General features: G+C 71.4%; 52 protein-coding genes and 2 pseudogenes (2 of these 54 running past the window's edge). 27 read left to right on the top strand and 27 right to left on the bottom strand.

The window, feature by feature from the left end; genetic code table 11:
• Both JIG36_RS12890 and JIG36_RS12885 read right to left on the bottom strand, forming a co-directional pair.
• Window positions 1-685, bottom strand: the 5' portion of a protein-coding gene (locus JIG36_RS12890; protein WP_203376345.1) for a hypothetical protein. It extends 206 nt beyond the left edge of the window; only the first 685 of its 891 coding nucleotides appear in the window; the start codon lies at window positions 683-685; the stop codon falls past the left edge of the window.
• Between the two features lie 464 nt (window positions 686-1,149).
• Window positions 1,150-3,774: a tetratricopeptide repeat protein gene (locus JIG36_RS12885; RefSeq protein ID WP_203376344.1), complete on the bottom strand. Its 2,625-nt coding sequence runs from the start codon at window positions 3,772-3,774 to the stop codon at window positions 1,150-1,152.
• Window positions 3,775-3,972: 198 nt separating this feature from the next.
• Between JIG36_RS12885 and JIG36_RS12880 the strand changes: the two genes are divergently transcribed.
• From JIG36_RS12880 to JIG36_RS12835, 10 genes are all read left to right on the top strand, one after another.
• The gene (locus tag JIG36_RS12880; RefSeq protein WP_203376343.1) at window positions 3,973-4,251 is read left to right on the top strand and encodes an MSMEG_0570 family nitrogen starvation response protein; all 279 of its coding nucleotides are present in this window, start codon (window positions 3,973-3,975) and stop codon (window positions 4,249-4,251) included.
• Window positions 4,248-5,540, top strand: a complete 1,293-nt coding sequence (locus JIG36_RS12875; RefSeq protein ID WP_203376342.1) for an MSMEG_0569 family flavin-dependent oxidoreductase — start codon at window positions 4,248-4,250, stop codon at window positions 5,538-5,540. The genes JIG36_RS12880 and JIG36_RS12875 overlap by 4 nt, the downstream gene beginning before the upstream one ends.
• A gap of 64 nt (window positions 5,541-5,604) precedes the next feature.
• The gene (locus JIG36_RS12870) at window positions 5,605-6,408 is read left to right on the top strand and encodes an amidohydrolase family protein (RefSeq protein WP_203376341.1); all 804 of its coding nucleotides are present in this window, start codon (window positions 5,605-5,607) and stop codon (window positions 6,406-6,408) included.
• A 10-nt stretch (window positions 6,409-6,418) separates the two neighbouring features.
• Entirely contained in the window at window positions 6,419-6,931 is a 513-nt protein-coding gene (locus tag JIG36_RS12865; protein ID WP_203376340.1) for an MSMEG_0572/Sll0783 family nitrogen starvation response protein, read from the top strand.
• Window positions 6,931-7,983, top strand: coding sequence for an MSMEG_0568 family radical SAM protein (locus JIG36_RS12860; protein ID WP_203376339.1), 1,053 nt, complete (start codon window positions 6,931-6,933; stop codon window positions 7,981-7,983). The genes JIG36_RS12865 and JIG36_RS12860 overlap by 1 nt, the downstream gene beginning before the upstream one ends.
• A complete protein-coding gene (locus JIG36_RS12855) occupies window positions 7,980-9,341 on the top strand; it encodes an MSMEG_0567/sll0787 family protein (RefSeq protein WP_236046678.1) in 1,362 nt (453 codons plus the stop codon). The genes JIG36_RS12860 and JIG36_RS12855 overlap by 4 nt, the downstream gene beginning before the upstream one ends.
• A complete protein-coding gene (locus JIG36_RS12850; RefSeq protein ID WP_236046676.1) occupies window positions 9,338-10,153 on the top strand; it encodes a carbon-nitrogen hydrolase family protein in 816 nt (271 codons plus the stop codon). Before JIG36_RS12855 ends, JIG36_RS12850 begins: the two co-directional genes overlap by 4 nt.
• The gene (locus JIG36_RS12845; protein ID WP_203376337.1) at window positions 10,153-10,977 is read left to right on the top strand and encodes a carbon-nitrogen hydrolase family protein; all 825 of its coding nucleotides are present in this window, start codon (window positions 10,153-10,155) and stop codon (window positions 10,975-10,977) included. The genes JIG36_RS12850 and JIG36_RS12845 overlap by 1 nt, the downstream gene beginning before the upstream one ends.
• Window positions 10,974-12,014: an MSMEG_0565 family glycosyltransferase gene (locus tag JIG36_RS12840; protein WP_203376336.1), complete on the top strand. Its 1,041-nt coding sequence runs from the start codon at window positions 10,974-10,976 to the stop codon at window positions 12,012-12,014. Before JIG36_RS12845 ends, JIG36_RS12840 begins: the two co-directional genes overlap by 4 nt.
• 123 nt (window positions 12,015-12,137) lie before the next feature.
• Window positions 12,138-13,226: a hypothetical protein gene (locus JIG36_RS12835; RefSeq protein ID WP_203376335.1), complete on the top strand. Its 1,089-nt coding sequence runs from the start codon at window positions 12,138-12,140 to the stop codon at window positions 13,224-13,226.
• A gap of 93 nt (window positions 13,227-13,319) precedes the next feature.
• Here the strand turns inward: JIG36_RS12835 and JIG36_RS12830 are convergent, their stop codons facing one another.
• Window positions 13,320-13,787 (bottom strand): TolB family protein, encoded by a 468-nt coding sequence (locus JIG36_RS12830; protein WP_203376334.1) that lies wholly within the window; start codon window positions 13,785-13,787, stop codon window positions 13,320-13,322.
• 498 nt (window positions 13,788-14,285) lie between these two features.
• Between JIG36_RS12830 and JIG36_RS12820 the strand changes: the two genes are divergently transcribed.
• Genes JIG36_RS12820 through JIG36_RS12805 form a run of 4 tightly spaced genes read left to right on the top strand, consistent with a single transcriptional unit; the run spans window position 14,286 to window position 20,219 of the window.
• Window positions 14,286-16,502, top strand: coding sequence for a glycoside hydrolase family 9 protein (locus JIG36_RS12820; protein WP_203376333.1), 2,217 nt, complete (start codon window positions 14,286-14,288; stop codon window positions 16,500-16,502).
• A 41-nt stretch (window positions 16,503-16,543) separates the two neighbouring features.
• A complete protein-coding gene (locus JIG36_RS12815) occupies window positions 16,544-17,128 on the top strand; it encodes a DUF2087 domain-containing protein (protein WP_203376332.1) in 585 nt (194 codons plus the stop codon).
• 11 nt (window positions 17,129-17,139) lie between these two features.
• Window positions 17,140-18,939 carry a glycoside hydrolase family 15 protein gene (locus tag JIG36_RS12810; protein WP_203376331.1) on the top strand — a complete coding sequence of 600 codons (1,800 nt, stop codon included), beginning with the start codon at window positions 17,140-17,142 and terminating at the stop codon, window positions 18,937-18,939.
• A gap of 20 nt (window positions 18,940-18,959) precedes the next feature.
• Window positions 18,960-20,219 carry an MFS transporter gene (locus tag JIG36_RS12805; protein ID WP_203376330.1) on the top strand — a complete coding sequence of 420 codons (1,260 nt, stop codon included), beginning with the start codon at window positions 18,960-18,962 and terminating at the stop codon, window positions 20,217-20,219.
• Here the strand turns inward: JIG36_RS12805 and JIG36_RS12800 are convergent.
• Window positions 20,166-20,741, bottom strand: coding sequence for an NAD(P)H-dependent oxidoreductase (locus JIG36_RS12800; protein ID WP_203376329.1), 576 nt, complete (start codon window positions 20,739-20,741; stop codon window positions 20,166-20,168). The genes JIG36_RS12805 and JIG36_RS12800 overlap by 54 nt on opposite strands.
• Before the next feature lie 102 nt (window positions 20,742-20,843).
• Here JIG36_RS12800 and JIG36_RS12795 point away from each other — a divergent pair, with 102 nt between their 5' ends.
• Window positions 20,844-21,575, top strand: a complete 732-nt coding sequence (locus tag JIG36_RS12795; protein WP_203376328.1) for a PASTA domain-containing protein — start codon at window positions 20,844-20,846, stop codon at window positions 21,573-21,575.
• A gap of 66 nt (window positions 21,576-21,641) precedes the next feature.
• On the opposite strand, the gene JIG36_RS12790 is transcribed toward JIG36_RS12795, so the two are convergent.
• Entirely contained in the window at window positions 21,642-22,007 is a 366-nt protein-coding gene (locus JIG36_RS12790; RefSeq protein WP_203376327.1) for a hypothetical protein, read from the bottom strand.
• 293 nt (window positions 22,008-22,300) lie between these two features.
• Between JIG36_RS12790 and JIG36_RS12785 the strand changes: the two genes are divergently transcribed.
• From JIG36_RS12785 to JIG36_RS12765, 5 genes are read left to right on the top strand one after another with little or no spacing between them, the layout of a single operon-like run.
• A complete protein-coding gene (locus JIG36_RS12785; RefSeq protein ID WP_203376326.1) occupies window positions 22,301-23,419 on the top strand; it encodes an ABC transporter substrate-binding protein in 1,119 nt (372 codons plus the stop codon).
• Window positions 23,412-24,311 (top strand): ABC transporter permease, encoded by a 900-nt coding sequence (locus tag JIG36_RS12780; protein ID WP_203376325.1) that lies wholly within the window; start codon window positions 23,412-23,414, stop codon window positions 24,309-24,311. Before JIG36_RS12785 ends, JIG36_RS12780 begins: the two co-directional genes overlap by 8 nt.
• Window positions 24,299-25,102 (top strand): ABC transporter permease, encoded by an 804-nt coding sequence (locus JIG36_RS12775; protein ID WP_203376324.1) that lies wholly within the window; start codon window positions 24,299-24,301, stop codon window positions 25,100-25,102. The genes JIG36_RS12780 and JIG36_RS12775 overlap by 13 nt, the downstream gene beginning before the upstream one ends.
• On the top strand, window positions 25,099-26,118 hold the full coding sequence (locus tag JIG36_RS12770) for an ABC transporter ATP-binding protein (RefSeq protein ID WP_203376323.1): 1,020 nt from the start codon (window positions 25,099-25,101) through the stop codon (window positions 26,116-26,118). Before JIG36_RS12775 ends, JIG36_RS12770 begins: the two co-directional genes overlap by 4 nt.
• Window positions 26,119-26,169: 51 nt before the next feature.
• Window positions 26,170-26,964 carry a M15 family metallopeptidase gene (locus tag JIG36_RS12765; protein WP_203376322.1) on the top strand — a complete coding sequence of 265 codons (795 nt, stop codon included), beginning with the start codon at window positions 26,170-26,172 and terminating at the stop codon, window positions 26,962-26,964.
• Window positions 26,965-26,978: 14 nt separating this feature from the next.
• On the opposite strand, the gene JIG36_RS12760 is transcribed toward JIG36_RS12765, so the two are convergent.
• From JIG36_RS12760 to JIG36_RS12735, 6 genes and pseudogenes are all read right to left on the bottom strand, one after another.
• Window positions 26,979-28,553 carry an efflux permease Rv1217c-related protein gene (locus JIG36_RS12760; protein ID WP_203376321.1) on the bottom strand — a complete coding sequence of 525 codons (1,575 nt, stop codon included), beginning with the start codon at window positions 28,551-28,553 and terminating at the stop codon, window positions 26,979-26,981.
• On the bottom strand, window positions 28,550-29,458 hold the full coding sequence (locus JIG36_RS12755; protein WP_203376320.1) for an ABC transporter ATP-binding protein: 909 nt from the start codon (window positions 29,456-29,458) through the stop codon (window positions 28,550-28,552). Before JIG36_RS12755 ends, JIG36_RS12760 begins: the two co-directional genes overlap by 4 nt.
• The gene (locus JIG36_RS12750; protein WP_203376319.1) at window positions 29,455-30,264 is read right to left on the bottom strand and encodes a MerR family transcriptional regulator; all 810 of its coding nucleotides are present in this window, start codon (window positions 30,262-30,264) and stop codon (window positions 29,455-29,457) included. Before JIG36_RS12750 ends, JIG36_RS12755 begins: the two co-directional genes overlap by 4 nt.
• A gap of 242 nt (window positions 30,265-30,506) precedes the next feature.
• Window positions 30,507-30,683 carry an ATP-binding protein gene (locus JIG36_RS12745; RefSeq protein ID WP_203376318.1) on the bottom strand — a complete coding sequence of 59 codons (177 nt, stop codon included), beginning with the start codon at window positions 30,681-30,683 and terminating at the stop codon, window positions 30,507-30,509.
• 477 nt (window positions 30,684-31,160) lie between these two features.
• A pseudogene (locus JIG36_RS51845) lies at window positions 31,161-31,985 on the bottom strand (sulfite exporter TauE/SafE family protein); the annotation flags it as partial.
• Window positions 31,982-32,785, bottom strand: a pseudogene (locus JIG36_RS12735) (rhodanese-like domain-containing protein); the annotation flags it as partial. The pseudogenes JIG36_RS51845 and JIG36_RS12735, both read right to left, overlap by 4 nt.
• A 213-nt stretch (window positions 32,786-32,998) precedes the next feature.
• On the opposite strand from JIG36_RS12735, the gene JIG36_RS12730 reads away from it, so the two are divergent.
• A complete protein-coding gene (locus JIG36_RS12730) occupies window positions 32,999-33,265 on the top strand; it encodes a metal-sensitive transcriptional regulator (RefSeq protein ID WP_203376316.1) in 267 nt (88 codons plus the stop codon).
• A gap of 70 nt (window positions 33,266-33,335) precedes the next feature.
• Here the strand turns inward: JIG36_RS12730 and JIG36_RS12725 are convergent, their stop codons facing one another.
• The 10 genes from JIG36_RS12725 to JIG36_RS12685 all read right to left on the bottom strand — a co-directional run bounded on the left by JIG36_RS12725 (window position 33,336) and on the right by JIG36_RS12685 (window position 42,837).
• Complete coding sequence (locus JIG36_RS12725; protein WP_203376315.1) at window positions 33,336-34,028, bottom strand: DUF2202 domain-containing protein; 693 nt, start codon at window positions 34,026-34,028, stop codon at window positions 33,336-33,338.
• A gap of 103 nt (window positions 34,029-34,131) precedes the next feature.
• Window positions 34,132-34,293, bottom strand: coding sequence for a DUF8730 family Cys-rich protein (locus JIG36_RS54875; protein ID WP_498370771.1), 162 nt, complete (start codon window positions 34,291-34,293; stop codon window positions 34,132-34,134).
• A gap of 46 nt (window positions 34,294-34,339) precedes the next feature.
• Window positions 34,340-34,933, bottom strand: a complete 594-nt coding sequence (locus JIG36_RS12720; RefSeq protein WP_203376314.1) for a hydrogenase maturation protease — start codon at window positions 34,931-34,933, stop codon at window positions 34,340-34,342.
• Window positions 34,930-36,228 (bottom strand): Ni/Fe hydrogenase subunit alpha, encoded by a 1,299-nt coding sequence (locus JIG36_RS12715; protein ID WP_203376313.1) that lies wholly within the window; start codon window positions 36,226-36,228, stop codon window positions 34,930-34,932. Before JIG36_RS12715 ends, JIG36_RS12720 begins: the two co-directional genes overlap by 4 nt.
• Window positions 36,225-37,034, bottom strand: coding sequence for an NADH-quinone oxidoreductase subunit B family protein (locus JIG36_RS12710; RefSeq protein WP_236046674.1), 810 nt, complete (start codon window positions 37,032-37,034; stop codon window positions 36,225-36,227). Before JIG36_RS12710 ends, JIG36_RS12715 begins: the two co-directional genes overlap by 4 nt.
• Entirely contained in the window at window positions 37,034-37,888 is an 855-nt protein-coding gene (locus JIG36_RS12705; protein ID WP_203376311.1) for an FAD/NAD(P)-binding protein, read from the bottom strand. The genes JIG36_RS12710 and JIG36_RS12705 overlap by 1 nt, the downstream gene beginning before the upstream one ends.
• Window positions 37,885-38,364: a cyclic nucleotide-binding domain-containing protein gene (locus JIG36_RS12700; protein WP_203376310.1), complete on the bottom strand. Its 480-nt coding sequence runs from the start codon at window positions 38,362-38,364 to the stop codon at window positions 37,885-37,887. Before JIG36_RS12700 ends, JIG36_RS12705 begins: the two co-directional genes overlap by 4 nt.
• Window positions 38,361-39,506, bottom strand: a complete 1,146-nt coding sequence (locus tag JIG36_RS12695) for a 4Fe-4S dicluster domain-containing protein (RefSeq protein WP_203376309.1) — start codon at window positions 39,504-39,506, stop codon at window positions 38,361-38,363. The genes JIG36_RS12700 and JIG36_RS12695 overlap by 4 nt, the downstream gene beginning before the upstream one ends.
• Entirely contained in the window at window positions 39,503-40,993 is a 1,491-nt protein-coding gene (locus tag JIG36_RS12690) for an HAD-IB family hydrolase (RefSeq protein ID WP_203376308.1), read from the bottom strand. The genes JIG36_RS12695 and JIG36_RS12690 overlap by 4 nt, the downstream gene beginning before the upstream one ends.
• A complete protein-coding gene (locus JIG36_RS12685; RefSeq protein ID WP_203376307.1) occupies window positions 40,990-42,837 on the bottom strand; it encodes a lysophospholipid acyltransferase in 1,848 nt (615 codons plus the stop codon). Before JIG36_RS12685 ends, JIG36_RS12690 begins: the two co-directional genes overlap by 4 nt.
• Window positions 42,838-43,062: 225 nt before the next feature.
• Here JIG36_RS12685 and JIG36_RS12680 point away from each other — a divergent pair, with 225 nt between their 5' ends.
• Window positions 43,063-44,724, top strand: a complete 1,662-nt coding sequence (locus JIG36_RS12680; protein WP_203376306.1) for a glycosyl hydrolase family 18 protein — start codon at window positions 43,063-43,065, stop codon at window positions 44,722-44,724.
• 30 nt (window positions 44,725-44,754) lie between these two features.
• A complete protein-coding gene (locus tag JIG36_RS12675; protein ID WP_203376305.1) occupies window positions 44,755-45,120 on the top strand; it encodes a carboxymuconolactone decarboxylase family protein in 366 nt (121 codons plus the stop codon).
• 22 nt (window positions 45,121-45,142) lie between these two features.
• On the opposite strand, the gene JIG36_RS12670 is transcribed toward JIG36_RS12675, so the two are convergent.
• Window positions 45,143-46,120, bottom strand: a complete 978-nt coding sequence (locus JIG36_RS12670; protein WP_203376304.1) for an Acg family FMN-binding oxidoreductase — start codon at window positions 46,118-46,120, stop codon at window positions 45,143-45,145.
• On the bottom strand, window positions 46,117-46,650 hold the full coding sequence (locus JIG36_RS12665) for a Crp/Fnr family transcriptional regulator (protein ID WP_203376303.1): 534 nt from the start codon (window positions 46,648-46,650) through the stop codon (window positions 46,117-46,119). The genes JIG36_RS12670 and JIG36_RS12665 overlap by 4 nt, the downstream gene beginning before the upstream one ends.
• 309 nt (window positions 46,651-46,959) lie before the next feature.
• Between JIG36_RS12665 and JIG36_RS12660 the strand changes: the two genes are divergently transcribed.
• The 4 genes from JIG36_RS12660 to JIG36_RS12645 all read left to right on the top strand — a co-directional run bounded on the left by JIG36_RS12660 (window position 46,960) and on the right by JIG36_RS12645 (window position 50,172).
• Complete coding sequence (locus JIG36_RS12660; protein ID WP_203376302.1) at window positions 46,960-47,160, top strand: hypothetical protein; 201 nt, start codon at window positions 46,960-46,962, stop codon at window positions 47,158-47,160.
• A 64-nt stretch (window positions 47,161-47,224) separates the two neighbouring features.
• Window positions 47,225-47,479 carry a universal stress protein gene (locus JIG36_RS51840; protein ID WP_307872685.1) on the top strand — a complete coding sequence of 85 codons (255 nt, stop codon included), beginning with the start codon at window positions 47,225-47,227 and terminating at the stop codon, window positions 47,477-47,479.
• Window positions 47,480-47,494: 15 nt separating this feature from the next.
• The gene (gene eno, locus JIG36_RS12650; RefSeq protein ID WP_203376300.1) at window positions 47,495-48,754 is read left to right on the top strand and encodes a phosphopyruvate hydratase; all 1,260 of its coding nucleotides are present in this window, start codon (window positions 47,495-47,497) and stop codon (window positions 48,752-48,754) included.
• Between the two features lie 11 nt (window positions 48,755-48,765).
• Entirely contained in the window at window positions 48,766-50,172 is a 1,407-nt protein-coding gene (locus JIG36_RS12645) for an MFS transporter (RefSeq protein ID WP_203376299.1), read from the top strand.
• A 56-nt stretch (window positions 50,173-50,228) separates the two neighbouring features.
• Here the strand turns inward: JIG36_RS12645 and JIG36_RS12640 are convergent, their stop codons facing one another.
• The 4 genes from JIG36_RS12640 to JIG36_RS12625 form a co-directional block, all read right to left on the bottom strand.
• Window positions 50,229-51,569 carry a serine/threonine-protein kinase gene (locus JIG36_RS12640; protein ID WP_203376298.1) on the bottom strand — a complete coding sequence of 447 codons (1,341 nt, stop codon included), beginning with the start codon at window positions 51,567-51,569 and terminating at the stop codon, window positions 50,229-50,231.
• 21 nt (window positions 51,570-51,590) lie between these two features.
• Entirely contained in the window at window positions 51,591-52,577 is a 987-nt protein-coding gene (locus JIG36_RS12635) for an Acg family FMN-binding oxidoreductase (protein WP_307872684.1), read from the bottom strand.
• A gap of 57 nt (window positions 52,578-52,634) precedes the next feature.
• The gene (locus JIG36_RS12630) at window positions 52,635-55,037 is read right to left on the bottom strand and encodes a glycoside hydrolase family 65 protein (protein WP_203376296.1); all 2,403 of its coding nucleotides are present in this window, start codon (window positions 55,035-55,037) and stop codon (window positions 52,635-52,637) included.
• A gap of 79 nt (window positions 55,038-55,116) precedes the next feature.
• Window positions 55,117-55,563, bottom strand: partial view of a 2,3-bisphosphoglycerate-dependent phosphoglycerate mutase gene (locus tag JIG36_RS12625; protein WP_236046672.1) — the 3' portion only. 351 nt of this gene lie beyond the right edge of the window; 447 of the gene's 798 nt are visible here — the last part of the coding sequence; its start codon lies beyond the right edge, outside the window — the gene reads right to left on this strand; the stop codon is at window positions 55,117-55,119.

Here is a 55,563-nt window from a genome sequence, read left to right as displayed (position 1 = left end):
CGTTGAAACTGCGGGTCTCGCTCGCGGGAATGTTGAGCGGGTCCGCCGCGAAATAGGAGCCCTGTTGCTGGATCTCCACGGCTTCCGGCGAGATCTCGCAGCCGTCGGCGCCGCATTCCAGCACACCGGCCGGTCGGTCACGCGACATGTCGAAGTGCAGCGTGGTGTCGCGCCCACCCCCGGACTCGTCGCCGGCCCACGCGGCGAACTCCACCTTCTCCCGCCTGGTCACCTGAGCCCAGACGCCGGTGACGGTCACGGGCTCGCTCTGCCGGTTGATGACGGTCAGCGTGATCATGCGGGACCCGGGTACCGCGCCGCGGTCGCGCAGATGCCGGTCGAGGCGGTCGTAGTAGTCCTCGACCACCGCGGGCTTCGGCTGCATCACGGGCTGCCCGTCGGTCAGGCGCGCGAGCCCGGGATCCTGCCGGAAGTAGTAGGCGCCCGCACCCCACACCTGCCCGACCATGCGGACCTCGGGCTGGGTGGCTTTCGCGACCCGGTTCGACAGGTATGTCGTGGTAACGGTCGCGGCGATGCCCAGGAAGAACGCCAGCGCGGCCGTGGCCGCCTTGCCGAGCGCGGACCGCCACAGCGGCGGCCTGTCGACAAGTGGCGTGGCCGGCTCGGTCACGGCCGGTCGCCGCTCGCCGTAGCGCTGTTTCCGTCGAGCCCTGCCCGCCATGGTCAACCTCCGCGGTCTCCCTGCGAGGCTCGCACGTATTCGTTCCCGGGCCGTCCTACTTTCGGACGAGCCGTTCCGCTGACGGGGGCGGGTAAACACGTTCGTGCCGGTCCAATGTGTTCCGGTAGGCGCCGCCGATCACAACCCCGCACAGCCGCTGCGCGTCGTCGACGCCCTCAGGTGAGTGGGCGGGATACGGAAGCCGCGGGCATGCGGCAAGCGGCCGCCGCCACGGGGTGCGACACGGGACCGTGAGGTTGAACGGCGCCCCGGCCAGGCACCGCGACCGGCATGCGCGCGCGTCGGCGATGGCGGCGAGCGGCCCCCGGCCGTCGGCGTCCAGAATCGTCCAGACTTTGACCGCGGCGGGCGGGCGGGGGTGAGACTCGACGGGTAGCGCGTCGCCGGTCGCGGGGGCTGGGAGCCCCGGAACCCGGCGGGTGGCGGGCGAATGGCCACGGGGGTCAGGGAGCCCCAGAACCCTGACTGGCCGCGGACGGACCGGCCTCGCGCCATTCTTTCGCCCCGGTGCGGGGCTGGTCCCCCACCGCGGTGAGGCGTGCGTCGACCTCGGCCGCCTCGATGGGCAGGCCCAGGTCGGTGTAGAGGGCCAAGGCCCGCTCGTAGTGGAACCGCGCCTGCTCGGTGTCGCCCAAGGCCTGATGGGAACGACCGATGCCGACTTCCGCGCGGGCCTGCTGGTGCGGGTTGCCGATGGCGGTGGCCAGGCGCAACGCGGCCGTGTGGTGGGTCAGGGCCTCGGCGTCGCGGCCGGAGACCCGTACGGCCTCGCCCAGGCCGTTCAGTGAAAAGGCCTGGTACAGGTCGTCGTCGGTGTTGCGGAAGATCTCCAGGGCCTCCAGGTGGCAGGCGACCGCCTGGTCGACCTCGCCGAGCCGGGTATGCATGAGGCCGAGGCTGTCGAGGGCGCCGCCCGCTCCGGAGATGTTGCCGATCTGGCGGTGCATCCGCAGGCCGTCGCGCAGGTGGTCGCCGGCCGCCCGGTAGTCGCCGGAGTGCAGGGCCAGGTCGCCGAGGCCGCTGCTGGCGTAACCGCCGCCCCACAGGTCGCCGGTCTCCAGGGCCAGGTCGAGGGACTGCTGGTAGTAGGCGGCCGACTCGTCGTACCGTCCGGCCCGTTCCATCGTGGCGCCCAGGCCGGCCAGGTCGCCGACCTCGCCGATCTTGTTGCCGGCTGCGCGGTCGAGGGCCAGGGACCGGAGTTTGTGGTCGATCGCGGCCGGATAGTTGCCCTTCTTCTCGGCCAGGCGGCCCAGGTTGAACAAGACCGTCGACTCGCCGGTGGTGTCGTCCAGCCGCTGGAAGATGACGAGCGCCTGGCGCAGGTGGTCCTCGGCCTGGTCGGGGCGTGCGACCTGCCCCTCCAGATCGCCGAGCCCGGTCAGCGCGAACGCCTGCGCCTCGAGGTCGCCGGCCGAGCGGGCTGCCCGTAGCGCGTGGTTGTAGACGGTGAGCGCGTCCTCCTGGTGGCCGCTGCCGAAGTAGCGGGCCAGCGTGCGGACGAGCAGGCTGGTATGGCCGGGCCAGCCCTGATCCGCGGTGTGTGCGGCCACCGCGACCAGCGTCGGGCGCTCGGCGTCGAGCCAGGCCAGGGCCGACCCGGTGTCGCCGAGCTCGGGAACCGGCGAGCCGGCCTCGGGGATGCGCGCCCGCAACTCCGTGAACTCGACCGGGTGCAGGCGGTCCATGGCGGCCGCGGCGGTGGCCAGGCACCAGTCGAAGAACCGGGTGAGCGCCGCGGTCCGGTCCGAGCGGCGGTCCTGGTCGTGGGCGCGGGATGTGGCGAAGGCCCGGACCAGGTCGTGCAGCGTGTACCGGCCGGGGATCGGTTCCTGCACCAGGTGGTCGGCGCGCAGCGCGTCGAGCCGTTCCCGGGTGGCGGCCAAGGCGGCGCCGTCCAGGGCGGCCATCGCGTACGCGTCGAAGTCCTGCCCCGGGTGCAGGGCGGCCAGGCGCAGCACCCGCTGCTGAGCGGCCGGCAGATGACGGTAGGACAGCTCCAGGGCCAGTTCCACGCCGGAGTCGAGGCGGAGTTCGCGGAGCCGTTCGTCGAGGCGGTCGGCGTGGTCGGTCAGGTTCCAACCGGGCGTGTTGCGGATGTGCCCGGCGATCAGGCCCAGCGCGAGCGGCAGGTGACCGCAACTGCGGGCGATCTGAGCGAGGGCCAGCGGCTCGGGACCGACCGGCACGTCCGGCAGCGCTCGGGCCAGGAACGCGATGGCCTCGTCGGGGGTGAAGACGTCGACCGCCAGGTGGGTCACCTCCGGCAGGCCGTCGAGCCGTCGCCGGCTGGTGATCAGGGTGACGACGCCGGGGGCGTGCGGGAGCAGCGGACGCACCTGTCCGGCGTCGGCGGCGTTGTCGAGCACGATCAGGGCCCGTACGCGGGAAAGCCGTTGCCGGTAGGCCTCGGTGAGCGCGGGCAGGCCGTGCGGGACGCGGTGCCCGGGCACGCCGAGCAGCCGCAGGAAGCCGTCGAGCACCGCCGCCGGATCGGCCGGGGGCTGCGCCGGATCGGGATGGAAGCCGCGCAGGTTCACGAACAGGACATGCTCGAACGGTTCGCGGGCGAGGAGCCGGTGCGCGGCGTGCACGGCCAGCTGGGTCTTACCGACCCCGGCCATGCCCTCGATCGCCGAGATGACGAACGCGCCGCCGCTGACACCGAGCGTGTCCAGCTCACCGGCCCGTCCGGTGAAGTCGGCCAGGTCGGGCGGGAGACTGCCCTGCACCCGCACCTGCGACACCGCCTCGATCTCGCCGGCCGTCACGCGCAGCGCCTGGCGCCACGCGTCGACATAGCCGTCATCGGGGTGCAGGGCCCGCACGATCGCCAGCACCAGATCGGTGTTCAGGCGCCGCCGCCCGGTCACGAAGGCGTTGGCCAGGGTGGACCGCGGGGTCAGTTCGGCCGGCGGGCGGCCCTCGGCGGTCCAGGCCGCGTTCACCCTTTCCTTGAGCGTCTCGTACGAGGGATCGCCGGCCCACCGCTTGAGCAGCCGCAGACTTTCCACCAGCTCGTCGACCGACCTGGCGCCGGCCGGATCGGGCAGCTCCATCAGGGACATCAGCCGCTCCCGGGAAATGGGTCAGAAGATCGAAGACTAGGGGAATCGCCGGTAACACGTCCGACATCCGCGGCCGAAGTGAGGGCCATCTAACGACGCGTTGTTCCGGATGAAACTCCGCCGAAACCGCGGATTGGCTGACTGGGGTCCATCACCAGCCGCCCGACCTGGGCGGACGGGCCGGTGGAGGGGTTCGCCATGCCGGAACGGTACGTGTTGGTGCGCTGGCCGGACGGCGTGGCGCAACGGATCTACTCACCCTCGACAGTGGTCGAGGACTTCTTCTCGGCGGGGCAGCGGATTCCGGTCGGCGAGTTCGTCGCGACCAGCCGGAAGGCCCTGACCGAAGCCAGCGAGCGGGTGCGTCAGACGTACGGCTTCCCGTGCGGAAACGCCGCCCGCAGCCTCGCCCTGGTCGAGGCCCGGGCCGCCGCGCAACCTTCCGGCGACGTGTTCGTGGAGGGGATCGAGTCATGAGCACCCAACACGTGGGCGTGGCGGTGATCGGGGGCGGGCAGGCCGGCCTGAGCATGAGCTGGTTTCTGCGGCAGCGCGGCGCCGACCACGTGGTGTTCGAGCGGGACCGGGTCGGCCACGAGTGGCGCGACCGCCGCTGGGACTCGTTCTGCCTGGTCACGCCGAACTGGCAGTGCCGCCTCCCGGGCTGGTCCTACAGCGGCGACGACCCGGACGGGTTCATGACCGGGGCCGAGGTGGTCACCTTCCTGGAGAAGTACGCGGCCGGCTTCGACCCGCCGGTGCGCGAAGGGGTCGAGGTGACTCGTCTCCGCCGTACGGGAAATGTCTTTGAACTGGTCTCGAGCGACGGCCGGATCACCGCCGACCAGGTGGTGATCGCGACGGGTGGCTACCACCGGCCCGCGATGCCGCGCCTGGCCGAGAAGTTCCCGCCGCACATCGCGCAGGTGCACTCGTCGCAGTACCGCAACCCGGGGCAGCTGCCGGACGGCGAGGTGCTGGTCGTCGGGACCGGGCAGTCGGGATGCCAGATCGCGGAGGACCTGCACCTCGCCGGGCGCCGCGTGCATCTCGCGGTGGGGAGTGCGCCGCGGGCGGCCCGCCGCTATCGGGGGCGCGACACGCTGGCCTGGCTCGAGGAGATGGGCCACTACGACAAGAGCGTGCACGAGTTCGGCGACGCGGACGAGGTGCGTCTGCGGGCCAACCACTACATGACCGGACGCGGGGGCGGGCGCGACATCGATCTGCGGCGGTTCGCGACCGAGGGGATGAGGCTGTACGGGCGCCTGCTCTCGGTCGATTCGGCGGTGGTGTTCGGGGACGACCTCGGACGCAACCTCGACAACGCGGACGCCGTGGCCGAGGGCATCAAGGACGCCATCGACGCGTATATCGCGCGGAGCGGCATCGAAGCGCCGACGGAGGAACGGTACGAGCCGGTGTGGACGCCCGGCGTATCCGAACCCCTGCGTCTCGAGAACATCAGCGCGGTCGTCTGGGCGACCGGCTTCCACCGCGATCACCGTTGGATAGAGGTGCCGGTCTTCGACGGCCGTGGCTATCCGACCCACGACCGCGGCGTCACCAGCTGCCCGGGGCTGTACTTCCTCGGGTTGCCGTGGCAGCACACGTGGGGGTCGGGACGGTTCGCCGGGGTGGCCCGCGACGCCGAGCACCTGGCGGATCAGATCACGCGGGCCCGGCGCTTGCAGGCGGCCGAGGGCGTGAGCTGGCTGGCCGGCACGCCGACCGAGACCTACCCGGATCTGGAGTGGGCGGCATGACTGACTGCACCGGAGTGAGCGAAGCGATCGTAGGGCCAGGAAGGCAAGCCACAGGAGATTCAGCATGACGTCTGACGCTCACCGGCACCTCGGCGTTCTTCCGGCGTATCCGTTCTATGGCGGGCCGCCGGTCAACCCGGACGTGACGGCCCGGGCCACGATCGACGGGCTGCTCAAGGATCTCGACCGCGAGGGCACGGAACGCGCGCTGATCCTGCCCAACTACGGCGTACCGGATCCCGACGTGGCGTTCGGCTTCAACGACCTGGTCGTCGAGGCCGCGCAGAAGGACGACCGGATCCGGTGCGGCTTGTGGGTGAGCGCCCAGGCCGGCGACGCCGAGCGGACGAAACGGGCGCTGAAACTCGCGGGCGAACCCGGCGTACGGGCCCTGAAGATCAGTTTCCTGCTGGGCGGCAGCATCGACGACCCGGGACTGGAACCGATCTTCGCCGCCGCCCGTGAGCACGACCTGGTCGTCCACGTGCACACCTCGCCCGGCGCCGCCTCCGACATCGACCAGGTCGGGCAACTGGTCGACCGCCACGGCGACGACGTGAAGATCCACCTCGTCCACTTCGGGGGCGGGATGAGCGGCCACATCAAGCTCGTCGGCGGCCGCTTCTTCGACTGGATCGCGGCCGGCAAACAGGTCTACACCGATCTGTCGTGGGCGATCGGATTCGCCCCGCGTTGGCTGGCCCAGGAGATCGACCGGCGCGGCCTCGGCCACGACCGGGTGCTGTTCGCCAGCGACGAGCCGTGGGGCGACCACGCCGGCGAACTGGCCCGCCTCCAGGCGGCCGCCCCCGGACGCGAACTGTCCGACGCCGTCTTCCAGACCAACTTCTCGAAGCTCTACCACTAAGGAGATCAGCATGACCGACCTGACCGACCTCGAGCAGAAGAGCCTCAACGAGATCCCGCACCCGGCGCTGGCCGAGGGTTCCAGCATCTACGGCGGCACCAAGGTCTTCCCCGACTACAAAGCCGAGGAGGGGCAGAGCTACTTCACGCTCGTGCACGGCATCGCCCACGAGTCGTCGGTCAGCTTCGTCGCCGTCCTGCAGGCCACCCGGGCGCTGCGCAAGGGATTCGAGTCGGCTATCTACTTCTATGGCCCGGGTTCGCTGAACTGCCTGGCCACCCGCGGCTTCCCGACCACCGGCAACTCGGCCTTCCCGGGCGAGCACAACATCAACAACTCGCTCAAGACGTTCATGGCCGAGGGCGGCAAGGTCTACTGCTGCCGGTTCGGGCTGTCGCTGCACGGCGCCCGCGAGGAGGACCTGATCGAGGGCGTCATCCCGACGCACCCGCTGGACGTGCAGGACGCGCTCATCCACTACGCACGCAAGGGCGCGATCATCAACTCGACGTACATGTTCTGATGAGCATCGACGTTCGCGCGGACCTCGCCGTGCGCGGTGTGCGGGTGCCTACGCCCGTGCACCGCCCGGCGGGGGCCGGCCCCAGCGACGACGGGCACCTGGTGATCGACGGCGGCAACGCGGCCCTGCCGATCAACCCCCGGAGTCCGTACGAGGTGCGGGACAACAAGCTGTGGCTGGGCGAGTCGGACACCGGGCTCTCGCTGTCGGTCGTGCGCCGGCCCCGGTTCTACGACCTGTCCACGGCGGACGGGGTTCCGTACGAGAAGATCGCGCGTCTGCACGGTCGGGACGTGCTCGCGACGACGGTTGTGCAAACGTGCATCCGGTATGGGGAGGACCAGCGGTGCCGGTTCTGCACGATCGAGGAGTCGCTGCGCGCCGGGGCCACGGTCGCGGCCAAGACGCCGGCCCAGCTGGCCGAGGTGGCCGAGGCGGCGGTGCGGCTCGACGGCGTACGGCAGATGGTCATGACCACCGGCACGACGACCGGTCCGGATCGCGGGGCGCGCAACCTTGTGCGTTCGGTGCGCGCGGTGCTCGAACGGGTTCCCGGCCTGCCGATCCAGGTGCAGATCGAACCGCCGGGCGACCTGGCCGTCATCCGGGAGCTGCGCGACGCCGGGGCGGTGTCGATCGGCATCCACGCCGAGGCGCTCGACGACGACGTCCGGCTGCGCTGGATGCCCGGCAAGGGGTCGGTGCCGATGGCCGAGTACGAGGCGGCCTGGGACTATGCGGTCGAGGTGTTCGGGCGTAACCAGGTGTCGACCTATCTGCTGATCGGGCTCGGCGAGGATCCCGACGAGCTGGTCGAGGGCTGCCGCAAGTTGATCGCGCGGGGCGTCTATCCGTTCGTGGTGCCGTTCCGCCCGATGCCGGGCACCCTGGCTCGGCGCGACGGCATTCAAGGTCCACCCCCTTCCCTCGTACGGGATGTGTCCGCTCGCGTGGCGGCGCTGCTGCGCGAGGCGGGGATGCTCGGCGCCGACCAGGCCGCCGGTTGTGCCGCGTGCGGGGCGTGCGGCGTGTTGCAGGCGGCCGGCGGATGAGGGATCTGGTGCCGGCGCTGCTCGGGGCGCCGCGGTTTCTGATCGAACCTGCGCGAACGCGCAACGACTACCACCGGTTGCGGCAGCAAGTGTTCGTGCACGAACAGGGACTGTTCGCTTTGAGCGATCGCGACGATCGGGACGACGATCCGCGCACGATCGTGCTCGAAGCGCGCGATGCGAGCGGCGCGCTGCTCGGTGGCGTACGGCTGGGTCCGGCCACCGACGGTCCGGACATCGGCTGGTGGCAGGGCGGCCGCCTGGTGGTCGATCCGGCTGTCCGCGGCGCGCAACGGATCGGGCCGGCGCTCATTCGGGCGGCGTGCGCGGCGGCCGAACAGGCGGGCGCGTTGCGTTTCGACGCGACCGTGCAGGTCCGGTTCCGGCGCATGTTCGAACGGCTGGGCTGGCTGTCGATCCGGCCGGTGACCGTGGCCGGGCAGCCCCACCACCTGATGCGGTGGCCGATCGGGCGGATCGCGGCTCTCGCGGCGGCGACCAAGAACCCGCTCGGCGGGCTGCTCGACGGCCTCAACCCGGGCGGCGCGGGGTTCGTCGGGGACGACGGCGCCCCCGTACCGGGAAGCGACCTGATCGCCGCGTGCGACGCGATCCTGCCGTCGATGGTCGAGCGCGACCCGCACTGGGCCGGATGGTGCGCGGTGCTCGTCAATGTGAACGACCTGGCGGCCATGGGCGCCGCACCTGTCGGGCTGCTCAACGCGGTCGGGGCGCGCGACGCGACGGCCGCGGCGAAGATCCTGAGTGGGCTGCGGGAGGCGGCGACCGCGTACGGGATCCCGATTCTCGGCGGACACACCCAGCTCGGCGTCCCGGCGGCGCTGTCGGCGACCGCGCTGGGACGGACCGCGCGGCCGGTTCCGGGCGGCGGTGGACGGCCCGGTCATCGCGTCCGGCTCACGGCCGACCTCGGTGGCGGCTGGCGGCCCGGCTATCAGGGACGGCAGTGGGATTCGACCTCCTGGCGGCAACCGGATGAGCTCCGGCAGATGCAGGAGTTCGTGGCCGCGTCGGGACCGGCGGCGGCCAAGGATGTGTCGATGGCCGGGATCGCCGGGACGCTCGGCATGCTGGCCGAGGCCGGCGGCTGCGGGGCCGTGCTGGACGTGGCGTCGGTTCCCCGGCCCGCGGCGGCGACCATGGGGGACTGGCTCACCTGTTTCCCCGGGTTCGCGATGCTCACGGCCGGACCGCAACGACCCGCGCCGGCCGGACCGGCCGTCACCGCCGAGTGCGGCGAACTGGTCGCCGGTCGCGGGGTCGGCCTGCGCTGGCCCGACGGAGAGATCACACCCGCCGTTTCCGGTGGGGTCACAGGGATGGGGGCTGCGGCATGATCAGAGTGGCGGCGGTCGCGGAGGCCTTCGACCGCGACCTCGACGAGGACTTCCACCGCATCGAGAAGCTGATCGCGGCGGCGCGGACCGACGGCGTACGGCTGCTGGCTCTTCCCGAAGCGTGTCTCGGGGGCTATCTGGCCGACCTCAACGGCAAGGCCGAACAACCGCCGGCGCTGCGCCTGGACGGGCCGGAGATCGGGCGGCTCATCGAGCTTGCGGGCGACATGGTGGTGTGCGCGGGCTACTGCGAGGCCGGCGGCGACGGCGCCCGCTACAACAGCGTGGTCTGCGTCGGCGAGGGGCGCGTGCTCGGCAACCACCGCAAGGTGCACCAGCCGCTGCGCGAGGACGCCAGCTACTCGTCGGGTGACTCGTTCACGGCGTTCGACACGCCGGTGGGGCGGATCGGGCTGATGATCTGCTACGACAAGGCGTTCCCGGAGTCGGCGCGCACCCTGGCGCTGGACGGCGCGGAGATCATCGTCTGCGTCTCGGCCTGGCCCGGATCCCGTACGAACGCACCCGCCGACCTCGCCGAGGACCGCTGGACCCGCCGGTTCGACCTGTTCGACCGCGCCCGCGCCCTCGAGAACCAGGTGGTGTGGCTGTCGGCCAACCAGTCCGGGACGTTCGGCTCGCTCCGGTTCGTGTGCAGCGCCAAGATCGTCGACCCGGGCGGGGACGTGCTCGCCACCACCGGCTGCGAACCCGGCATGGCGGTGGCCACGGTGGACGTCGCCGGTTCGCTCGCGGCCGCCCGCCGCTACATGGGTCACCTGCGCGACCGCCGACCGGCCGCCTACATCTGATGGCCGGCACCAGGATCGCGGCCGCGGCGGCGCACTTCGGGCGGGACCTCGAGCACGACCTCGGCCGCATCGGCAAGCTGATCGGCGACGCCCGCGCGGCCGGGGCCGGGCTGCTCGTGCTGCCCGACGCCGCGCTCGGCGGTTACCTGGCCGACCTGCGCCACCCTGACCCGTCCGCGTTCCCGCCCGCCCTCAAACCGGACGACCCGATCTTCGAGCAGATCGGCGCGGCCGCGCGCGACATGGTGGTCTGCGTCGGTTTCTGCGAGGCCGACGGCGACGACCGCTACAACGCGGCGGTCTGCCTCACCGGCGACGGCGTGCTCGGCCGGCATCGCAAGGTGCACCTGCCCGCGGCCGAGGGCGTCGCCTATCGGGCCGGGGACCGGTTCGCGGCCTTCGACACGCCGATCGGCCGGATCGGCATGCTGATCGACTACGACAAGACGTTCCCCGAGTCGGCGCGGAGCCTGGCCCGGGACGGCGCCGAGATCGTGGCCTGCCTGTCGGCGTGGCCGGCCAGCATCACCAACGCCGCCCCGAAGATGTCGCAGGACCGCCAGTCGCGGCTGTTCGACCTCTACGACTGTGCCCGGGCGGCCGAGAACCAGGTGGTTGTCGTGTCGTCCAACCAGACCGGGGCGGCCGGCGGCATGCGCTTCCTCGGGCAGGCCAAGGTGGTCGGGCCGGCGGGCAACGTCCTGGCCCGTACGTGGGCGAAAGCGGGATTGGCGGTGGCCGAGCTGGACGTGCAGGGGGAGATCGCGAGCGCGCGCCGGGTGCTGAGCCACCTACGTGAGCTGCGGCCGGAGGTGTATCGGTGAGAATCGCGCTGCTGACCTATTCGACCCGGCCCCGGGGCGGGGTGGTGCATACGCTCGCGCTGGCCGAGGCGCTCGTCGAGCTGGGTCACGACGTCGACGTGTGGACGCTCGCCCGGGGCGGATTCTTCCGGGAGGTGGATTCGCGTATTCGCCTCCACCCGGTTCCGTTCCCGGATATTCCGGGCGAGACGGTCGGCGCGCGCATCCTGCGGTCGATCGCCCTGCTGCGGGAGGCTTTCGACCCTTTCCCGTACGACGTCGTGCACGCCCAGGACTGCATCAGCGCGAACGCCGTCGACCGTTGTGTTCGCACCGTGCATCACATCGATCAGTTCACGACACCCGAACTGGCCGCTTGTCACGAACGTGCACTGCGACGCCCGTACGCGCACATCTGTGTCTCCTCGGCCGTGGCTTCCGAACTGCACGCGGGGTGGGGCATCCCGGCCACGGTCATTCCGAACGGCGTCGACTATGCGCGTTTCGCCTCGGCCGAACCGGCGGTGCGCGACGAACCGTATGTTCTGTCCGTCGGGGGCATCGAACCGCGCAAGGGTTCGCTCGACCTGCTGCGCGCCTACGCCCTGATGGACACCCCGCACCGGCTGGTCATCGCGGGCGGCGAGACGCTGTTCGACTACCGCGCATACCGCTCGTCCTGGGATGCCATGGCTCGCACGCTTCCGGTCGCCCCCGAGGTGCTGGGACCGGTTGACCACTCCTTCCTGCCCTCGCTGGTGGCGGGCGCGGCGGCGTTCGCTTTCCCGTCCACCAAGGAGGGCTTCGGGCTGGCGGCGATGGAGGCCCTGGCCGCCGGGGTGCCGGTCGTGGTGCGCGACCTGCCCGTGCTGCGCGAGGTGTTCGGTTCGGCCGTCCTCTACGGTCATGACCCGGCCTCGCTGGCTTCGGCGCTCACCCGGGCGGTCAAAGAGCCTTCCCCCGTACGGCGTGAGGCCGGTCGCGCCCTGGCCGCCGCCCACACCTGGGAGTCGGCGGCCCGTCGTCACGTGGAGTTCTACGCGTCGCTCCCGAAGTGAGTCTTTGGCGTCGCTCCCGGGTTGATCTTTTGGCGTCGCTCCCGGAATGACCCGTCGGTCCGGCCGGTAGTGAAGTGGCGGCGGCTGTCGTCTACTGGTGCCTTCCGGCATTGGGGGGTTCCGATGGGTGATCGCGCGCGGCACAAGCTCTGGGCCCAGGACGCGCTGGCCGAGATCGAGTACTTCCGGGCGAGGTTGGCGGTGACCACGCACGTCCGGGAACGCCCCCGGCGGCGATGGTCGTCCCCACCCGCGCCGGACGCCCACGCTCCCGTGGCCGCCGGTGAGGCGAAGCGGCTGCTCGACCTGGCCACCGACGCCGCCTGCGGCCGGAAGCCACGATATGTGCCGGTGGTCAGCTGGTGGTCGGGCAACTGCACCGAGTCGGCGTTCCGGCACGTGCACAACGCCGAGGCCGTGCTGGTGACGCTCTATGACCAGGGCGCTCTGCGGGCCGAGGTGCCCGAAGCCGTCCGGCGGGCCCAGGAGTCGCTGGCGGTGGGGGATCCGATGCGGGCGCTGTGCCATCGGATGTTCCTGGCGTGGGAGAAAGGCCAGCACATCGACGCGTCCGACCTGGCCAAACTGATCGAGGCCGGGCACGCGGCGGCCGACCGGCAACGCGCGCGGCTGCGCATGTTCCGCAACGTGCTGATCACCGGATTCGCCGTGACCGCCCTGCTGCTGATCTGCCTGGTCGCCTTGGCGGCGTGGCGGCCCAACCTGGTGCCGCTCTGCTTCGTGCAGAACCCGCCGCCGGCCGGTCCGAACCTGCCGAACATCGTCTGCCCGGTCAAGTCGATCCGCAACGACAACCTGACACTTCTGCACACCGCGCCGTCGTCGCTGGACTTCTTCACGGTCGCCGTGCTCGGCCTGATGGGCGGCGCGCTCTCGTCCGCCCTGTTCATCCGGGACCTCTACGCGAACGCGACACCCTACAACGTGACGGTTCCGCTGGCGTTGCTGAAGTTGCCGGCCGGGGCGCTGACCGGCCTGGTCGGGATCATCCTGCTGGCCGGTGAGTTCGTGCCCGGGTTCAGCGCCATCGACAAACCGATCCAGATTCTCGCGTACGCGCTGGTGTTCGGATTCGCGCAGCAACTGTTCACGCAGTACCTGGACCAGCGCGCCCAGCGCCTGGTGAACAGCGTGCCGACCAAGACCCGCGGCGCGTCTGTCCCTGACACGCCGCGAGCCGAGCCTTGTTGATTCGGGGTCAGGCGGGGTCCGGTCCGTTTCCGTCTGGGCCGAGCCCGCTTTCCGTCCTGGCCCGGTCCGATCTCAGGCTGGGTCCGGTCGCTTTCAGGCGGGGCCCCAGTCCGCGCCGTAGTCGAACGTCGGCGAGGTGGACACCCGGCGCCGGTCGGAGCCGTCCGGGCGCATCGTCCACACGTCGCCGTTGAGGTCGGTGGTGGCGGTGCGGAAGCTGAAGGCGATGCGGCGGCCGTCCGGCGACCAGCTCGGGCTGGTGGCGCGGCCGGTCCCGTCGGTGACGTACCTGATCCGGCTGGTGCAGTCCGCCTCCGACCGGCATGTGGCGGGCACGGTGGCGATGTCCAGGCCGTCGGAGCCCGGCCGTGCGACCTGGAAGACGATCAGGTCCTTGGTGGGTCCCGACCGGGCCGGGGAGAGATCCGGGCCCTCGACCGGAAGGCTCCAACTGGTGAGCTGCCGTACGTGGCGTCCCGGCAGATCCATCCGGAACAGCGCGGTGGCGAAGTCCTCGTTACGCAGGTCGGCCTCTTCGCCGCCGTCCCGTTGGTAGATCACGCGGCGACCGTCCGGGGAGATCGAGGGCAGAATGTCGCGGGCACCCGGGACAGCCGGCGTGAGTCGATGGGCGTCAGTGCCGTCGGCCCGGGCGATCTCGAGGTGGCCGGTGGTGAAGGTGGTGTCGGGCGCGTTCGTCGCGGCGTAGAGGGCCGTGCCCCAAGTCCTGGTGTCTTGTGGACGGCGCCGGAAAAGTGTCGTACCCGGTTGGTTTACTCACCCCACCCAGTGACGGGGGTGGGGAATGTACTGGCCGACGCACGGCTCGGCGGTGCCTGTGGAGGGCGGCGGAAGAGTGTCGTACCTGGCTGGTTTACTCGCCCCACCCAGTGACCGGGGTGGGGGACGAGATCAGACGGCAGCCACGCGGCCGGGCGGCGTTACGGGCGAAATGCCGTACCCGGAATGGTGTCTGCAATTGATCTTTCGAAAGGGCTACCGTGAACTCGCTGTTTCCGCCTCGTTGACACGGCGTCACGAGCCCATCAATATGTCTCCATGTCTCTATGGGAGCGCTCCCGAAGTGTGGCCGTGGCCGGGGCGGCAGTTCTGATCGTGACGGCGGTGGCTGCGGTGCCGGCCAGCGCTGCCGATGAGGTGGAACAAGTAGTCAACGGGGGCTTTGAGAGCGGCACGGATCCGTTCTGGGCCAACGCGGGAATGACGCTCGCGGTCGACGCGGGTCGCGGCTGTGTGGACGTGCCGGGTGGCACCGCCAACAAGTGGGATGCCATTCTCGGGCAGAACGACATCGATCTGGTGGCGGGGGAGACCTACCGGTTCTCATTCGACGCGAGCGGCAGCGCGGCCAAGTCGGTTCGGGCGGTGGTCGGGCTTGCGGTCGACCCGTACGACACGTACTTCGAGCAGTCGCCCGTTCTCGGGGACACCGCACACTACGAGTGGACGTTCACGGCGAGCACCTCGACCGCCCAGGGGCAGGTGGCGTTCCAGCTCGGTGGCAGCCCGGATCCGTGGAGGTTCTGCGTGGACAACGTGTCGCTCGTGGGCGGGGTGCCGCCGGAGGTGTACGTCCCGGACACCGGGCCCCGGGTGCGCGTGAATCAGGTCGCCTATCTGCCGGACGGGCCCAAGGTGGCGACCCTCGTGACCGACGCGACGGCACCAATCGCTTGGGTCCTCAAAGACAAAACAGGCAAAACCCAAGCCAGCGGCAAGTCGCAGCCGCGCGGCGTGGATGTCAGCTCGGGACAGAACGTCCACACGATCGACTTCGGGCGTGTGACGAAGAAGGGCACTGGCTACACGCTGACGGCGGACGGCGAGACCAGCCGGCCGTTCGACATCGGCGCCGACGCGTACGCGAAACTCCGCACCGACGCGCTCAAGTTCTACTACACGCAGCGCAGCGGCATCGCGATCGACGAGGCGCTGCGCCCGGGCTACGGACGTCCGGCGGGGCACGTCGACGTGGCGCCCAACCAGGGTGACGGGGACGTGCCGTGTCAGGCCGGTGTGTGCGACTACCGGCTCGACGTGCGCGGCGGCTGGTACGACGCGGGCGACCACGGCAAGTACGTCGTCAATGGCGGCATCTCGGTGTGGCAGCTGCTGAACGCGTACGAGCGCACCCCGGGCCTGCGCAAGGTCGGCCTGGCCATCCCGGAGAGCGGCAACGGCACCCCGGATCTGCTCAACGAGGTGCGCTGGGAGCTCGATTTCCTGTTGAAGATGCAGGTGCCGGCCGTGAAGCCGTACGCGGGAATGGCTCATCACAAGATCCACGACCAGAACTGGACGGGGCTGCCGCTGCTGCCGCACCTCGACCCGCAACCGCGCGAGCTGCACCCGGTGTCGACGGCTGCCACGCTCAACCTGGCCGCCACGGCCGCGCAGGCCGCGCGCATCTACAAGAAGTACGACCGCGCGTTCGCGCAGAAAGCACTGAACGCCGCGCGCACCGCGTACACCGCGGCCAAGGCCAACCCCGCGCTGTACGCACCGGAGTCCGACGGCGTGGGCGGCGGCGCGTACAACGACAACAAGGTGACCGACGACTTCTACTGGGCGGCCGCCGAACTGTTCCTCACCACGGGGGAGAAGCAGTACCAGGCCGACGTGCTCGCGTCGCCCGAGCACACGGCCGACGTGTTCGGCGCCGGCGCCTTCGACTGGGGCAACACGGCCGCGGCCGGACGTCTCGACCTGGCGCTGGTGCCGAACCGGCTGCCCGGGCTCGCGCAGGTGAAGGCGTCGGTGGTGGCGGGGGCGGAGAAGTACCTGGCCGTTCAGCGACAGCACCCGTACGGGGTTCCGTACGCGCCCGCGAACAACATGTGGGACTGGGGCTCGAACAGCGTCATCCTCAACAACATGGTCGTGATCGCGGCCGCGCACGAACTCACCGGGCGGGACAAGTACCGCGACGGCGTGCTCACCGGGCTCGACTACATGTTCGGGCGCAACGCTCTCAACATGTCCTACGTGACCGGCTACGGTGAGGTCAGCTCGCACAACCAGCACAGCCGCTGGTACGCCAAGCAGCTCGACCCGGCCCTGCCCAACCCGCCGGTGGGCACGCTCGCCGGCGGCGCTAACTCGTCGATCCAGGACCCGTACGCGCAGAGCAAGCTCACCGGGTGCGTCGCGCAGTTCTGCTACATCGACGACATCCAGTCCTGGTCCACGAACGAGCTGACGATCAACTGGAACGCGCCCCTGGCGTGGATCGCGGCTTACGTGGCGGCCCTGTAAAGGGGTCGCTAAGGCGGCGCGGGTCGGCTTAGGTTGACGGAATGTCCTCCGAAGCCGCCCGTGCCGCCGAAATCCTGAGCCAGCTCGCCACCCCGTTGCGATTGCGGGCGTACGCGGAACTGGTGCACCGTGGCGCCGAGGGCGCGTCGATCGCCGAGCTGGCGTACACGCTCGACGTGACGGTGCAGGTCGCGGGCGAGACCTTGGCCCGTCTGGTCGGCGCCGGGCTGGCGACCGGAACCGGCAACGGCATCTACCGCGCCTCCCCGGGCGAGTTGCGCGAGGCGGCCCAGGCCATCGACCGGTCCCAGCCGATCGCGTCCTATCTTGGCGACTACCCCCAGTTGCGGGGCAACTTCACGCACGGTCGCCTGTCCACGATGCCGCCCACGTTGAGCGAGCGTTACACGATGCTCGGCGAGTTGCTGGCGCGCTTCCTGCGGCTCGACGGCCTCTACGGGGAGGACGAGATCAACCGCCGCCTGGCCGAGGTGACCGACGATGTGGCCGCGGTCCGCCGCATGCTGGTCGAGACCGGCTGGCTGGAAAGGGATCGGGCCGGTTCCACGTACGGGCCGGGCCGTTCCGTGCCGCAGCAGATGTTCAGTGGAGGCCAGGCCGGGTAATCAGCCAGGTCATGGCGCTGCCGATCGAGGACTACGCGATGATCGCGGACACCCAGACCTCCGCCCTGGTGGGGCGTAACGGATCCATTGACTGGTTGTGTGTGCCGCGGTTCGACTCCGGGGCCATTTTCGCGTCCCTGCTCGGCGAGGAGAAGAACGGGCACTGGACCATCGCGCCGGTCGCCGGGCATCAGAGCCGCCGCTGCTACCGCGACGAGACCATGGTGCTCGAGACCGAGTTCGAGACGGACGCCGGACTCGTACGGGTGATCGACTTCATGCCGCCCCGTACGGAATCGCCGTCGGTCATCCGCATCGTCGAGGGCGTGCGCGGCGAGGTCGACATGAGCATGGTGCTGCGGCTGCGCTTCGACTACGGCAACGTCGTCCCATGGGTCTACCAGGAGCAGGGCGCGCTGGTGGCGGTGGCCGGACCGGACGCGGTGTGGCTGCGGACGCCGGTCGAGACGCACGGCGAGAACCTGGCCACCCACGCCGATTTCACCGTACGGGCGGGGGACCGGATCCCGTTCGTGCTCACGTGGCGGCCCTCTCACCTGACCTCGCCCGACCCGGTCGACGCGGTGCACCAGCTCGGCGTGACCGAGGGTTACTGGCGTGGGTGGGTGTCGGCCTGCACGTACGAGGGGGAGTGGCGTGATGCCGTCGTGCGGTCGCTGCTGACCCTCAAGGCGCTGACCTACGCGCCGACGGGTGGCATCGTCGCGGCCGCCACCACCAGCCTGCCCGAGAAGCTGGGCGGCGTCCGCAACTGGGACTACCGCTTCTGCTGGCTGCGCGACGCCACCATCACGTTGCAGTCGCTGCTGTTCAGCGGGTTCCAGTCCGAGGCGACGGCCTGGCGCAAGTGGCTGCTGCGCGCGATCGCCGGTAACCCCGAGGAACTGCAGATCATGTACGGGGTGGCCGGCGAGCGCCGCCTCGACGAGTACATCGCGCACTGGCTCACCGGCTACGACGGCAATCCCGTACGGATCGGGAACGCGGCCGCCGAACAGTTCCAGCTCGACGTGTACGGCGAGGTCATGGACGCCCTGCACCAGGGCCGGCGCGCGGGTCTCAAGGCCGACGACCCGGCGTGGGGCCTGCAGGTCAAGCTCATGCAGTTCGTCGAGGAGCACTGGCGCGACCCCGACGAGGGCATCTGGGAGGTGCGCGGCGGCCCGCAGCAGTTCGTGCACTCCAAACTGATGGCGTGGGTGGCGGCCGACCGCGCGGTGAAGGCCGTGGAGGAGTTCGACCTGGACGGCCCGGTCGACCGGTGGCGGGCCCTGCGCGACGAGATCCAGGACGAGATCCTGACCAAGGGCTACGACCCTTCCCGCCGTACGTTCACCCAGTACTACGGTTCCCAGGAACTCGACGCGGCGCTGCTGATGGTCCCGCTGGTCGGTTTCCTGCCGGCCGACGACGAGCGGGTCGTCGGCACAGTCGAAGCCATCGAACGCGAGCTGATGGTCGACGGCTTCGTGCAGCGCTACACCCAGCACCCCGACACGGATGTCGACGGCCTGCCCCCGGGCGAGGGCGCCTTCCTGGCCTGCACGTTCTGGCTGGCTGACAACTACGCCCTGATGGGCCGTCACGACGAGGCCCGCGAAACCTTCGAGCGCCTGCTCGCCCTGCGCAACGACGTGGGCCTGCTCTCCGAGGAGTACGACACCGAGACGGGCCGCCTGGTCGGCAACTTCCCCCAGGCGTTCAGTCACGTCCCGCTGATCGACACCGCCCGTACGCTGACCGCCGCCCTGGCCCCCACCGAGGCCCGAGCCACCGAGGGCCTGCGCTAGGCCCGTATAGTGGCTCGTCGATGACGGCGGCTCCGGAAGTTCTGCGTGAACCTGGCTTCCGCCGTCTCTGGCTGGCCAACGCGTTCCGCGACTCGGCGGGCCAGGTCAGCTCGTTCGCGCTCCCGGTCACCGCGGTCACGCTCCTGCACGCCAGTGCGTTCCAGATGAGCCTGATCGTGGTCTTCAGCCGCGTCGGCTTCGTGCTGATCGGACTCCCGGCCGGGGTGTGGATCGACCGCTGGGTCAAACGCGACGTGCTCATGTGGGCGGACATCGCGTACTTCGTCTCACTGGCGACCATCCCGATCGCGTACGTGGCCGGGGTGCTCACGGTCCCGCAGCTGATCGCGGTCGCCTTGGTCATGAGCGTGGCCAACGTGTTCTTCAGCATCGCCCACACGAGCATCCTCCCGCTGATCCTGCCCAAGCGGCGCGTCGCCGACGCCCGGGCGCGGTTGCAGACCTCCGAGAGCGCCATCCAGGCCTCGTCACCCGGCGTCGCCGGAGTCCTGACAACGGTGGTGGCCGCGCCGCTGCTGTACGCGGCGTCGACGATTTTCCACCTGGTCTCGGCCGTCCTCATCCGTTCGGTCGACGCCCACGAGAAGCCGAAGTCACGCGACGAGATCGAGGGACGGGACTTCCGCCGTGAGGTCAGGGAGGGCGTGGCGGTCACCTTCCGGCAACCGCTGCTACGGCTCCTGGTCGGGCAGGTCGCCTTCCACAATTTCGGCATCGGGCTCATGGCGTCCGTCGTCGCGGTCTTCATCCTGCGGACCCTCGGCATCTCGCCGTGGCTGTTCGGCGTGCTCTCGACCGTCGGGGCCGTCGCCGGTCTCGTCGCCTCGGTCGCCTGCCCACCGCTGCGGCGGCGGTTGGGCGAGGTCCGCATGACCCTGATCTTCTCCGGGTTCGCGCCCTTCGCCGTCCTCTGCATCCCCCTCGCCGGCGTTCACCACGGCCTGGCGGTTGCCTTCATCGCCGTGGCCGAGGTGGTGCTGAGCTTCGCCGGGGTCGGGCGATCGGTCGCCGCGGCCGGGCTACGCGCCCGCGTCACGCCGAACCGCTACCTCAGCCGGGTGTCGGCCGCGAGCGGAGTCATCACGCAGGGTGCCACCCCGCTCGGCGCGCTCCTCGGTGGTCTGCTCGCCACCTCTGTCGGCGTGACCAACGTGCTCTGGCTGAGCGTGGCCGTCATCGCCGTACCGCTGGTTCTCATGCTGAGGTCACCGATCCGGTCCCACCGCCGGCTCCCGCCCGAGTGGGAGGTCGAGGATTGACGCCGCCACGTCGTCGTCCCTCGTGAGCAGCAGGAACCCGGAGTCGCCGGCGCGGGCGCCGATGCGGTCGGTGAGCATGGTCGCGCGCATCGCCTGGTAGAGGCCGTCCTTCTCCAGCCGCGCGATCGGATACCCGGCCGTGCAGATCACGAAGGCTTTCCCCGTACGGACGGGGGTCTGCGCATGGTGTGCGAAGCCGGCAGTCCAGACCCGGTCGAACCAGCCCTTGAGGATCGCGGGGCAGTCGGCCCACCACACCGGATAGACGAACGCCCACACGTCGGCCGCCGCGAGCTTGGCCTGTTCGGCCGCCACGTCGGGGGAGACCGGCCGGTCGGCGTGGTAGCCGGACTCGCGGGCGTACTCCTCGCGGCTCATCTCGGCGCGGAACCCCATCGCGTACAGGTCGGAGACCGTGACCGTATGGCCCTCGGCGGTGACGCGGTCGAGGAAGGCGCGCAGCACCCGGCCGGTGAAACTCAGCGGATCGGGATGGGCGAAGACGACATGGACGTGGCTCATGATGTCATTCTGCTTTCCGCCGGTCGCCCCATGGACAGGCGGCCCGCCGGATTCTAATGTGGGCCGCGCTCCTTCGCGGAAACGACGAAAGCGGGAGAAAGAATGGCCACCAAACCGCCCCGGAAAGCCGGCTCGAAAATCCAGGCCGTCGTGCTCGCCTCGGTGATCTTCCTGGCCCTCGGGATCATTGCGGTCGGCGCTCTCGCCGGCTTCGCCTCCGAATCGGAGGAGACCCGCAAAGGCCTGTTCGTCACGGCCACGGTCCTGATCCTGTACGCGGCGGCGATGGCGGTCGGCGCGTTCCTGGGCTTCCTGTACGGCATGCCCCGGTCGCGGCTGGCCGACCTGACCGCCGGCACCGAGGCGTCCCCCGAACAGTCGAAGGCCACACTCAGCGCGAAATACCTCACGAACTCGAATTTCATCAAGGTCTCGGATTGGGTCACCACGATCATCGTCGGCCTCGGCATTGCGAATCTGAACGAGATCGTCCCGGCCGCCCGCCGCCTCGGCAGCGCGTTGACCGAACCGATGGGCGGCTCCCAGTTCGGCGCCGCGATCGGCCTGTCGGTCGTCCTGGTCGGCCTCATTTCCGGTTTCGTGCTGTGCTATTTGTGGACGACGATTCGCGTACGCGAACTCCTCGAGGAGGCTGAGGCCGCCCTCACCACCGTCCCCGACATGAACGGCAAGAGCCCGGCCGAGGCGATCGAGCTGGCGTCCGCCCGTTCCATAACCCTGGTGCTGCGCCCCCTGAACGGCGACCGCATCAGCCACCAGAACATCTCCCCGGGAACAACGGTCCGAACCGGCCAGGCGGTCGCCGTCGAGTAAGTCGTTACGCTCGCGACATGACCGACCCGGGATTGCGGCCGGTGAACCTGGGCCAGGGAGCGGGGGTCACGGCTCGCGGTCGACGTGGCGCAGCCAGGCGGCGACCAGCTCGGCTCGTTCGGAACGGGTCACCCGGCCCTGGAAGCGCTTGCCGTCGATTTCCAGCTCGATCTCGCTGGACTGGCGGCTCAGCCAGGACGAGATGACCGCCATGACGTGTTCGGCCACGGTTGGCGCCAAGGTGACGATCAGGGTGCCGACGGCGAGCGCCTGGCCGGATTTTGCGCCCGCGGGGGAGTCCGTGGTCGCCGGCCGTACATCGTCGACATCGGAGTCGAGCAGCGCCTCGCGGAGGTTGTACGCGAGTTCCTGCAGCTCTTCGGCATCGGCGGTCGCGTGCAGGATCCGTACGGGGAAATCCGCTCTCGGCATGGATCACACCAATTCCGTCAAAGGATCACGAGCTGGGGATCACCGCGACTTTAGCCCTTGATGGGGCGGAATGGAGTCGGCCGAACGTGTTGCAGGTGCGGGAACCGCAGCTATAGGCATCGATCAAGAGCGGCTATACGATCACGGCAACGGCTGGGAGCGGGTTGCGGAGTCCGCCGGAATCAGCGAATGAATGTTGCCGTGCGGACGTGTTCCGGATGCCTGCTGTCAAGCAAGCACTTTCATGATCACCCAGCGCGTTCCGGCCCGGGGCGCGCAGAGGGAGGAACACGGTGCGTACCTTTACCCGCACGATCGCCGTCACTGTGGCGGCCACCACCATAGCCGCGATCGCGGCCTGTTCGCCGCCCGAGAAGGAGACCGAGTCGTCGGGCTCCTCCGCCGCGAGCGCGACCAGCGCGGCGGACCTGGGCGGGATCGACAAGCTCGTCGAGGCGGCCAAGGCCGAAGGCCAGCTCAACGTCATCGCGCTGCCCCCGAACTGGGCCAACTACGGCGAGATCATCAAGACCTTCGGCGACAAGTACGGCATCAAGGTCAACTCGGCGCAGCCGGACGGGTCCAGTCAGGACGAGATCAACGCGGCCAACCAGCTCAAGGGGCAGGGCGGCGCTCCGGACGTGTTCGACCTGGGCGCGACGGTCGCCACCGCCAACGTGGCCATGTTCGCCCCGTACAAGGTGGAGAAGTTCGCCGAGGTCCCCGACAACCTGAAGGATGCCAACGGCGCCTGGGTCAACGACTACGGCGGCTACATGTCGATCGGCTACGACAGCGCCAAGGTGCCGGCCCCGACCAGCCTCGACGACCTGCTCAAGCCCGAGTACAAGGGCAAGGTCGCGCTGAACGGCGACCCGACCCAGGCCGGCGCGGCGTTCGGCGGCGTCCAGATGGCGGCGATCGCCAAGGGCGGCACGGTCGAGGACATCAAGCCCGGCGTCGACTTCTTCGGCGAGCTCAAGAAGGCGGGCAACCTGCTGCCGGTCGACCCCGACTCGGCCAGCATCCAGTCGGGTCAGACCCCGGTCGTGTTCGACTGGGACTACCTGAACGCGTCCGAGGCGACCAAGCTGAAGACCTGGAAGACCTTCGTCCCCAACGGCGCCGTGCTCGGCTCGTACTACGTGCAGGCGATCAACAAGGATGCCCCGCACCCGGCCGCCGCGCGTCTGTGGCAGGAGTTCCTCTACTCCGACGAGGGCCAGAACCTGTGGCTCAAGGGCGGCGCCCGCCCGGTGCGGGCCGAGGCCATGGAGAAGGCCGGCACGATCGACAAGACCGCGTTCGAGGCCCTGCCCAAGATCGAGGGCACGCCGGTCGTCCCGACCGAGGCGCAGAACACGAAGGCCAAGGAGTACCTCTCGGCGAACTGGGCCAAGACCGTTGGCTGAGGTTGCCGCCACCGCCCCGCAGACCGTGGCCAGGCGGCCTCGTCTGCGGGGCGTCACCTCCCTGCTCGGGACGGTGCCGTTCTTCGCGTACGTGACGATCTTTTTGGTCATCCCGACGCTGGTCGTCGTGATCGGGGCGTTCGCCGGCAACGACGGCGGCGTCTCGCTGGACAGCATCAGGGCGCTGGGCAACGACGTCATCCTGGATGCGTTCGGGCGCAGCATCGCGCTCTCGGCCATCAGCGCGCTCGTCGGCGCGGTCCTGGGAGCCCTTCTCGCGTACGCCCTGGTGACCGCGAAGCCGGAGGGTGTGCTGCGCCGGACGGTGACCGCGGCGGCCGGCGTGCTCGCCCAGTTCGGCGGCGTCACCCTGGCGTTCGCGTTCCTGGCCACGATCGGCCTGTCCGGCTTCGTCACCGTGTGGCTGCAGGACACGTTCGCCATCGACCTGTACGAGAACGGCGTCTGGCTGTTCGAGCTGCCGGGTCTCACCCTGGTCTACACGTACTTCCAGATCCCGCTCATGGTCATCGTCTTTCTGCCCGCCCTCGACGGCATCCGTCCCCAGTGGCGGGAGGCGACCGAGAGCCTGGGCGGGACGACGTGGCAGTACTGGACCCGCGTGGCCGGCCCGCTGCTCGCCCCCGCGTTCCTCGGTTCGACCCTGCTGCTGTTCGCCAACAGCTTCTCCGCGTACGCCACCGCGGCCGCCCTGGTCAGCCAGGGCAGCCCGCTCGTGCCGTTGCAGATCCGCGGCGCGCTGACCAGCGAGGTCGTGCTCGGGCAACAGAACCTGGGCAAGGCGATGGCCCTCGGCATGGTCGTCGTGGTCGCGGTTGTCATGGCGCTCTACACCCTGCTGCAGAAGAGGACGTCGAAATGGCTGGGGTGATCGCCCGCCGGGCCCGCAAACAGCGGATCTTCCGCTGGACCGTGCTGATCGTGCTCGGCGTCTTCTTCGTGCTGCCGTTCGTCGCGATGATCGAGTTCTCGACCCGCGACCCCGGAACGTGGCCGCTGCTGGTGAACTGGCCCGAGCTCAGTGAACGCTACCCGGCGCTGGCCGAGGGCATCACCAACTCGCTGCTGCAGGCCGCGCTCACCGCCGTACTGATGCTGGTGTTGCTCGTCCCGACCGCCGTGTGGGTGCGGTTGCGCCTGCCGAAACTGCGCCGGCTGGTCGAGTTCATCTGCCTGCTGCCGCTGACGATCCCGGCCATCGTGCTGGTCGTCGGGCTGGCGCCGGTGTACGCCTGGGTCACGTACTTCCTGGGTGGCTCGTCACTGACCCTCGTGTTCGCGTACACCGTGCTGGTGTTGCCGTATGCCTATCGCGCCATCGACACGGGACTGTCGGCGATCGACGTGAAGACGCTCGCCGAGGCCGCCCGCTCGCTCGGCGCCGGGTGGGGCACGGTGATGTGGCGGGTCGTGCTGCCCAACATCCGCTCGGCCGTGCTGTCGGCGGCGTTCCTGACCGTGGCCCTCGTGCTCGGCGAGTTCACCATCGCGTCGCTGCTCAACCGCACCAACCTGCAGGTCGCGATCAACTTCCTGGGCAAGAGCAGCGCCACCATGTCGGTCGCGGTCTCGTTGACCGCGCTGCTGCTGGCCTTCGTCCTGCTGCTGTTGCTGTCCCTGCTCGGCGAGCGCCGCCGAAAGTCCCTCAAGGAGTCCGCATGACCGGCGTCGCCGTACAACTCAACGGGCTGCGCCGCACGTTCGGCACAGTCCACGCCCTCGACAACCTCGACCTGTCGATCGAACCGGGCGAGTTCGTGGCGCTGCTCGGACCCTCCGGCTGCGGCAAGACGACGGCGCTGCGCGTGCTGGCCGGCCTCGAGGACGCCGACAGCGGTCAGGTGCTCGTCGGCGGCCGGGACATGACGGCCCTGCCGGCGAACCGGCGCGACATGGGGATGGTCTTCCAGGCGTACAGTCTCTTTCCGCATCTGACCGCCCTGGCCAACGTCTCGTTCGGGTTGTCGCTGCGGGGACGCTCCAAGAACGTCGCTCGCGCCAAGGAGATGCTCGAACTGGTCGGGATCAGCCAGTTCGCCGACCGCTACCCGCATCAGCTCTCCGGTGGGCAGCAGCAGCGTGTCGCCCTGGCCCGCGCGCTCGCCATCGAGCCGAGTGTGCTGCTGCTCGACGAGCCGCTGTCGGCGCTCGACGCCAAGGTGCGCGTGCAGCTGCGCGACGAGATCCGCCGCATCCAGACCGAGGTCGGCACGACGACGCTGTTCGTCACGCACGACCAGGAGGAGGCGCTGGCGGTGGCCGACCGGGTGGGGGTGATGCGCTCGGGCAAGCTGGAGCAGCTGGCCTCGCCGGCCGACATCTACCTGACTCCGGCGACGCCGTTCGTGGCCGAGTTCGTGGGGCTGAGCAACCGGCTGCCCGGCACGGTTGTGGGCAACGAGGTCGAGGTGCTGGGGACGCGGCTGCCGCTGCTCTCGCCCGCCTCGTCGCCGTCGGTCACGGCCCTCGTACGACCGGAGTCTGTGCAGGTCACGCCGGATGACACGGGCGAGGGACGGGTGCTGACAACCAGCTTCCTGGGACCGATCAGCAAGGTGACCGTGACGGTCGGGGAGCAGCTGGTGGTGGCGCAGGTGGCGACCGACCGTCTGGCGTCTCTGGCGCCGGGCACTCCGGTACGGATAACCCTGCAGCCCAGTCCCGTCGCGCTGGCCTGATTTCCGCGTTTCGCTGCGACTCGCCCGGGACGCTTCGTACGGTCTGTAGCCGTGCGCAAACGTCTGATCGCCGTCGTCACGGCCCTGCTGCTCCTGCCGGTACTCACGCCCTCTTCGGCCGGAGCAGCAGGCACGGTGTGGCACGTCGTACGCCCGGGCGAGACGCTGGCCTACATCGCCGCGCTGCGCGGGGTCAGCGTGCAGCAGCTGACCGCCTGGAACGGTATCCCGGCGGACGTGCCCGTGCAGGTTGACGCCGTGTTGCGGCTGAACGCGCCCGCCGAGCCACTGCCCGCCTTCCAGACGCGCGTCGAGACGGTGACTCCGGCCGCGGTGAACTGGAAGCCGCTCAAACGCTGCCCCGTGCTACCGATCAACCTGCGTCGCGTCTGGGTTTCCTACATCGACTTCAACGGCGCCTACCGCGACGGGAGCGTGATCGTCCGCAAGGACGTCGCGGCCCGCGCCCAGCAGGTCTTCGGCACCCTCTATCGCTGGCGCTTCCGCATCATGGGAATGGCCCCGATGAGGATCAACAACCCCACCGAGTCGAACATGGCCACGGTCACGGCCGGCTACAACTGCCGTGCGGTCGGCGGCACCAAGGTCTGGTCCGAGCACGCCACCGGCACCGCCATCGACATCAACCCGTTCCAGAACCCGATGATCCGGGGCCGCTCCGTGTCCCCGGCCGGCAGCCAGTTCTATCTCGAGCGCAACCGCTACCTGATCGGGATGGTCCATCCGGAGGGCGCGGCCCGGGCCTTCACGTGGAACGACTTCTACTGGGGTGGTCGCTGGACCAGCCTGAAGGACTACATGCATTTCAGTCTCACCAACAAGTGACGAGGCCGCTCGGCTCAGCCGGCCACCAGGTCGCGGCGGCGCGCGGCGAGCAGGCCGAGTAGGCACGTCGCGGCTCCGACGGCCAGCAGCGCGATCAGGCCGAGCGGAACGCCGTCGGCGGCGGCCACGTCGGGGACATGCCGGAAGACGCCGAGGCGCTGGACGGCGCCGGGAATGTCGAACAGATCGCCGAGCAGGGCGAACAGGGCGCCTGCGGTCAGGGGCAGCCAGGCCAGCCCGGCCCAGGACGGCCGCAGGCCGAGCAGCAGCGTGGTGATGCCGATCAAGGCGACGACCGCGGGCCACTGGCCGAGGAGATAGCCCAGGGTCCGCACGGTGACGTCGGGGCCGTCGATGACCACGGGGGCGATCACCGCGCTCAGCGCCGCGGCGGCCAGAAGCACGATCGCGCCGCCGGCAGCGGTGACGGCCGCCTGGGCGCCCAGGGGTGCCCAGCGGCGGCGGCCGGTGGTCAGGACGAGGGCGGTCAGGCCGGTGCGTTCGTCGTGCCCGGCCGTCAGCATGGCCAGGATGCCGAAGACAGAGACGATGATGCCGGTGACCGTGCCGCAATAGGAGAGGTAGCCGGCGACGCGGTCACCGGCGCCGACCTGGGCGCCGAGGAAGCCGCCGAGGTCGGGCTGGGTGACGGCGCCCGCTCCCATGGCGCAGAACAGGCCGCTGATCGCGGTGACGGCCGCCGTCCAGGCGATCAGGCTCGTTCGGGTGAGACGGGCGGAGAGAGCGGCCACCGTCCGTACGGGAAGCCGACGGGTGCTGGTGTCACGGCGGGGGAGAATGCCCGCGCCGTATTCGCGATGTGCTGCCGTCGCGGCCGCCGCGACGGCCAGGGCAGCGGTGACGGTCAGGGCGACGACCGGCGGAATCCATCGGTCGGCGCCGAAGGGCTGGGTCGTGGCGCGCAGACCGAGGGGAGTGAAACCGTTGAGCCAGGCGAGGTCGCGGGTGTCGGCCATGGCCCGTACGGCGAAGGCCGCACCGACGGCGAGGAAGCCCAGCAGGCGGGTCTGTCCGGCGGTCGCGGCGACCTGGGCCAGGCCGACGGTGAGCACACCGAACAGCAGGAAGGTGATCCCGATGACGGCGCCGAAGCTGAGGGCACCGGTCAGGTCGGCGCCCTCGACGTGGGCGCCGGACACCACGGCGGCGGCGGTGCAGCCGGCGGTGAGGACGCTCGCCACGGCGGCGAGGAGCACGAGCGCATCCCGTACGGGGAAATGGGGTGGGACGCCGCAGGCGCGGACGAGCTCCAGCGTGCCGTTGTCCTCGGCCGCGCGGGTCAGCATGGTCGCCAGCAGCACCGCCGCGACGGCCGCGAGCACGGTGACGATCGCGCCGATCTCCCAGGCGAACATCAGTGCCGGAGTACCCGGATCGGGCAGCCGGCCGTACATCAGGGTGGTGGCGGCGTCGTGCTGGGCCAGGGCGACGGCGATCCGGCGATCGGCCACGGTGGCGTAGGTGGACCGGTAGGCCGGCAGGGTGGGGCCGCTCAGCGCGATGAGCAGCGCGACCCAGCACAGGATCGGAAGGCGATGGCGGCGGGCCATGAGCAGCAGCAGGGTCATCGCGCGGCCACCTGGTAGTGACGCAGGAAAAGATCCTCCAGGCGGGCCGGGGTGCACGTGATGTCGGCCGCCCCGGCCTCGGCGAGAACGCCCAGCACCGCGGCCACCCGATCACGGGGCACGTTCAGCACGAGCCGGCGCTCGGCCGGGGCGTTCCCGGCCAGACCCCACGACCGCAGCCGTACGTCGATGGCTGCGCGCGCTTCGTCCGGCAGGTGCGCGGTGATGGTCGACGCCGCGAGGTGCCGCATGTCGGCCAGCCGCCCGGACTCCACCAGCCGGCCGTCCTTGATGATGGTGACCGCGGAGCAGACATCCTCGACCTCCTCCAGAAGGTGGCTGGAAAGCAGCACCGTGCGCCCGGCCGCGGCCGCCTCCCGGACGCACTGCTGGAAGACCTCCTCCATGAGCGGGTCGAGTCCGGACGTGGGCTCGTCGAGGATCAGCAACCGGGTCGGGGCCGCGAACGAGGCGACCAGGACGACCTTCTGCCGGTTGCCCTTCGAGTAGGTCCGTATCCGCTTCCGGGTGTCCAGCGCGAAGGCCTCGGTGAGCCGCTGCTCGGCGGCGACGTCACGGGCACCCCGCAGGCCGGCCAGCGCGTCCAGAACCTCCTGCCCGGTCAGCGTGGGCCACAGAAAGACCTCTCCCGGTACGTACGAGATCTGGCGGGTCACCTCGGCGGCGTGCGAGGCGGGGTCGAGCCCCAGCACGCGCACGAGCCCGGCGTTCGCCCGGTAGAGGCCGAGCAGCACACGGATGGTCGTGGACTTGCCGGCGCCGTTGGGGCCGAGGAAGCCGTGCACCTCGCCCTCGCGGACCAGCAGGTCGACGCCGTCGACGGCGGCGAGGGCGCCGAACCGCTTCACCAACCCGCGAACCTCGATGACCGGGCCCGTTGTCATGACTGATGCTCCTTCTCGATGGCCGACAGAAGGGCGTCGGCGATCGCCCGGTCGACGCGGCGCTCGTGCGCGCCGGAGAGCCGCAGATAGAGCTCGGCCGCCCGTCGGGCCACGGCCAGATCGATCGAGCGGAAGACGGTCGGCAGATCGTCGCCGAGGGAGTCGCGGATACGGTTCACGACGGCCGCGGCGATCCGGGCGACCTGCTCGTCGTCGTACGCCGTGCTTTCGCCGGAGCGGGCGGCGACCTGTCCGAACAGGTGCAGGCTGTGTGCCTTGGCCGCCTCGGTCAGTCCCTCGTAGAGCACGGCAGCCTCGGGCGGCATGTCGCCGCGGTAGAAAGCGAGCTCGACGAAGTCGCGTTCCCGCCGGATCGCCCGCCGGGCCGGGCGGTCGGTGGCCCGAGCCGCGATGTCGTCGTAGAACCGGGCGATGCCGGCCGGCATGGGGGAGAGCGCGCCACCCTGCTCCACGGTGGACATGAGTCCCCGCATCCGTTCCCGCTGCGCCCCCAGCCGGGCGATCTGGTCGTCGAGGGCGGTGACCGTGCTCTCGAGATCGGCCAGCACCGACCGGCGGGCCGCCCCGGGCGTCGCCGCGGGATCGTGCAGCAGGCTTCCGACCCGCGCCAGCCCGACGCCGGCCTCGGCCAGCCACCGGACCCGGACGACACGGGCCACGTGGACCATGCCGTAGTCCCGGACCCCGTCCCGGGTCGGTGGAACCGGGACCAGGCCGATCTGGTGGTAGTACCGAACGGTCCGGACAGTGACGCCGGTCAGCTCGGCGAGCTCCTTGATGCGCACCCAGTCAGTGTCGACCGCGACGTTGCGTAACAGTCAACGAAGACAGGCCTTCGGTCCCGCCGGTCCGTGACTTCCGGCCCCCTCCGGGCCCGCCGAGACACGATCAGCCGGCACACGGCCATCGGTACATCATGCGGTGTCACCCGGACCGGTGACGGGAACCGTCCGGGTGCTGATGCGCGCCCACCAGCAAGGACAGCGTGCCGCTCGGCGATTCGGCCGGGCTCGCGGCTGGATGCCGCTCATCCTTGAGGTCCGGGCTCCGCGCCGACCGGGGGATCGTCGTAGAGCACGGCCCAGACGACCTTGCCCGCAGGTGTCGGCAGGGCGCCCCAGACGCGCGCGGCAGCATCGACGATGCGCAGTCCGTACCCTCGCCGGCCGAGCCCGTGACCTGGTGGCATGTCGGGTGACAGCATGTCCGGCAGGTGAGGATCAAGGTCGTAGACGGCGATGCGAAGCCGGCTGGTCTGCCGGCTTCACCCGCGACGGAGCGGGCCGAGCCGGGTGACGACGAACTCGATGAAGGTGCCGGCGTGCTCGACCGCGTTGGTGACCAGCTCCGACGCGACCAGCCGGGCAGGTGCCAGCAGCGGCTCCATGTCCCACTCCTTGCAGATCGCGCCGACGACGTCACGAGCCGCCGAGGCCGCGACCAGTTCGGGACTCAAGCGGAGCTGGATCTGATCGGCCAAGGGGCGCGCATCGGCCAGCCTGGCCCGCGCTTGCGGCAAGGCGAAATCCGCCGGAAGAAGCCCCCGCCAACCTGATTGACGCGGTGAGATCCGATGAACTACAGAGCTCGATCTCAGTACCGCCCTGGCCGGTGCCACGGAAGACTCCGCCGGGCTACGACGCCGCGGTGACAACCGTGGCACCGAGAACGAGCTGGGATGCTGCCGAACCGAGATCAGTCGGCACGCGAGAGGAAGAGCAGTGGCCATCGCCGCGATGGTCCACAGCAGGGGCGAAGCCCACGCCAGCTGCCGGGCGAGGACGAGGACGCCCATCGCGACCACGAACCAGCCGAAGGATCGGCGGAGCGCAGCTGCCGGGACGCGGCCGGTGAGCCGGCCGCCGAGCAGGCTTCCCGCGGCCGCGGCGACGGTGACGGCGGCGGCCAGAGCCCAGGGAGGGCGCCCGTTCGTGAGGTGCCCGGCCAGACCGGCGACGGACTGCAAGGCGATGACCAGCAGCGACGTGCCGATCGCCTCGGCTACGGCCAGCCCACCGAGCAGGCTGAGGGCGGGGACGATGAGGAAGCCCCCACCCGTGCCGATCAGGCCGGACACCGCGCCGATCACGATGCCGGCGGCGATCGTGCGGGGGAGTGGCGCCCGGCGACCGGCGGGCTCGGAACGTCGGCCGCAGATCATCGGGGCGGCGGTGGCCAGCATCATCAATGCGAAGCCGATGAGCAGAACACCGTCGGGTACGGACCCGGCGACCCGGCCACCGGCGTAGGCCCCGGCCATCCCCGCCGGCCCGAAGACCATGCCCGTACGCCATCGGATCCGCCCGGCTCGGGCGTGCGGGATCAGGGCGGCGCCGGCGGTGGCGCCGACGACGAGCAGCGAGGTGGCGATGGCCTCGTCGGCGGGTAGCCCGGTCACGTGGACCAGCAGCGGGACGGCGAGGATGGAGCCTCCGCCGCCGAGCAGTCCCAGGCTGACTCCGACGCCCGCGGCCAGGATGACGGTCAGGACGACCGTGAGGTTCATGGCCGTACGACGGAGAGGCCGGCTGCCGTGGCGTGGTCGAAGTCGTCGTCGATCGTGACCACGCGGCGGCCCGCGGCGGCCAGCAGGGACGCGGCGATCGAGGCGCGGTAGCCGGCGGCGCAGTGCACCCACACCTCGCCGTCCGGCACCTCGGCCAGGCGGCCGGGCAGCTCGTGCAGCGGAACATGGACCGCGCCGTCGAGGTGGCCCTCGGCGACCTCCAGCCTGCGGCGGGTGTCGAGCACGACGACCGGGCGGTGGTGACGGACCTGCGCCAGGTCGGCGAACGTGGCCCGGGGGAAGGACTCGAGGCCGGATCCGGCGGCCCAGTCGGCGGGGGCGCCGGTGGCGTGGGCAGCGGGCCGGTCGATGCCGATGCGCACCAGTTCCCGCTGGGCCTCGGCGACCTGCCCGGGGGTGTCGGCGAGCAGGGTCAGCGGCGTGCCCCATCCAATGAGCCAGCCGAGGTAGGTGGCGAAGCTGCCGTCGAGGCCGAAGTTGAGAGTGCCGGCGACGTGCCCGTCCGCGAACGCGACCCGATGGCGGAGGTCGACCACCCATTCGCCGTCGGCGAGGCGTTTGCGCAGCTGGTCGGCGTCGGCCCGGGCGGGTGGGCTCAGGTCGGGCGCGGCCGGGCCGGCGCTGTTGGCCGGGGCCATGTGCGCGTAGTACGCGGGCCAGGCGTCCAGCCCGGCGAGCAGTTCGTGCACGAACTCCTGCTCGGGCCGGCGCAGCGCGGGGTTCGCGCGTTTCTCGGCGCCGATGGTGGAGGCGGCGGCCTCGGACTGGGTCGCCGAGCAGCACCGCGCCGTCGTGAACGAGGTAGCTGCGATCGCCGAGCGACGGAGTGTCGATGGGCAGGATGCGGAACACGATGCGGGCTCCCTCCGCGGTTCGTATACCCCCGGGGGTATCTGTCACGACGGTAACGCGTCGCTCGGGGGTCCTGTCAAGCTGGGGTCGCATACCCCACGGGGTACCATCCGACGGAGCCGTCAACGGGAGCGTGAGGGATGCGGGTCGACGAGACCGCCACAGGTGATGTGATCAAGCGGCTGCGCCGCGCCGAGGGTCAGATCCGCGGCGTCATCGGCATGCTGGAGGAGGGGCGTGACTGCGCCGACGTCGTGACACAGCTGGCTGCGGTCTCCCGGGCGCTCGACCGGGCCGGGTTCAAGGTCATCGCCAGCGGGTTGCAGCAGTGCATGACCGCCGAGGACGGCGAGGATCAGAGCGCCAACCTGGAGCGGATGGAGAAGCTGTTCCTGTCGCTGGCCTGAACATGTCCCGGGGCGGAACGGCAAGAAGCTCGGTTCCCGTACGGCGGAACCGGACTTCCGGCCGTTCTCCTTACCGGTCTGCCCAGTGTGTGAAGGCGGCGAGGTGCCGCTGGGAGCCTGCGCTCAAACGAGCGTAGAGCTGCTGGACGTCAGGTGCGGTGAGCCCGTCGGCGGCCGCGTTCAGGGCGGCGATGTCGTCCCGCTCGACCTGCTGCCCGACGGCCAGGGCGGCGGCCCGGCTCCGCGTCCCCTGTGCCAGCAGCTTGTCGTAGGTGGCCTGCACGGTGGAGTCGGTGAACGCGCCCGGCGCCTGACCTGCGGTCGGATCGGTGATGCGGTAGCGCTGCAGCATGGCGCGGACCGCATTCAGGTGCTGAGTCTCCGCGACGGCGATGTGTTCGAAGACGAACGCGTCGTAGCGGGCGCCGAGGTTTCCGTGCAGGTCCTGGGCGAGCTTCTCCTCCTGCGCCATGGACGCCAGGGTGGCCTTCTGCGCGGCGGTCAGGGTGCCCTGGGGTGCGGTGACCGGCAGCCGGCCGCACATTCCCCCGCCGAAGCCGAAGCCGAAGCCGAAGCCGGACCCGGAGCCCATGCCCTGGCCGATTCCCATGCCATAACCGCCGGGGTTCGCCGTGGCGGTGCTCGCCGGGCGGGGGCGGTAGGTGTCGTCGTCGGCCAGCGCCGGTGCCGCGATCGCGATGCCGGTGAGGCCGATCGCGCCGACCGTCACCACCATGGCGGCCCGGCGGTTGTTGGTCTTCATGGCTCCTCCCCTCCTTGCCCTCTCACGATGGCTAGCCGGCATGGCGGCGGAGTGCAGCCGGTATGCAGATCACGTGGAGGTCCGGCGCGGAGGCTCCGCCCGGTCAGCGCCGGAACAGCCGGGCGAGCAGGCTGGTCGAGGTCTCTTTGTCGTGGCCGGCGCAGCGCTCGTCCGCCGGCACTCCCCGCATCACCTGATCAACGTGTTGTCCGCAGCCGGTCCATGTCGTCTTGCCGCATTTACGGCAGGTGACCTGACGGCACATGCTCGCCCCCTCATGCTCGGTGCCTCGCTTATACCCCCGGGGGTATTTATCCGACCGTACCGCACGCCGGCGGGGCGGCACCTGCCGGGGATTGTTCGTTCCTACCAGTCGTAGGAGACCTGGGGAGCGCCGGTGGTGCTGTACGCCGCCGCCCCGGACATTCGCCGTGCTGGCCCACCAGGTCGCAGACGCGCTCCGCGACCGCCGGGACGGCGGCGGCGACCGGCGGGGTCAGACCTTGGCCGAAGCCGAACTCGGTGCCCGAGACGGCCAGCACGACCAGCCGGCCGGGCAGGCGGTCGAGCGCCCGGCCCAGGGCCACGGTGCTGCCCAGGCTGACGGCGTGCGAACCGCCCGCGCCGGCGCCGATGTGGGCCGGCGCCAGCTCGTGGCGGTCGCCCGCGTGGTCGGCCGGGCCAGGGACGACGTCGACGACGACGGCGAGAGCGCATCCGGTCCACAGACCGATCAGCCGGGCCGGCTCGCCGTCGCTGACGCGCAGGTCCACCCCGGACAGCCGCGGGTCGGACGCGCGACGGCCCGCCAGGTCGGCGACGACCGCCGGCCCGAAGCCGTCGTCGCGGCGGTAGTCGTTGCCGATCCCGATGACCACCCGCCGGTCGCCGTCGGCCAGGCTCATCGCCGGTCCACCGTCAGGTCGAGGAAGTGCGTCGAGCACGAGATGCACGGGTCGTAGTTGCGGATGGCCTGCTCGCACTGCCAGGTCAGGTGCTCGTCGTCCAGGTGCAGCCGGCCGCCGACGAAGCGCCGCAGGTCGTCCTCGATGCCGGCCTGGTTCTGGGAGGTGGGCGGCACGATCCGGGCCGAGGTGATCAGACCGTCGGCGCCGATGCCGTAGCGGTGGAACAGGATGCCGCGCGGCGCCTCGGTCGCGCCGTACCCGGCCGCCTCGCGCGGCGGGACCTCGGCGTACGGGCGGGCCGGTGGCTCGTACCGGTCGATCAGCCGGATCGCCTCGTCCAGCGCGTACACCGTCTCCACCGCCCGGACCACGATGCTGCGGTAGGGGTTGCGGCAGTCGGCCCCCAGCCCGGCCGCCGACGCCACCTCCTGCGCCAGAGGGCTCAGCCACTGCCGGTTGAGCGTGAAGCGGGCGGTGGGGCCTACGATGTAGCGGCCCCGCCCGGCGATACGCGCGTGCAGGGCGGTGGAATGCGGGACCTGCTCCTCGATGATGTGCTCCTCGAACCGGCGTACGTCGAAGGTGAGCCCGCCGGTGGTGGCGACGTCACCCGATTCGATCGCATACCGCCCGGGCGTGCTCAGCGCCAGCATCTCGTGGTCGTGGTGGAAGTCGGGAAAGTCGAACCCGGCCACCCACTGCACCGTCTCGACCGCCTGGTCCAACGCTTTCCGTAGCCGCTCGCGCAGGGCCGTCAGCTCCGCGCGCGACGGCGTCCGGTAGAAGCCGCCGACCCGGATGTTCACCGGGTGGATGGCCCGGCCGCCGAGCAGCTCCACGATCTCGTTGCCGGCCTGCTTCGTCGACAGGCCACGCTCGACCAGGTCACGGCGGTCCTGGGCCATCTCCAGGGCACCGGCGTACCCGAGGAAGTCGGGGGCGTGCAGCAGGTAGATGTGCAGCGTGTGGCTCTCGATCCACTCGCCGCAGTAGAGCAGCCGCCGCAGGGTCGCGACGGCCGGGTCCACGCTCACGCCGCAGGCGTCCTCGACGGCCGCGCAGGCGCTCATCTGATAGGCGACCGGGCAGATCCCGCAGATCCGGGCGGTGATGTCGGGCGGCTCGGTGTGCCGGCGTCCGCGCAGCAGCGCCTCGAAGAACCGGGGCGGCTCGTAGATGTCGAGGCGGACGTCGGCGACGGCGCCGTCGCGCACGCGGACGTGCATGGCGCCCTCGCCCTCGACCCGGGCCAGCGACCGCACGTCCAGGACCCGTTCGGAGCGGTGCGTCATGTCTCCTCCTGCCCGGTGCCGCCGGGGCCCGCGCCCGGCGCCGGTCCGGCCATGACCCGGGACAGCTCGATGAACGTCGGGTCGGCGGCGTTGTACGTGCGATAGGCGCGGACCACGTCGTCCTCGGCCATGCCGGTGGCCCGCAGCAGACCGGCCTGGGCCGCGGCGTTCGGGGTTTCGGCGGGGCCGAAGCAGCCGAAGCAGCCGCGCTGGTAGGCCGGGCAGATCGCGCCGCAGCCGGCCCGGGTGACCGGGCCCAGGCAGGGCGTGCCGTGGGCGACCACCACGCAGACGGATCCGCGCCGCTTGCACTCGAAGCAGACGCTGTGCCCGGGCAGGTCGGGGCGCCGGCCCAGCAGCAGGGAGGTGATCAGGTCGAGCAGCTGGCGCCGGTCGATCGGGCAGCCGTGCAGTTCGTAGTCCACGTCGACGTGCGCCGCGATCGGGGTCGAGGTGGCCAAGGTGGACACGTAGTCGGGACGGGCGTAGACCACCGACCGGAACTCGTCGATGTCGGCGAAGTTGCGCAGGGCCTGCACGCCGCCCGCGGTGGCGCATGCGCCGAGGGTGACCAGCACGCGCGACATCTCACGGACATGGCGGATCCGCTCGGCGTCCTCCGGCGTGGTGATCGAGCCCTCCACCAGTGACACGTCGTACGGGCCGGGCTCGACGGCGCGGGTGGCCTCCAGGAAATGCGCGATCTCCACCCGGCCCGCCACGGCCAGCAACTCGTCCTCGCAGTCGAGCAGGCTCAACTGGCATCCGTCGCAGGACGCGAATTTCCACACCGCCAGCGTCGTCATCACAACTCCCGCACGTCGAGCAGCGGTTCGGCCCGGGCGTAGTCGACCACCGGGCCGTCCCGGCACAGCAGCAACGGCCCCAGCTGGCAGTGACCGCACCAGCCGGCCCCGCAGCGCATGTTGCGCTCGAGCGACACCCGCACCCGCGACGCGGGCACACCCCGGTCGGTCAGCGCCCGTGCGGTGAACCGCATCATCACCTCGGGGCCGCAGACGAAGCCCACGCTGCGGCCGGGCCGGAAACGCGCGGATGCGACGAGCGCCGGCACCACACCGACATGACCGTTCCAGCCCTCCGCGGGCCGGTCCACGGTGACACCCACCTGGACGCCGGCCGCGGCCCAGCGGTCGAGATCGTCGCGGTACAGCAGGTCGGCCGGGGTGCGGGCGCCGACCAGCAGCACCACCTCGCCGTAGCGGTCGCGTTCGGCCAGCACGGCCTGCACGATCGGCCGGACCGGGGCCAGGCCGATGCCGCCGGCGACGACCACCACGTCGTGGCCGGCCGCCGACGGCACGTCCCAGGTGGTGCCGAACGGGCCCCGCACGCCGATCACCGTGCCCGGTCCGGCCGCGTGCAGGGCCCGCGTCACCGCGCCGACCGCTCGCAGCGTGTGCGTCAACCGGCGGGCGGTCTCGTGCGGGGCGGGCAGGCCGCTCAGCGAGATGGGCACCTCACCGATCCCGTACGCGGTGAGCATGGCGAACTGGCCGGGCGCGAACGCGGGCAGCGGTGCGGTCTCGTACGCCAGCTCGAGCGTGACCGTGTCGTCCGTGTCGGCGTGGCGGGCGATGACCCGGTACGGCAGCGGAAGCTCCGCACCGGTCACGCGGGAGGCGAGCGATGTGCTCATGGCCGTGCCTTCGCAGCCGGTGCCGCGTAGAGGTCCAGCAGGCGCAGTCGGGTCGCGTGCAGCCGTCCGGTGATGACCGGGACGAACCGGCGCAGCATGGCGTAGCCGAAAGCGGGGTCGGCGTCGCAGAGTTCCCGCACCGCCGCCGCGTCGAACATGACCGTGTCCACCGGGCCCCGGGTCTCGCAGCCGAACTGCCACCGGTACGGCGGATGCAGCCACGACCAGCCCAGCACGGCGCCGGTGGCCAGCGTCTCGATCACCTGATCGCCCCGGCCGGGCACCCGCAGGTCCAGCGCCACCCGGCCGTTTTCGATCAGCCAGAACCGGTCGGCGGCACCGCCCTCGGTGAAGATCCGCTCACCCGGCCGGTACGCCGCGGACCGCCCGGTCGCGCACAGCCGCCGCAGCTGGGCCGGCTCGAACCCGGACGCGAACGGCAGGCGGGCCACTCGGGTGAGCAGCGGCGCGGTCATGACGTCACCGCGGCGGCCGCGGCGAGCGCGTCCACCTCCTGGGTGAGGTCGATGCCGGCCGGGCACCACGCGATGCACCGCCCGCACCCGACACACCCGGACATGCCGAACTGGTCGTGCCAGGTGCCGAGCTTGTGGCTGATCCACTGCCGGTAGCGGGCCTGGCCGCTGGTGCGCACGCTGCCGCCGTGCAGGTAGGAGAAGTCCAGGTCGAAGCAGGACGCCCAGCGCTGCCACCGTTCGGCGTGGTCGCCGGTGAGGTCGGTGACGTCCTCGGTGGAGGTGCAGAAGCACGTGGGGCACACCATCGTGCAATTGCCGCAGGTGAGGCAGCGGGAGGCGACGTCGTCCCAGTGCGGGGACTGCCGGTTCGCGGCGAGCAGGCCGGGCAGGTTCACCGCCGGCATCGTGCGGCCCATCCGGGCTGCCGCCGCCGCGACCGCGTCCCGGGCCTGTCCGACGCTCGCCGGTCCGGCCGGACGACCGGGGAGTGCCGCGAGAATCCCGGCCCCGGCCGGTGTGCCGGCCCGGACCAGGAACCGGTGGCCGTCGTCGTCGACCAGCTCGGTCATCGCCAGGTCGAAGCCGGCGCCGCACTGCGGACCGGTGCCCATCGAGGCGCAGAAGCAGGTCGCCCCGGGCTCGGTGCACTCCACGGCGATGATCAGGTTGCCGTCGCGGCGGCCGGCGTAGACCGGGTCGGTGTGCCGGCCGCCGGCGAGCACGCGGTCCAGCACACCGATGGCGGCGAGGTCGCAGGCACGGACCCCGAGCAGCGCGTACCGCCGGGGTTCGTCCGGCCCGCTCACGACCATCGTGCCGTCCGGCGAGCGGTCGGCCGACCAGCGCCGGGTGCGGGCCGGGAGCAGGACGTTCTTCCACGACTGCGGGCCGGCCGAATGGGCGAACGCGGCCCGGTCGGCGCGATCACGCAGACGGTACCGCCCGGCCTCGGTCTCGACCCCCACGCCGTACGGGAGCTGGTCCGCCGAATCGAGCACGGCCGTGACCACCGCGCCGTCGCGGACGGTGGGACCGACGACGGTGTACCCCTGCTCGCGCAGCGTCTCGAACAGCAGCGCGAGCGCGCTCACGTCGATCAGGACCGGCTGGTTCGCTGACACGTCGGTCGTGGCCGTCATGTCGCCTCCCTCGGGACAGTCCAGCCGAAGGTAGGCTCGCGCTCCGCGGGCGTGGTAGAGGCGAAAGCCCCGGTCCCGGCGGACGGCCAGTTCTCGAGCGTGTCGACGAACAACTCACGCACCTCAGCCGTGCGGCGGCGCAGCTCGTCGGTGCGCCACCCGGCGGTGGGGATCGGGTCCAGCACGGCGACGTCGACCGTGCCCGGGTTGACCACCAGCGACCTTCGCCAGGCCAGCTCGCCGGTGTTGCGCAGCACGATCGGCACGATCGGGACGCCCGCCTGCACGGCGATGCGGAAGGCGCCCTTCTTGAACGGGCCCGGCGTCGGGGTCGGCATGCGGGTGCCCTCGGGCAGGATCAGGATCGAGGTGCCCGCGCGCAGCCGCCGCACCGCGCCGTCGAGGCTCGCCTTGGCCTTGACCAGATTGGACCGGTCGATCCAGACCGGATCCATGGTCGCGCCGATGACGAGCATGCGCGGGTCGAGGCGTGCCTCCTTCTTGGCGACGGCGGTGAAGTCGTGCCGCAGCAGCGCGGCCAGCACGAGCACGTCGAGGGTGCTCTGGTGGTTGGCGACGAAGACGGCCGGACGGGCCTTCTCCAGGTTCTCCCCGCCGATGGTGTGGAGCCGCACGCCGGTGAAGGCCAGCGCGAGGTCGGCCGACAACCCGATGCCCGCGTTGGCGCCCAGGCGCCGGTCGCCGGTGAGCCACCCGCACCCGAGTCCGGTGGTCAGCCCGACGTTCACCCCGAACAGCCCGGCCAGGGTGCCCAGGCAGGCCCGCAACCCCGGGGTGCGGGGCTCACGCAGGGTCAGCACGGGCCAGCCGCGGTCACCGGCGGTGCGCAGCAGACCCGGGTGCGGGTTCACCGCGTACGGGTGACCGACCGTCTCCAGGAAAGCGGCGTCCTCCAGCCCGTTGGCGTAGCCGTAGCTGCTCGCGAGGTCGATCTCGTGCGCATCGGCGAAGCCACGCACGGCCGCTGCCTTCGCCTCACCCCAGAGCATGCCGCTGAGGCTGCGGCCGGTGAGCACGCCGCTGACGGCCTCCAGCTCGGTGCAGACGATGTGCTCGATGCCGAGGTCACGGGCGATCGGGGCGATCTGCATGCGGGTGGCCGAGGAGGCCACGACCACGGTGTGCCCCATCCGGCGGTGGGCCCGGACGAGGTCGCGGGCCTCGGGGCGGATCGTGCCGGCGATGTGGTCGACGAACAGACGCTCGCCGACCTCGGTCGCGTCGTCGACCCGGCGGCCGCGCAGCGCCGCGATCCCGGCCGGGCCCATCGCTTCGGCACCCCCGGCGACGGCGGCGATCATGCCGGCGAGCTCGGCCGGGCCGACCTCACCCCGGCGCACCTGGTCGAGGACGATGCCGGCGGCGGTGTAGCCGCGCACCAGGGTCCCGTCGAGATCGAAAAAAGCGGCGGTCTTCGGCCCGGCCGTCCCGGCCCGGACGGTGTCCAGAACCTCGGTGACGGTCATGACCGCTCCGGCCGGTGCAGCCCGGCGATCACGGTCACCCGGCGTACGGTCTCCCGAAGCTCCTCGCGGAATGCCCGGCGCCGCTGAGCCGTCGTATCACCCGGCTCGACCAGGCCCCGATGCTCGGCCAGCCGCAGCGCGGGCCGGAACAGCTCCAGCGACACCGACTCCTCGCTGGCCACGCGTTTCTGCAACGCCCACTGCCGGCCCAGGCGCAGACATTCGTCCAGGAACCGGTCCCGGTCGAACGGTTCGCCGGGCTCCCAGGCGGCCAGCCGCTCGGCCACGATCAGATAGGCCTCCAGGAAGGGGCGCAGCACGAGATGGGCGACCAGCAGGTCGCTCTCGCGCAGCCAGCGGGCGGCGTCGGCCGGGGTGAACCCGTGCAGGCCGCCCGCCTGACGCGGGTCGACCAGGGCCAGCTCCGCGGTCATCTCCCGGGCGAACTCGTCGCGCGACGGGAAGAAGAAGTCGAACTTGAGCAGGTCGCGCAGGCGGAAGGTCTCGCGGTTGGCGGTGACCAGGCCGTCCGGGCCGTCCTCGGCCGCGGCCATCAGGCCCAGCTCGCCGATCGCCCGGTCGACCAGCGTGTGCACGGCGGTGTTGCGGTAGAACGCGGCGACCAGATGCTGGCCGGGCGCGATCGCCCAGACCGTGTCGGTGCCGCCGTCGAAGCCGGTCAGCACGCCCGAGCGCACCAGGTCGTCGAGCGCGCGCCGCACGGTGGCCCGGTCGGTCAGGTCGGCCGCCCCGGCCACCGGCCGGCCGCGCTGGGCCAGGTAGCGGGCCAGCGGGGCCACCGTGGCCAGCACCTCGTCGAGCGTCAGTCCGCGGTCGGCCGCCAGCAGGGCCAGGCAGACGACGGCGGTCGTGGTCACGGGAGTGGCGCGGTTGATGCGATGGCAGGTCTCCAGGGCGACCTGTTCCACGGTCGGCGCCTTCGGGCGCAGCTCGCTGAGGCGACCGGTCAGCGGCAGAGTCTCGCCGAACTCCACGTAGGCCCGGCCGAACCGCTGCCGCTGAGACCAGCCGAAGTTCCACAGCCAGCGCAGGTCCTCCGGTCGTTTGCCCGCCCCGCGCGCCTCGGTCGTCACCAGCGCGACCTCGTGCAGCTGCTCGTAGACGATGGACACCGGCACGATGAGTGCCCGCCCGCCGGCCTCGGCGCCCAGCGCGTCGACCACGTAGCGGAGCAGCCCGTACGCCGGTGGGCGGAGCTTTCCCGTACGGGTGCGCCCGCCCTCGATCGACCAGCACAGGTTCCGCTTGTTCCGGATCAGCTGAAGGACGTACCAGCGCAGAGCGCACCGGTAGACCGGGTTGTCCGTGGTGGACCGCCGCACGTAGACGAACCCGGAGCGGCGCAGCAGGTGGTTGAACGGGAACACGTCGAGATTGGCGCCGGCCAGCACGAACGGCGGCGTGATGCCGCTGCGTGAGATCGCCGCCGGCACCGTGATGCCGTCGAGGTAGGAGCGGTGCGAGAACGGGAACAGCAGCGACTGCCCGCGGTCGAGCTGCCGCAGCTGCCGCGCCTGCTCGGGGTCGAGAATCAGCTCGTGGGCCCGGGTCAGCCAGCGCCCGAACCGGGCCCAGTCGCTGGTCGCCCTCCGGGTGTGGGTGGCGCCCATCTCGCGCAGATACCCGGCGGCCTCGGCCCGTACGGCATGCCGGTCGCGGCCGAGTGACCGGGCCAGCTCGGCCAGCGCCGCCGCGAAACGGTCGTCGCCGAGCAGCGCCGCGATCTCCGGCGGATCCGTCGGGCGGGCGGCCGCGATCTCGTCGCCCGGGCCGGGCCCCCGGGCGCCCCGGATCAGGGACTGGCCGTTGACAGCGCTGTTCATCGTCGCCTCGCAGGGGTGCGCGATGGGTGGGTCGTCCGTCCAGCGTCGCTCCGGGAACGCCGGTCCGAACCAGGGCCGTTCGTCCCCGGTGACCGGCCGACCGGACCTTTGCCCGGGACGGCGGGTCGTTCGGCCGTCCAGGACGGGACCCTCGCCCCGTGACCGTCCAGGTGCGCGTCCGGCAGGTTGACAACGTCGCCGATTCCTTCCCCGGAGGTGGTCGAGGTGACGCGAAGACGTACCGTCGCCGGGCTGGCCGCGGCGTTGCTCGTCCTAGCCGGATCACTCGTCCCCGGCCGGGCCGCGGCCGACACCGCACCCCGCCGGATAGTCAACGGCTGGCTGCCCTACTGGACGATGGCGGAGTCCCTGACCTCGGTCACGGGCAACGCCGACCTGTGGGGTGAGGCGTCGCCGTTCTGGTACCGCGCCACCGGCGCGGCGACGATCAGCGCGCAGGCCGGGGCGGGCGATCCCGCTGTCGTCGACGCCCTGCGCAGCCGCGGCATCAAGGTCGTACCCACCGTCACCGAGGCGCTGACCGCACCGGCCATGGCCGCCCTGCTCACCGCCCCGGCGCAGCGGGCGGCCCACGTGACGGCACTGGTCGATCTCGTGACCACCCACGGGTACGACGGCATCGACCTCGACTACGAGACGATGAACACCGCCGGCACCGCCACCGACAAGGCCGCCGTCCGCAGCGGTTTCGTCACGCTCCTGCGCGAGTTGAAGCCCGCCCTGGCGGCACAGGGACGCCTGCTGTCGGTCACCGTCGGGCCACGCACCCGAGCCGACGACCCCAACTGGGCTGTGTTCGACTACGCCGGTATCGGGCCGTCCGCCGACCGATTCCGCATCATGACGTACGACTACCACTGGCGGGGCGGCTCTCCGGGCGCGGTCGCGCCCCTGCCCTGGGTCAACACCGTCCTCACGTACGCGGTGTCGGCGGTGACCCGCGACAAGATCGAGATCGGCCTTCCGCTTTACGGGTACGACTGGCCCGCCGACCCGTCCCAGCCGGACGGCTACGGGACCGCCACGTCGCGGAACTACCAGCAGGCCGAGGCGTTGCGCCTCCAGTACGGCGCGGTCCGGCAGTGGTCCGGCACTGACGCGGCGCCCTGGTTCACCTACACCGACACCGCCGGCGTGCCGCACGTCGTCTGGTACAACGACGCCGATGCCACCACGGCGAAGATGACCCTCGTCGAGAAGTACGGCGTCCGGGGTCTCGCCTTCTGGGCGGTCGGCTTCGAGGACGTACGGCAGTGGCCGGTCCTGCGCTCCTACGCGGTGCAGAAGAGCACCGAGCTCACCGTGAGCGCCGCGACGGCCATCGTCCACGGCACCACTCTGACCGTCTCCGGCCGGCTCACGACGACCGCCGGCGCCGCGGTGAGCGGTCACCAGGTCGTCCTGCAGTGGCGCCGGGCGGGCACCACGGCCTGGGCCACCGTGGCGACCGGGTCCTCGTCGTCCACCGGGGCGGTCTCGCTGCGGTACGCCCCCGGCGCGAACGGCGCCTTCCGGCTGTCCGCACCGTCCTCCTGGGCCTACCTGGCGGCGGTCAGCGCTCCGGTCACGACCATCGTGCGCTGGTGCGTCTCGGCGGCGTTGCAGCACGCCACGGTGCCCCGCGGCGCCACGGTCCGTCTCACGGGGAAAGTAGCGCCGGTCCGGGCCGGCACCCCCGTACGGCGTCAGCGGTACGCCGACGGTGCCTGGACCACCGTCGCCTCCACCACCGTCGGTTCCGGCGGGACGTATGGGTTCTCGTTCACCTGGCGCACGGCGGGGACCTACACCTACCGCGTCGTCGTTCCCGGCACGTCGGTGAACGCCGCCGGTTACAGCGCCGCAGTGCGGCTTCGCGTGACATGACGAGGCCGGAATCAGGGAGGACGAGGAGCGATGAACCACGGCAAAGCAGTCCGCGACGCGTTGCGAGGACCCACCCGCGCGTTGCGCCAGACCATTCCGGACGTGTACGAGGGCTACCGTCAGCTGCACGACTCCGCCCTCGCGCCGGGCGCCCTCGACGCCCGGACGAAGGAGCTGATCGCGCTCGCCATAGCGGTCAGCAAGGAGTGCGACGGTTGCATCGCCGCCCACGCCCACGCGGCGGTCCGCCACGGCGCGACGCCGCAGGAGGCCGCCGAGGCGATCGGCGTCACTTTCCTGATGAACGGCGGCCCGGCCACCGTCTACGGGGCCCGGGCCTTCGACGCCTTCCGCGAGTTCCACGAGGAGCACGCCAAGGCACGGAGTACGGCCTGATTTCCCACGTCGCGGCCCGACCCTACAGGGTGGTCGCGGCGACCAGGACCTCGGCGGGCGGGCGGCGGGGAGTACTCGCCGGTGTGCGGCCGTAGCCAACCCGCAGCACCATCTGCACCGACAACCCGCCCGCCGCGCCGGAAAGCACGTTGCGCACCGCTGGAACCTCCACGAGCTGGCTGATCGGCATGGCCGCGAGTTTCAGGCACGTCGCGGTGAGCAGCATCCGTTGCAGGGCCTGCCCAGCACGCACCCAGTCCGGCTGGCGGTCGCCCTCGGTGGCGAGAGCCAGGATGGTGGGGCGCTGCTCGAACGTCTCGACCGGCCGGAACAGCCCGGACGCTTCGGTGAAGTCACGCAACGGCATGAACCCGGTGGCGTCGGCCGCGCCGGCGGCCCGACCGGTCACGCCGTCGCGGCTGCCCTCGGCCGTGCTCCAGCGGGACAGCTCCTCCCGGTAGCCGGGCCGGGCGCGCAGCCAGCGATCGGCCGAACGGGCCAGCCCGAGGATGGCCGGCCGGGCCGTGGCCGACGCCACGGTCAGCACGGCCTTCTCCTGTCGGGCAGCATCCCGGAGACTGTCCAGAGCAGACTCCGGGACCGGGTCGGGGCTGAAGGCCCATCGGTTGGTGTGGCGCTGCGGAATCGCGGCCGCCAAGGCCTGCGCGGCCGGGCTGACCGTGGCTCGCCCCTTGACGGTCACCCGGGCCACCAGGTCGGGTTTCTCGGGGACCGGGAACAGCCGGGTCCGGGAGTCGAAGCCGGCTCGCGACACGGCCAGCCGCAGGGTGAAAAGGGCCGCGCCCACGCTGATCATCTGCTCACGGCCGGCCGGGTCGAGCACCCGGAGCCTGCGTTCCGGGTCGGCGTAGACCTCGACGGCGTTGCCCACGACGGCGAATCGCCAGGGCTGGCTGTTGTGCAGTGACGGCGCCGACGTGGCCGCGCGCACGCACTGCATCAGCACCTTGCCCGACGGTGTGAGCGCCCGAGTCTTCATGGCTCCTCCAGATCAGCCGTGCGGTGCGCTGCGACGGAACCGATCCCCGGACCTCGGCCGGCCGCGGAAGGGCGGCGGAAGTCGGCGATCCGCCGCTGGGCGGCGTGCAACTGGTTTGTCGCGATCGACAGAAGACGGCCGGTGAACTCGGCGCCGATCGCCGGATCCTCGGCGATCAGATTGCGCAGGCCGCCGGCCCGCAGCTCGACCGCCCGGCACTCCTCGACGACGAACGCGCCCACCGTCGATCGGTACGGCGGGATCAGGCCGGACCAGCCCAGCACACCATCCGCACCGGTCACGGTGATCGGCACATCACCCCGCCCGGGAACGTACATGTCGATCAGCACGACTCCCGTCCAGGGCAGCCACACCTTGTCGAGCGGGGCGCCCTCGCGGATCAGCCGGGTCGCCGCCGGCCAGGTGACCGCGGTGCCGAGCGCGGCCAGACGCCGCAACCAGAAACCGGGCATATCCGCCACCAGCGGATGCAGGGCGAGACGGTCGAACACTGTGATGTCTGAAACCATCGTCGCCCCCGTCCCTGCATCCCGGCACGTGCCGGGGATCGTGCACCCGCTGACGCCACTGTGGCCGGTGGGACGGACCCCGGGGCAGGGCCGAAGGTCCCGACGATCAGTGTGGGACGACGCTCCTGACTGTGCTGGAGATGCCCGCGTGACGGCGTACGGGCGAGGGCGGACTGCGCGACGGTCCGGCCGGTCTTCGCGCAGTCACCCTGCCGCAGGACCAACGACTCTGCCGGGGCGCTGAGTGCCGCGCGCACGCTGGAGGCATCCGGCTCGCACCGGGCCGGGCTGCGCGGAGAGGAGCCTCCGATGAGCGACACGATGCAGCGCATGAGCGTGGTTCGCGGTGTGGGCGGCGGCGATGCCGTCTACGGCCTCGGTGTGATCGGCGCCTTGGTCTACTACATCAGTCAGGCGGACGGCTTCGCCCAGGGCGTCATCGGCATGCTCAAGGCGTTCGTCTGGCCCGCCTTCATGGTCTACGACCTGTTCCGCTTCATCTCGGGCTGACCTCGGCGACCGGAGGTGTGAACCATGCCGGACACCCCGATCGTCGTCGGTTACGACGGGTCGCGTGACGCGGAGCTGGCGCTGTGGTGGGCGCTGGACGAGGCCGCCCGCACCGGTGCGGAGGCGGTACCCCACCGTCGAGGTCCGGGCCGAAGCCGTCATCGGTCATCCGTACCGGGTCCTCGCCGAGGCCGGCGTGCGGTCCCGGATGGTCGTGCTCGGGGCACGCGGCAAAGGCGGTTTCTCCGCTCTGCGGCTCGGCTCAGTCACGAGATATGTGCTGCATCATGTGCCGGCCACCGTCGCGGTTGTCCGCTGAGGTCAGGAGACTGTCATGACATTGACCATCGCCGGCCTGAAGGCCGTGGAAGTGCTCGATTCCCGGGGACGTCCCACCCTGGCCGTGACACTGCGGCTGGCCGACGGGCGGACCGTACGCGCCGGGGTGCCGTCCGGGGCGTCGACCGGCAGTCGCGAGGCCGTCGAGCTGCGGGACGGCGATCCCCACCGCTACTCGGGTCAGGGCGTGCTGCGGGCCGCCGGGAACGTCAACGGTGAGATTCAGGACCTCCTGACCGGACGGCACTTCGCCGACATCGCGGCGGTGGACCGGACGCTGATCGAGGCCGACGCGACCAGCACCAAGGCGCGCCTGGGGGCCAACGCCGTCGTCGGTGTCTCCATGGCCGCGGCCCGCGCCTTCGCCCTGCTGGCCGATCAGCCGTTGTGGCGCTATCTGGCCCCGGCCGGGATCGCGGCGCGCCTGCCGGTGCCGCACTTCAACGTCGTCAACGGGGGCGTGCACGCACCCAACCGCCTGGACTTCCAGGAGTTCATGATCGCGCCGGTGGGCGCGCCGAGTCTGTCGGAGGCGGTCCGTGCCGGTGCCGAGGTCTACACGGCGTTGCGGCGCCGGCTCAGCGACAAGGGGTACGCCACCGGTCTGGGCGACGAGGGCGGCTTCGCCCCCGAGATCGACGCCCCCGAGGACGTGCTCGGGCTGCTGGTCGACGCCATCACCGAGGCCGGATACCGGCCGGGCCGGGACGGTGTCGCCATCGCGCTCGACCCGGCCGCCAGCGAATTCTGCCGTGACGGCCTCTACCACGTCGCCACCGAGAAGCTGACCAGCGACGATATGATCGACCGGTACGAGGCGATGGTGCGCCGCTATCCGGTCTGGAGCATCGAGGACGGACTGGCCGAAGGGGACTGGGACGGCTGGATCCGGCTGACCGAACGGCTCGGCCCGCGTGTCCAGCTCGTCGGCGACGACTTGCTGGTCACGAACCCGGCCATCGTCGCCGAGGCCCTCGACCGGCACGCGGCCAACGCGGCCCTGATCAAACTGAACCAGATCGGGACCGTCACCGAGACGCTGGAGGCCATGCGCGTCGGCCGGGAAGCCGGATGGGCGCAGATGGTCTCGCACCGCTCGGGCGAGACCGAGGACACCTTCATCGCGGATCTCGCCGTCGCCACCGGCTGCGGGCAGATCAAGACCGGGGCTCCGGCCCGCGGTGAGCGGGTCGCCAAGTACAACCGGCTGATCGAGATCGAGGCCGCCGGCTCGCTTCCGTACGGCTTGACCTGACGGGCGGGCTCATGGCGCCGGCGACGCACCTGAACTCCTCCGCGCTGGCGGAGGTGGTCCGGCTGCGCCCGTTCCGGCGGCTCTGGCTCGTCTTCGGGTTGTCGTCCCTCGGCGACTGGCTGGGCCTGCTGGCGACCTCGTCGTTCGCCTCGGCCCAGATGGGCTCGCCGGCGGCTCAGGGCGCGGCCTTCGGTGCCGTGATCGCCGTCCAGTTGCTGCCGTCGTTGCTGCTCGGGCCGGTCGCCGGTGTGCTGGCCGACCGGTTCGACCGGCGCCACACGATGGTGTCGGTCGACGTGGCCCGTTTCCTGTTGTTCGCCTCGATCCCGACCGCGGCACTGCTGTCGCACGACCACGCGATCGTGGTCGGGTGGGCCGCGGCCGCCTCGTTCACCGCGCAGGCGGCCGCGATGGTGTGGAACCCGGCCAAGGAAGCCGCCGTTCCCAACCTGATTCCCCGCCACCGGCTCGAGACCGCCAACCAACTGACCATCATCACCACGTACGGGATCACCCCGGTGCTCGCGGCGCTGGCGTTCGCCGGGGCGGCGCGTCTGCCGAGCCTCGGCGGCACCGACGCGGCCGCCTTCGCGCTCTATTTTGATGCCTTGACGTTCCTGGCCTCGGCAGCGGTCGTCCACTTCGGGGTGCCGGAGATCTCCGGGCGGGGCGCACCCGCGTCGGCCCGCACGGAATCAGCCGGCGCGGCACTGCGCACCGGGTGGCGCTACCTGACCGGGACACCGATGCTGCGGGGACTGGTCATCGGCCTGCTGGGGGCCTTCGCCGGCGCCGGCATCGTGGTCGGCGGGGCGCGTTTCTACAGCCGGTCGCTCGGCGGCGGTGACGCCACGTTCGGGCTGCTGTTCGCGGCGCTCTTCGTCGGGTTCGGAGCCGGCGTGCTGGCCGGGCCCAAGCTGTCCGCCCAGGTGCCGCGGCGGCTGGTGTTCGGTCTGTCGGTGCAGCTGGCCGGCCTGGCCGTGGTGCTGTTGTCCGTCACCGTCCACCTGGCCGCGGCCCTCGCCGAGGTCGTGGTCGTCGGGTTCGGCGCCGGTCTGGCCTTCCTGTGCGGCGTGACGATCATCGGAGGCGACGTCGACGACGCCGTACGCGGCCGGGTCTTCGCCTTTGTGCAGACCGCGGCCCGGGCCATGCTGCTGCTCGCCGTCGCGTCGGCGAGCGCGCTGGCCGGGGCCGGATCCCCGCACCGGCTCATCCTGGGCCCCTACTCCGTCCGGCTGGCCGACAGCCGCCTGCTCTACGCGGTGGCGGGACTGTGCGGCGTCACGGTGGGCCTGGTCGCGCTGCGGCAGATGGCCGGCGCGGACATCGTGTCGCTGTACCGGGCGGGGAGACGCGAACTCGAGCGGCGCCGCGTGCAGCACCGGGCCGGCTCGGCAGATCGGAGGACGAGATGACTCAGCACCTGGTGCCCGACGTCAGGGACACCGACATCGTGGTGGGCGTGGACGGTTCACAGGCCGCTGTCGCCGCCTTGCGCTGGGCGTTGCGGCAGGCCCGCCTGAGGTCCGGTGGGGGTCGTGGCCGGCGGCGGTGAAGGCGGTGCCGTGGTGACCGGTGCGGTTGTGGGCGGCGGCGTCGTGGTTGGGGGAGTGGTGGCCGGTGGGGTGGTGGCCGGCGGCGTCGTCGGTGGCGTGGTCGTGGGCGTCGTGCGAGGGGTGGTCGGCGCCGGCGTGGTGGGCCGGCTCGTCGCGGTCTGCTGAGGAGAGGCCGGCGTACGGGTGGTCGTGCCACCGGCGCCGTGGCCGTCCGGCGTGGCCGAGGGCGGGCCGGCCGGGACGGAGACCGACGGGACCGGCGATCCGGGTCCGTGGCCGAACGGCCCGGCGACCGCCAGAGTCGTGAAACCGGCCACCAGAGCCAGGGCCACCAGGACGAGCATCAGGGCCTTACTGTGACGGCCCCTCAAGCGCACCGTGGGCGCTTCGGGTGGTTCGGTGCGACCGGGACGCAGCACCGTGGTAGCCGCCGCGAACGCCGAGCCCGCGGCCCGCTGTGCCGCGTCGGCCATCGTCGCGGCCGACGGGAAGCGGTCCGCCGGATCCTTGGCCAGGGCCGTCGTCACGACGTCGCGGGCCGCCGCCGGGATGTCGGGCGGCAGACGCGGTGGTTCCTCCCGCAGGTGTTGCATCGCGATGGCCAGGGTGTCCTCGGCCGTGAACGGGGGCTGTCCGGCCAGGCAGTGGTAGGCGACAGCGCCGAGCGCGTACAGGTCCGCGGCGGGACCGGCACCCTGCTTGGACAGTCGCTCGGGGGCCAGGTAGTGCGGGGTGCCCAGCACCTCCTTGGTGGCGGTGAGGTCGGCCGACCCGGCGGAGTGGGCGATACCGAAGTCGACCAGGACCGCCGTGCCGTCCGGCTGGACGATGATGTTGCCCGGCTTCACGTCGCGATGCACGATTCCCACGTCGTGTGCGGCCTGCAGCGCCCGTGCCACCTGAGCGACGATCGCCATGGTCTCGCCGACCGGGATCCGGCCGTGCCCGGCCAGCCGACGGTCCAGCGGCTGACCGTGCACGAACGCCATGACGAGATAGGGATCTCCCGGGCGGCGGCCGAAGTCGTACACGTCGGCGATGCCGGGGTGGTGCAGGGCCGCCATGACGCGGGCCTCGTTCTGGAAGCGACGGTGGAAATGCGGGTCGGTGGCCCGGTCGTCGCGCAGGGTCTTGACCGCGACGGCCCGGTTGAGCAGCACGTCGGTGCCTTGCCACACGTCGCCCATGCCACCCGAGGCGATCCGGTCACCCAGCCGGTAACGGCCGTCCAGCAATTCTCCGGCCTGGTGGGACATCGCCAGTCACCTTCCTTGTCGTCAAGTAAGGACCTCGGAGAGGCGGCGCCGGGGGCCCGCCCGTCCCGGAACGCCGTAGCCGAGCCGCAGCACCATCTGCGGCCAGCCGGGACGGTTGAGGAATCGGCGTAACCGGGCGCGCGCGGCCGCAACCTCGATGGGCTGTGAGATCAGCGAGACGGCCAAGCCGGAATCCGTCGCCGTCAGCAACACTTTCTCCAGGGCCTGACCGGCCTGGACCTGGTCGGCCGGCCGGTCGCCGGACATGCCGAGGACCCCGACGAGGGGCTCGGCCTCGTAGTCACGCCCCGGCGCGCGTGTCCGGCCACCGAAACCCCGTTGCGGCAGCAGATCCTGTGGCTCCGGACGCACGCCGCCGGCCCGGACCGGCACCCCATCGGCGGCGCTGTCGGTGTGCGTCCACGCGAGCAGTTCGGCTTGATAGTTGTCATCTCGCCGCAGGACCTCGTCGGCGCTGACGGCGATCTCGGCGAGCTGTGTCAGGGCGGGCCGGTCGACCACAAGATCGAGCCAGGCCTGCTCGCTGTCGGCCGCCCGGGCCAGTCGGCGCCGGATGTCACGCGGCACGGGCTCGGGCCAGAAGGGCGACCGGTTGCTGTGCCGTTGGGGGATCCTGGCGTACAGGGCCTCCTCGGCGTAGGTGGCCGGTCGCTCCCGGCCGGGGGAGAGCCGGGCGACGACGTCCGCCGCCGGAAGCAGACGGACCTCGGCCGGGCGACCGCGGACGGCCAGCGCCAAACGGGCGTTGAAGGTGGCCGCGCCACAGGCGATCAGGACGGCCCAGCCCGTACGGTCGGCGACGGTGAGCCGCCGGCCGGGGTCGGCCAGAACCTCGATCGCACCGTCGCGCAGGCGGAGCCGCCATGGCTGGCTGTTGTGCATCGAGGGCGCGCGAATCGCCGCGAGCGCTGCCTCGTGGAGCTCTGCGTCGCCGTACGACGGCGGGGGCGTCGGACGGGCCACGCGGGCGTGCTCGGGGTGAGTCACGGTGCATACCTCCGTCAGGGGCTTCTCCATCACCGTGCCGCTCGGCGGCGCGTGCGTTCAGGGTCGGAGGTCCCGTGTGGCGCCGGGACGAGTCGTGATCGTGCGCCGCCGGACCGGCCCGCGCCCGGCGGGTTGCGACGGCTCGGGGGTCAGCGGCACGACGGGCGGGATCGGCCGGGACACCGCGGCATCGGTGGTGAGCAGCAGAGGAGTGCCGTGGTGCCACAGCTCGAGCTTGGCGTCGCCGCCATCGGCGCCGCGCAAGGAGTAGACGGCCTCGTGCGGCCGGATCGTCACCCGCAGGCGCAGCCCACGCCACAGCAGGGAGAAGGCGAGCCGCTCGATCCCCCGGGGCAGCCGGGGAGCGAACGACAGCACCCCGTGGTGGTCGCGCATGCCGCCCAGCCCGGCGACCAGCGACAGCCAGGCGCCCGCGAGAGACGCGATGTGCAGCCCGTCGCGGGTGTTGCGGTGCAGGTCGTACAGGTCGGTCAGCACGGCCTCGCCGATGTAGTCGTGCGCGAGCTCCAGGTGCCCGACCTCGGCGGCGACCACCGCCTGGGCGCACGCCGACAGCGAGGAGTCCCGGACCGTACGCTGCTCGTAGTAGGCGAAGTCGCGGGCCTTCTCCCCGGGCGAGAACGCGTCCCCGCACCAGTGCAGGGCCAGCACCAGATCCGCCTGCTTGACGACCTGGGAACGGTAGAGGTCGAGATAGGGGAAATGGAGCAGCAACGGATACTCGTCGGGGCGGGTGCCGCCGAAGTCCCACTCCCGGCGCAGGGTGAAGCCGTGCACTTGCGGGTGCACGCCGAGCTGATCGTCGTACGGGATGCTCATGGCGGCCGCCGCGGCACGCCAGGCGGTGATCTCGGTGTCGCTCACGCCGAGCGCGTCGGCCCGGTCCGGGTGACGCTCGACGGCGTCGGCCGCCGCGGTCAGATTCCGCCGGGCCATCAGATTGGTGTAGACGTTGTCGTCGGCGATCGCGGTGTACTCGTCGGGACCGGTCACACCGTCCAGATGGAAGGCGCCGTCGCGGTCGTGGTGGCCGAACGAGGCCCACAGCCGTGCCGTCTCCACGAGCAGATCGACGCCGACGTCCCGCTCGAAGACCGTGTCCGCGGTCGCGTCGACATAGCGCACCACCGCGTCGGCGATGTCGGCGCCCACGTGCAGGGCCGCGGTGCCGGCCGGCCAGTAGCCGGAGCACTCCTGACCCCGGATGGTCCGCCACGGGAAGGCGGCGCCGGCCCAGCCCAGGGTGGCGGCGCGTTCCCGGGCCAGACCGAGCGTGGAGTGCCGCCACCGCAACGCCTGCTCCGCCGCCTCGGGCCGGATGGCGGTCAGCACCGGCAGCACGAACCGCTCGGTGTCCCAGAAGACGTGCCCGTCGTACCCCGGTCCGGTCAGGCCTTTGGCCGCGATCGGGCGGCCGTGGCTTTGGGCACCCGCCTGCAGCACATGGAACAGGGCCAGCCGGACCGCCTGCTGCACCTCGGCGTCGCCGTCCACCTCGACGTCGGCGCTGTCCCAGAAGGTGTCCAGGGTGGCGCGTTGAGCCCGGAGCAGTCCGTCCCAGCCCTCGTACCGGGCGCCTGCGAGGGCGGCGGCGACCCGGTCGCGCAGGGCGGCCCGTGATCGGCGCTCCGACCAGCTGTAGGCCAGCAGCTTGACCAGGCGCAGCCGTTGCCCCGGGGCCAGGCGGCACACGACCGTGGTGCGGGCCAGATCCTCGTGAGCCTCGCTCGTGCAGCGCAGCTCGGGCGGCCCGGTGACGATGTGGTCCATCGCGGCCGCCAGGTGCAGACCGCTCTCGCGCGTGACGTGCATGAGCAGGGCGCCGGTGCCGTCGCCCCGGCTCAGCTCCGGTACCAGCGGCGCCCGTAGCACCGCCGAGACCCGCGGATCCCGCAACGGGCCGGGCAGCTCCTCGTTCGCGACCAGCTCGGACTGCACGATCACGCGCACCGGGGCGTCGACCGGTTCCACCTCGTACGCAATGGCGGCGGTCGAGGGGTGTGTCAGCGACACCAGCCGGGTCGAGCGGACTCGGATCACCGACCCGGCCGGGGAGCGCCACTCGACCTCGCGGCGCAGCACGCCGTCGCGCAGGTCCAAAACACGCTCGTGGCGCAGCAGACGGCCGTCGCGGACGTCGAAGGGCTCGTCGTCGACCAGCAGCCGGATCACCTTGCCGTCGGTGACGTTGACGATCGTCTGGCCGGACTCCGGGTAGCCGTAGCCGCCCTCGGCGTACGGGAGTGGCCGCAGTTCGTAGAAGGAGTTGAGGTAGGTGCCGGGCAGCGCGTGCGGGTAGCCCTCGTCGAGGTTGCCGCGCATGCCGAGATGACCGTTGGAGAGCGAGAACAGCGACTCCGAGCGGGCCTGCAACCGGAGGTCCAGGTGGGTCTCCCGAAGCTGCCAGGGCTCGATGGCGTACACCTGGGGCCGGTTCACGGCTTCACCTCCGGGACTGCGGACCGGGCCCCCGGGGCCGGCCCCGTCGCCTCGAGCCTGTCCCCGCGGCGACGGGGTGTCACAGAGCCGGAAGGCCCGCATCGACGGGACCGATGCGTACGGGCTCACCCGCGCTGACCGGGTCGAGGTAGCGTTCCCGGGCCCCCACGACCGGCCGGCCCCGCCGGTCGAGCACATAGCGCATCGGCGCGGCGGTGGGGATGTCTAGGTGCTCCACCTCGGCCGGGCTCAGGCCCTCCAGGTGCATCACGAACGCGCGCAGGCTGTTGCCGTGACCGGCCACCAGCGGCGTCCCGCCGGCCCGGAGCAGTGGGTACAACACGTCGGTCCAGTAGGGCAGCAGCCTGGCCCGGACGTCGGCCAGGCTCTCGGTGCGCGGCCACGCGCCGGTGGGCAGCCCGGCGTAGCGTGCGTCGGCGTACATCCCGGCCGCCGCCTCGTCACTCATCGGTGGCGGCGCGACCGCGTACGAGCGTCGCCACGCGTGGAACGCCGTCGCGCCGGC

Origin of the sequence: Paractinoplanes ovalisporus (assembly GCF_016834655.1) — a bacterium.
Lineage (GTDB): Bacteria > Actinomycetota > Actinomycetes > Mycobacteriales > Micromonosporaceae > Actinoplanes > Actinoplanes ovalisporus.
This window is presented reverse-complemented; position numbering and strand designations above follow the sequence as displayed.

Excerpts from the sequence above, each read along its gene's own strand:
- JIG36_RS12885 (WP_203376344.1), bottom strand. The coding sequence starts at position 3,774 with ATGTCCCTGATGGAGCTGCCCGATCCGGCCGGCGCCAGGTCGGTCGAC.
- JIG36_RS12880 (WP_203376343.1), top strand. The coding sequence starts at position 3,973 with ATGCCGGAACGGTACGTGTTGGTGCGCTGGCCGGACGGCGTGGCGCAA.
- JIG36_RS12875 (WP_203376342.1), top strand. The coding sequence starts at position 4,248 with ATGAGCACCCAACACGTGGGCGTGGCGGTGATCGGGGGCGGGCAGGCC.
- JIG36_RS12870 (WP_203376341.1), top strand. The coding sequence starts at position 5,605 with ATGACGTCTGACGCTCACCGGCACCTCGGCGTTCTTCCGGCGTATCCG.
- JIG36_RS12865 (WP_203376340.1), top strand. The coding sequence starts at position 6,419 with ATGACCGACCTGACCGACCTCGAGCAGAAGAGCCTCAACGAGATCCCG.
- JIG36_RS12860 (WP_203376339.1), top strand. The coding sequence starts at position 6,931 with ATGAGCATCGACGTTCGCGCGGACCTCGCCGTGCGCGGTGTGCGGGTG.
- JIG36_RS12855 (WP_236046678.1), top strand. The coding sequence starts at position 7,980 with ATGAGGGATCTGGTGCCGGCGCTGCTCGGGGCGCCGCGGTTTCTGATC.
- JIG36_RS12850 (WP_236046676.1), top strand. The coding sequence starts at position 9,338 with ATGATCAGAGTGGCGGCGGTCGCGGAGGCCTTCGACCGCGACCTCGAC.
- JIG36_RS12845 (WP_203376337.1), top strand. The coding sequence starts at position 10,153 with ATGGCCGGCACCAGGATCGCGGCCGCGGCGGCGCACTTCGGGCGGGAC.
- JIG36_RS12835 (WP_203376335.1), top strand. The coding sequence starts at position 12,138 with ATGGGTGATCGCGCGCGGCACAAGCTCTGGGCCCAGGACGCGCTGGCC.
- JIG36_RS12820 (WP_203376333.1), top strand. The coding sequence starts at position 14,286 with ATGTCTCTATGGGAGCGCTCCCGAAGTGTGGCCGTGGCCGGGGCGGCA.
- JIG36_RS12815 (WP_203376332.1), top strand. The coding sequence starts at position 16,544 with ATGTCCTCCGAAGCCGCCCGTGCCGCCGAAATCCTGAGCCAGCTCGCC.
- JIG36_RS12810 (WP_203376331.1), top strand. The coding sequence starts at position 17,140 with ATGGCGCTGCCGATCGAGGACTACGCGATGATCGCGGACACCCAGACC.
- JIG36_RS12805 (WP_203376330.1), top strand. The coding sequence starts at position 18,960 with ATGACGGCGGCTCCGGAAGTTCTGCGTGAACCTGGCTTCCGCCGTCTC.
- JIG36_RS12800 (WP_203376329.1), bottom strand. The coding sequence starts at position 20,741 with ATGAGCCACGTCCATGTCGTCTTCGCCCATCCCGATCCGCTGAGTTTC.
- JIG36_RS12795 (WP_203376328.1), top strand. The coding sequence starts at position 20,844 with ATGGCCACCAAACCGCCCCGGAAAGCCGGCTCGAAAATCCAGGCCGTC.
- JIG36_RS12790 (WP_203376327.1), bottom strand. The coding sequence starts at position 22,007 with ATGCCGAGAGCGGATTTCCCCGTACGGATCCTGCACGCGACCGCCGAT.
- JIG36_RS12775 (WP_203376324.1), top strand. The coding sequence starts at position 24,299 with ATGGCTGGGGTGATCGCCCGCCGGGCCCGCAAACAGCGGATCTTCCGC.
- JIG36_RS12770 (WP_203376323.1), top strand. The coding sequence starts at position 25,099 with ATGACCGGCGTCGCCGTACAACTCAACGGGCTGCGCCGCACGTTCGGC.
- JIG36_RS12760 (WP_203376321.1), bottom strand. The coding sequence starts at position 28,553 with ATGACCCTGCTGCTGCTCATGGCCCGCCGCCATCGCCTTCCGATCCTG.
- JIG36_RS12755 (WP_203376320.1), bottom strand. The coding sequence starts at position 29,458 with ATGACAACGGGCCCGGTCATCGAGGTTCGCGGGTTGGTGAAGCGGTTC.
- JIG36_RS12745 (WP_203376318.1), bottom strand. The coding sequence starts at position 30,683 with ATGCTGTCACCCGACATGCCACCAGGTCACGGGCTCGGCCGGCGAGGG.
- JIG36_RS12730 (WP_203376316.1), top strand. The coding sequence starts at position 32,999 with ATGCGGGTCGACGAGACCGCCACAGGTGATGTGATCAAGCGGCTGCGC.
- JIG36_RS12725 (WP_203376315.1), bottom strand. The coding sequence starts at position 34,028 with ATGAAGACCAACAACCGCCGGGCCGCCATGGTGGTGACGGTCGGCGCG.
- JIG36_RS54875 (WP_498370771.1), bottom strand. The coding sequence starts at position 34,293 with ATGTGCCGTCAGGTCACCTGCCGTAAATGCGGCAAGACGACATGGACC.
- JIG36_RS12720 (WP_203376314.1), bottom strand. The coding sequence starts at position 34,933 with ATGAGCCTGGCCGACGGCGACCGGCGGGTGGTCATCGGGATCGGCAAC.
- JIG36_RS12715 (WP_203376313.1), bottom strand. The coding sequence starts at position 36,228 with ATGACGCACCGCTCCGAACGGGTCCTGGACGTGCGGTCGCTGGCCCGG.
- JIG36_RS12710 (WP_236046674.1), bottom strand. The coding sequence starts at position 37,034 with ATGACGACGCTGGCGGTGTGGAAATTCGCGTCCTGCGACGGATGCCAG.
- JIG36_RS12705 (WP_203376311.1), bottom strand. The coding sequence starts at position 37,888 with ATGAGCACATCGCTCGCCTCCCGCGTGACCGGTGCGGAGCTTCCGCTG.
- JIG36_RS12700 (WP_203376310.1), bottom strand. The coding sequence starts at position 38,364 with ATGACCGCGCCGCTGCTCACCCGAGTGGCCCGCCTGCCGTTCGCGTCC.
- JIG36_RS12695 (WP_203376309.1), bottom strand. The coding sequence starts at position 39,506 with ATGACGGCCACGACCGACGTGTCAGCGAACCAGCCGGTCCTGATCGAC.
- JIG36_RS12690 (WP_203376308.1), bottom strand. The coding sequence starts at position 40,993 with ATGACCGTCACCGAGGTTCTGGACACCGTCCGGGCCGGGACGGCCGGG.
- JIG36_RS12685 (WP_203376307.1), bottom strand. The coding sequence starts at position 42,837 with ATGAACAGCGCTGTCAACGGCCAGTCCCTGATCCGGGGCGCCCGGGGG.
- JIG36_RS12675 (WP_203376305.1), top strand. The coding sequence starts at position 44,755 with ATGAACCACGGCAAAGCAGTCCGCGACGCGTTGCGAGGACCCACCCGC.
- JIG36_RS12670 (WP_203376304.1), bottom strand. The coding sequence starts at position 46,120 with ATGAAGACTCGGGCGCTCACACCGTCGGGCAAGGTGCTGATGCAGTGC.
- JIG36_RS12665 (WP_203376303.1), bottom strand. The coding sequence starts at position 46,650 with ATGGTTTCAGACATCACAGTGTTCGACCGTCTCGCCCTGCATCCGCTG.
- JIG36_RS12660 (WP_203376302.1), top strand. The coding sequence starts at position 46,960 with ATGAGCGACACGATGCAGCGCATGAGCGTGGTTCGCGGTGTGGGCGGC.
- eno (WP_203376300.1), top strand. The coding sequence starts at position 47,495 with ATGACATTGACCATCGCCGGCCTGAAGGCCGTGGAAGTGCTCGATTCC.
- JIG36_RS12645 (WP_203376299.1), top strand. The coding sequence starts at position 48,766 with ATGGCGCCGGCGACGCACCTGAACTCCTCCGCGCTGGCGGAGGTGGTC.
- JIG36_RS12640 (WP_203376298.1), bottom strand. The coding sequence starts at position 51,569 with ATGTCCCACCAGGCCGGAGAATTGCTGGACGGCCGTTACCGGCTGGGT.